This is a genomic window from Pedobacter frigidisoli (assembly GCF_004331675.1).
In the GTDB taxonomy this organism is placed as follows: Bacteria; Bacteroidota; Bacteroidia; order Sphingobacteriales; family Sphingobacteriaceae; genus Pedobacter; species Pedobacter frigidisoli.
The window spans coordinates 57,672-115,342 of sequence record NZ_SJSN01000009.1 but is presented as its reverse complement, the minus strand read 5'-3'; the positions used below and the strand labels follow the sequence as shown (position 1 = coordinate 115,342).

Below are 57,671 nucleotides of genomic sequence, written 5' to 3'. Positions count from 1 at the left end.
ACGAAACTTTAAATTTAGATATGGCTTCAGGTTTTTTTGCAATTTTAGATGATATAGCAGCCTTAATGGATGATGTGGCCGTAACGGCCAAGGTAGCGGCGAAAAAAACCGCAGGAATATTAGGCGATGATCTTGCTGTAAATGCAGAGAAATCAACTGGCTTCGTTTCTTCACGAGAACTGCCAGTACTCTGGGCAATAACCAAGGGATCATTTATAAATAAACTGATAATTGTTCCAGTAGCATTATTATTAAATGTCTTTTTTCCCGTAGCGATCAAAGTTATTCTGGTACTTGGAGGAGTTTACTTGGCTTATGAGGGCGTAGAGAAAATTGTTGAGTATTTCTTTCACCCTAAACATGCACCAGTTCCTACTAATGCACAACCATTAGAAGATAATGAGGCCGAACGTACGAAAGTGAAGTCTGCCATTACGACCGATTTCATTCTTTCAATTGAAATTGTGATCATTGCGCTGGGAAGCGTTCTGGATGAAAACCGTACCATACAGATTGTAACTGTTTCCATAATCGCTCTCTTGGCCACAATTGGTGTTTATGGCATTGTAGCCGTTATTGTTAGGATGGACGATGTAGGTCATAGTTTAATTAGACGTTCTGCAGACAAGGGATTTCTTTCGAAGTTGGGTAAGTTATTGGTTAAATCTCTTCCCATAATTATCAAGGTATTAAGTATCGTTGGAACAATTGCCCTTATTTTGGTTTCCGGTGGGATTTTTGTTCACAATATCCCTGCATTTCACCATCTATTACCTACTTGGCCATCGATAATTAAGGAATTAATTTTTGGTTTTTTAGCGGGGCTGCTTGCCGTTGGGTTGTTTAAGGTGGTTCAAATGGTGATATCAAAAATTAAGGGAAAGAAATAAGCCATTTAATAGAGGTTATTTTATCATTACAAATGGATTTTCTTTATTTCCCGTCCATTTGTATTTATGTATGGTTGTTTGCTCCAAACCATTTTTTCCTTTTTTATTATGAGAGATATAAAATTGTCCATCTCCAAGCGGAAGCATTCCTGTTGCGCCCCAGGGAAACGACCAACCTGTAATTTCCGATTGTGGCGCTGCGGTATTATCGTTAACAAGTGATAACATTTGCACCTTTAAGTTTTGTCCGCCCGCATTGATAAAAGCGCTATTTGGTTTTTTTTTACCATCAATTACAAATAAATCATAGTTGATAAAATTAGGCTTTGATCCCTTATATACTGCAGCGAACAAATTACCGCTAAATGGATCGTAAGCAAGGTTTTGAATCCCATATCGTGTATTCCCAGTTTTTACAAAATACTTTTCAATTGGTTTTTGTGGGCCATTGTGATGCATCTCACTTTGTGAAAGTGGCTGGGCATATTTTTTCCAATTACTCACATCGTACTTTAGAATAACCTGATGATCATTATCTTCTCTGTTTAAATCGCCATAAATACCATAAGCCAGATATAGAAATTTTTTGCCGTCACTGCTATCGCCAATTGAGGGCGCAAATGTAATCCCATCTATGCCAGAACACCCAAATCTATGCTGTTGTTGTTGCCCAATACCTACTTTAGCCTGGTAATCATCAACAGCTTCCTTAATATACACCGTTTGTAGCAGGTCTTCTTTTTCGGCATTCATATCTACCTTAAGTATCTTCGAACCATCGAAAATGGCGACATAAAAACCATCGTCACCTTCGGTTTCTACTTTCAGTTTCTTTTTAATCCCCTTACCAATGGCATCATTTTTATATTCTAGCGAGCCATAGATTTTTCCGTCGGGTCCAAGAGCTACATCTCCCAAATGGCCAATAAAGCCAGTTACACTGCCAATCAGCTTACCTTGTAAATCCGTCTTTACTAATTTATCGGTAAAGGAGAAATAAAAGTGCCTATTAGTGCTATCAAGCACAACACCCTGTACATGCATCTTTCCCTGTTCACCGGAGTAAATCGAATCGGGCAAGGCAATTGTTTGAGATTTAGCCAAACTTCCGATGGTAAAAAAGCTTATTAACAACAGTATGTTTTTCATCAATTGAATATGAATAGGAAATATATAGGCTTAAAGTAACAGTGGAACAAAATATATGGAATGTATTTCCAAGCAATTGTAAAGTCGATGCAGAATTATCGCTTTAGTAAGACAATTATTAGCCCTTACTTATTTCTGAATAATTTCGTTAGTAGCGTTTTCCCGTTGCAGGTTTTGGTAATCAATAATTTGAGTATTGAGGTTGTCTTTTCCATAGGAAAGATTGGTAAACTTAAATATGTTTAGGAATTCGGCTCGTATATCGCGATCGATTTCTTTTTTAAGGTCAGCTATCTTCATGTCTTAATTCTTTATGCTACTAAGTAATAAGCATTGGCAAATGTATTAATTAACTGTTTACTTCAGGTTAGAGAAAAATCAAATAATTGTTAATCGCCTCCTTATAGTTATGAATTTTAGGGCTAGATTAATTCATGCTATATTTTGAGGTTTATTGGTTAATGAGTAAAGTGGAGTTAAAAACTTATAAGTGCTTCATTCTACGCTTTTTGCTTACCCATCTATATCACCTCCCTTATCTCGGTATTGTAATTATACAGATACAAGATTTCCATTTATTGAACAAATTAATTGCTGGTCAATTTAATAATATCCTTATTGATAAATGGCTTAAACGATCCAAAATTAAATTAGGATTAAGTTTAGATAAAAATTTTGTGTCTTAAGGTATATGTATTACTCGTTTCGGAGAGCATTTATTTTTTTAAATAACTGATTATTAGATTTTTGATTATATTTTTCGGCTATTATCGCAATATTCAATTTGTGAGGCTCATTTAATACGGACTTAACTTTTGCGTTAAGTTAAAAATCAACCTTTGCGCCAAGGAAAACTAATTAAAATATTAATAATGAAGAAAAATTTACTTGCGCACGTAAGGAAACGAAGGTTTTGCACCCTTAGATCCCAAAAATTATGCTGCGTCATCCTGATGCTCTTTTTTGCCCAACCGCATTTAACGTGGGCTGGTGAATCTTACAGGTTATTGTTTCAGGCAAAACAAAACATCACCATTAAAGGTAAGGTGGTAGATGAGGCCGATAACCAACCACTACCGGGCGTTAATATTATGGACGCCAATAAAAAAGTATATGCAATTACAAATAATGATGGCGAATACACGGTATCTGTTCCACTAGGAACCGAATTAAATTTTAGCATGCTTGGCTACTCGGTAGTAAAAAGAGTAGTAAATCAAAATACAACCGTAATCAATATTCGTTTGACTGCTGGTAGCAACAACCTTAATGAAGTTGTGGTTACAGCATTGGGTATTAAGCGTGAAGAACGTTCATTGGGTTATTCCGTAACCAAATTGGATAGCACCGAATTTACCAATGCTGTTGCCAGTAATTGGACTGAGGCATTATCGGGTAAGGTTGCTGGCCTTAATTTGGTAAGGAATAGTGGTCCAGCGGGTTCTAATAAAATTATCTTGCGTGGAGAAAACAACTTAACGGGAGATAATGAGGCATTAATCGTAATTGATGGCGTAGTTGCCAGCAGTAGTGCTAGGCGTAGTTCGGCTACAGGTGGTGGTGTTTACGGAACTTCTGGAGATATTATGCCTGCCGATTTTGGTAGTGCATTGAACGATTTAAATGCTGATGATATTGACAACGTTACTGTGCTTAAAGGACCTGCAGCTTCTGCACTATACGGACAAAGAGGTGCAAATGGAGCAGTAATCATTACCACAAAATCTGCTACGTTAAATAGGAAAAAGTTGGGTATTACTTTTACATCAAACAGCGCTTGGGAAGAGGTAAATAGTGGGCCAGATAGACAGCAAGAGTTTGGGGCTGGTGTGTATGGTAATTCTTATTTCTCCTATGGAACAAGTCCTGATGGGCCGAGTACCAATGCAACAAGTTCTACTTGGGGCCCACCGTTTTCATTGGGTAGTACTTACTACCAATATGATCCAGCTACTAAGGCTAGGGGAGTAGATCGAATGCCATGGGTTGCTTATAAAGATCCTGTTGATGCCTTTTTTGTTACAGGATTTGAATCGACAAACTCAATAAGTTTAGATGGTACCTATAAAAAAGTAGGACTTCGCTTTTCGGCAAGTCACGGAAATAATGAGTGGATTGTACCTAATACTGGTTTGGAAAGAACAAGTTTATCGTTAAATGCCAATACTACAATAGCTAAAAAACTAACCCTAAACCTTAAGGCACAATATAGCAATAGAAATAGCGATAATTTACCAGCTACTGGTTATGGAAATCAATCTCTAATGTATTGGTTTATGTTTGCCCAGCCCAATGTAAATGTAGATTGGTATAAAGATTATTGGGCTACGGGAAAGGTTTTAGAACAGTTTATCAATATTACCACCACCAATCCAGAAAGTCCGTATGCCATTTCCGAGCAATATCTAAATGCGCAAAGGCGAAATGGTTGGTTGGGTAACCTATCGGCAAATTATAAAATTACACCAGAGTTGAGTTTAATGGTTCGTGCATCGGCAGATTTAAATAACGATGTTCGTGAAACCATGCGCCCTTGGGATGCTTCTGGAAATAAGTTTGCTCAAGGTTCTTATAGATTAGGTAATATTCGTTCTTACGAAATCAATGCCGATTTTATGTTAAGATATGAGAAGAAATTCGGTAAGGATTTTCAGGTGAGTGCCAGTTTAGGCGGTAGCCAACTTCGTAATGAATATAACAGATTAGAAACCAGGGCAGATGGATTGATCATTCCGGGCGTGTATTCGTTAGAGAATAACAAAAGTCCACTTGTTTACGCTCCAGATACAGCTCGATATAGAATCAACAGTTTCTATGCCACCAGTTCGATGAGTTATAAGAACTACTTATATTTAGATCTTACTGCCCGTCAGGATTGGAATAGTACGTTAGCAACAATTACCAGAACAGATAATGTAGGTTTCTTTTATCCATCAGCAAGTCTTGCTTTCATTGCATCTGATTTTTGGAAGCTTCCAAAATCCATCAGCTACGCTAAATTAAGAGCTTCAATTGCTCAAGTAGGAAGTGGCAGCACTACGCCTTACCGAACAGAGTATGCTTATTTATCAGCAGCCGATGGAATTTATCCTGATGGTGCATTAAATAATACCCGAACATTACCCAATCCAAATTTAAAGCCATTGATTACCACTACGGTAGAGGTTGGTTTGGATTTAAAGCTATTTAAAAACCGCTTAAATTTTGATGTAGCGGCCTACTCTGGGAATACCAAAAACCAGATCTTAAATAGGATTGTAGACAAATCTTCAGGATACAACGTACAAGTAGTGAATATTGGTAGAGTAGATAACAAAGGAATTGAACTTGCCGTTAATGGTACACCAATTCAAACTAAATCATTTAAGTGGACGCTGAATGGTACTTTCAGTGCAAATAGAAACAAGATCAAGGAATTGGCAGATAGTTCATTGGTATTGCGCACAGGAGCGCTAGGAAGCGGACAAGTTGTTGCCAATGTTGGCGGAAGCATGGGCGATATGTACGGACGAGGGTATCTTCGTGCACCAGATGGTCAGATAGTTTTCAATCCTTCAACAGGTGTTGCATTAGAAAATCCAGATTTAATTTATCTAGGCAATACCACACCTCAATTTAGGTTCAGTTTTGGAACGGGGATTACATATAAGCAAATTAGTGTAACCGCACTTTTCGATGCACAGTTGGGAGCTATTGGGCATTCCCTTACTTTCTCAAGAATGGCATCATTAGGAAAGCATGCTATTACCTTACCAGGTAGATACAACGGTGTAATTGGCGATGGAGTACTTCAGAATGCTGATGGTAGCTACCGTAAAAATGATGTAATCGCCACAGATGTTGCCGCTTATTACGAATCCTTATATGGAAGCGGTCAGGCCGAGGGAAGTATCTTTAAAACCGATTACTTGAAATTTAGGGAAGCAAATATTACTTATTCCTTTAAGAAAAAATTCTTGGCAAGGCTTGGTCTTAACAAAATGACTGTTGGTGCTTATGGCCGTAACCTGTTCATTTGGTCAGAATGGCCTGCTTTCGATCCTGAGTTTGGTACTCTTGCTGGCTCTGATATTATACAGGGATTTGAAACCGGACAATTGCCATCAACCAGAACATTTGGAGCTCGTTTGGTCGTTGGCCTTTAAACATAGAAATCATGAAAACAAATAAGAAAAATATTTTATATATCGTACTGGGCATATTTAGCTTAACTATCAGCGCTTGTACAAAGGATTTTACCGAGGTTAATACCGATCCTATCGGAAGGCGTAGCGCCGAAGCGCATCAATTGCTTACCCCAGCATTGGTTAATGTTCTCAATACAAATATGGTTCGTAATTGGAATTTCACTAACCAATTGATGCAGGTAACTGTAGAGGTCAACGATTCTGAAGGTAGGATTTTCCGTTACGATGTAAGGAGAAATTTTGCCGATTATTCATGGAATAACTGGTACTTAAACCTTACGGATTTAAAGAATATTTATACAATTGCCAGCAAACCAGAATCATTAAATAAATCCTATCAAGCAATATCATTAATTACTCAAAGCTGGGTGTACTCACTTTTGACTGATACTTATGGCGATGTTCCATATTCACAGGCTAATTTAGGTCAGGACGATAATTTGCAGCCCATATTCGATAAGCAAAAGGATATTTATAGCGATATGTTCGCAAAGCTGGAGCAGGCGAATGAGTTGTTAAAAGCTGGAACTGCAATCGTGCCGACGAGTGATCCAGTTTATCAAGGAGATATTGCCAAATGGAGAAGGTTTGGAAATTCATTGTACCTACGTTTATTATTACGTGTTGCTGGAAAAGCTGAAGTATCTGCAGCCACAATTGCTAAAATTAAACAGATGGTTGATACCAATCCTGCAGAATACCCAGTAATGGAGAACAATAGCCATACTGCAAAAATCCTTTGGAATGGAACAAATAGTAGTACGGCAGTTTTTTCTTCACCTTTCATGGTTAATATACGAGCGGTGGATTTTAGGGGCATGCCCGTTTGTGATTTCTTCTTGAGTAAATTGGTTACTTGGGAACATCCTTGCGTAGTGCCAAGTTTGGGAACTGCCAGTGTGCCACGTTTTGGTCTAGATAGAGGTGCCGATGGTTGGGTTGGAATATCTAGTGGTTATTCTCCAGGTTCTGGAACCATTATTCAAACGCATTTCAATTCAGATACAGAGAATAAACTTACGCTTCAAACTGATCAGAATACGGGAATCATCATGAATAGTGCAGAGGTTGCCTTCATTAAAGCAGAAGCAGCAGCAAAAGGATGGATAAGTGGGCCTGTTCAAAATTATTATTACAAAGGCATGGCCGATATGATTAATTATTGGATGCCTGCTTATATTACTAGTCCTACTGATGCAAGATTTGTGAGCTACGTAAATGACGCGAATTTGCAGTGGGACTCTACCTTGCCATTGGACGCCACAGCCTTTGGAAGTAAAAGCCAAATGGAGATGATTCAAATCCAGAAATATTATGCCATGTTCTTGGTCGATTTTCAGCAATGGTTCGAGTATAGACGAACAGGTCATCCAATTTTGCCAAAGGGTCCAGGCCTAGTAAATGGTCAAAGAATGCCAGCAAGACTTAATTATCCATTGATTACCCAATCTACTAATCCAGCTAGTTATAGAAACGCTGTTGCCGCACAGGGAGCAGATGATATCAATACATTAGTTTGGTGGCAAAAACCATAACGCAAATTATAATCATGAAAAAGACCTTAATCATATTTTACACGGTTGCATGCACTGTGCTATCAACCTTAATGGCTTGTAAGCAAGATCATAATTTTGTAATTAGTACACCAAGCCCGTATATCTCCAATTTGGATTTACGTAAACTTCATCGCAATGGAGAAGTTACATTAACTACGGAATTAACCCGTGGTGCAACGATTATTGCTGGGCAAGTTACTTCTGATCATTCTGGCAATAATTTACCAGCTGGGTTACTATTTGTTCAAAACCTAAGAAAGGTTAGTGCTACCATCGATTCATTGAGGGGTATAGCTATAAACATTGGCGCAGCTGCTGCCAACTATGTTCCAGGCGATTCTGTACACATTAAAATTGAAGGTGGCGTTTTAAAACGCGTAAATGGTATTCTACAAATTACCGGTTTGCCTGCTGCTAATGTGCAAAAGGTTGCTTCGGGTGTAACTGTTATTATGACACCCGTTTCTGCTGTAACTATGCTTACCAAGCCCGAGAATTTCGAAGGTCTTTTTGGAGTGATATACAATTCTAATTTTAATCCTAACATTGGCGTAGAACGTATTGAAGGTGTAAAAACCTTTAATGAGGGGTCTGGCGATATGCAGATGAATGTGAATGGTACAGCAACATTTAAAACGGAGTTATTGCCTTATTCGGCTAACGTTAAGGGAATCATTATTCCATCACCTACAACATCAGTTCCGCAGATATGGCCTCGTGTTAAAGCTGATTTTATAGCAACCAGCATCGTAGTCGATCCAAGTATTCCATTAGGGCCAAATCCTGCAATTATAACAGGTTATTTGGCCGATCCAGAAGGTACGGATGCAAATTATGAGTATATCCAATTGATGGCCACCCAGGATTTAGATTTTAGGCAAAAACCTTTCTCCTTATTCACAACCAACAATGCGGGTACCTCAACTCCAGTAGGTGCTCCTGTAGGCGGTTGGGCAACAGGTGGGTTGCGTAGCTATAAATTTAATATTACACGGGGAACAGTTGCCAAAGGCAAGTTTTTTTATGTTGGAGGATATAAACTTATCGCTGGATCAAATTCATCAGATATTAGCCAAGCCAATTGGGTAGTGAGTAAGCTTTACAATAACTTAGATGGAGATGATGGAATTGGCGATAAAACAGCCAACCTTTTGGCCAACAGTGGAAATGCTGCTGGAATTGCGATATTTCCAACCACCAATGTAGATCTTAACACCGTACCCTCTGATGTAGCTTTCTATTCTGGTACTGGAAATGCCTATGTTGGCGGTTTTGGATATGCAATATGTGATAACGATTATTATAAAAGATACAATGGCACCACCTTTCAGCCTTTTTACAGACAGGGAAATAACACGAATAAGATTGGAGCAAACCCCGAACCTTATCAGTTTAGTTTTTTAGGCGGGGTTTATGATGTTGCCAGTAAAACCTGGACAACAAAACGTGTACATAAAACTGTTGCGGTTGGTAAAACAGCAGATCTATCTGTTATCCAGGAGGTAACAGGTGTAACTAAAATCACAAATTAATTGATACAGCTGGCCTATGTATAGCCAGCTGAAAATTAAACTCGCAATGTTTTCTTTGTGTAAAATGAAACCTTTTGGCTTTAATACAGAGACAGCTTTGCCCAAAATTAATACAATGAAAAGAACTATAATTTCAGTAATCCTCTGCTGGCTTTCTGCAGGAAGTATATATGCACAAGAACAGCACGTTGTACTGATTAGCGTTGATGGTCTTCGACCAGAATTTTATATGGATCAACAATGGGGAATGGTTAATGTTCGCCAGGCGATGAAAAATGGCTCGTATGCTGAGGGCGTTAGAGGAAGTTTTCCTAGCGTAACCTACCCATCTCACACCACAATAGTAAGCGGTGTACTTCCTGCAAAACATGGAATTTATTACAATACTCCTGTTGAGCCGCTTGGGGTATCTGGCAAATGGTTTTGGTATTATAAAGATATTAAAGTGCCAACCATCTGGACAGCTGCTAAAGACGCAGGCTTAATTACTGCGGGCGTGAGCTGGCCAGTAACGGTGGGTGCGCCGATTGACTATAATTTACCAGAGTATGTTATCCTCCCGAAAGATAAAAGTGAGAAAAAGGATGAGATCAAGGCGATGTTGCTAGAATCTAATCCAAAATCACTTTTTCAAGAAGTTCAAAATCTTGCAGTTGGTCAGTTTGTTGAATATGGTGCAACAATTGATTTTTACACCAGCGATCAAAATAAATCGAGGATGGCAGCCTACATCCTAAAACGGTATAAGCCATCATTTTTAGCACTTCACATTGCTTTGTTAGATCATTTTGAACATGAGCAAGGTCGTGATGGTGATAAGGTGAGATCTGCGTTGGTAGGTGTTGATGTCGCCATTAAAACAATAATGGATGCAGCAGAAGTTGCGGGTATTAGCAAAAACACCACCTTTATTATCACCGGTGATCATGGTTTTGTAGATATTCACACCCAATTTAAGCCGAATGTACTTTTGGCCAAGTTAGGTTTATATGATGATGCCAAAAAAACTGAATGGAAAGCCTATTTCCAACAAAGTGGAGGATCCGCGTTTTTACATTTGAAAGATCCAAAAGACAAGGCAGGCTTAGAGAAAATAAATCAAGGACTTAAACAACTTCCGTTAGGTATCCAAAGAATGTATCATGTGCTAGATAAGGAGGAAATAGCCAAAGCGCAGGGCGATCCAACTGCTTCTATCGCATTGGCCGCAAACCAAGGCTTTAGCTTTGGCGCTAGCGCAACGGGAGAGATGCTGGCTGCTGTAAGTGGAGGAACTCACGGTTATTTACCAACAGATTTTAAAGAAATACAAACTGGCTTTGTTGCTTTCGGTAAGGGTATTAAAGCAGGTACGGTTATCCCTTTAATGGGCCAAGAAGATATCGCTCCACTCATTGCTAAGCTCCTTAACCTAAATTTAAAAACCGACGGAATTTTATATCCAGGACTGTTGGCACCAGCTAAAAAATAAGGGTTTTATCAAACTGACGGACAATTATTTAAATTTGAAATTCATAGATATGGGATTATTTGATCTCATTAATATTGAAAAAATAATGGATAAATGGAATGGCAGGTGGTAAAATCCACCTGCTTTTTTGTTATCTAACGATTATAATATAGTTCCCATCTATTAGCCCAAACCTAAATACCGAGGAAATCCCTACGGTTATAATTCGGATAGAATCAACCTCTGCTCCTTTATTGAAATATTTGATATGATCGCCAACTTGAATGGAAATGAGTTCGGACATTGTGGTCTTCAAATTTAAAATAATCATGAACTTATCAGTGCTAGGTAAACCTTGGAGAAAGGTAATGTGTTTTAGCAGTGTTAATATCAAGTACAAATACGGAGCTTCGCTACAATTGTTTTAGTTTAATTTATTTTAGTGTAAATGATGTACTTTATCTGTAAAGAACATTAAGTGAAGAATCTTTTATCGATATGCCTATGGTGTTTAACAACCCAGATTAGCCTATTCATGGCGTATTTTAACAATTCTTTTGTAAAATAAACAAGGCATTATTGTTGTTGAGTAAGATCGACGAGGTTTTTGTATAAATTAGCGTAATTTTATATTCAATAAAAAAAACCAAAACAATTTAGGTTTTAAAGTATTTTAAGAAAATGCATTTCCCTCAAAACAATAAATTATCTCAACAAGAATACATTCATGAATTATAAACAATTGCAGGAAGATGTAGAAAAGCATGTTAGCGATTACTTCCACACACATAGCGATCCGCGATTGGTTTATCATAATTTAGCGCATACTAAAGAAGTTGTTAACGCCGCACAGCAAATTGCCAACCATTATCAGTTAAGTGAGCAGGATTATTTTACGGTAACCGTTGCAGCTTTTTTTCATGATACAGGTTATTTTGAAGATGCCTTAAATCATGAAGCCAAAGGCGCCGAATTGGCCGATGATTTTTTGGTAAAGCATAAGGTTGGTAAAGAAATTCGTGATAATGTTAAATCTGCAATTTTATCGACAAAAATTCCACAAACCCCTAAAAATGAAATTGATAAAATAATTTGCGATGCAGATTTATTCCATTTAGGCTTACCAGATTTCCGTAAAAAGGGTAAGCTTATGCATAAGGAAGTAGAATTGATTCATAAAAATGATATTAAAAAGGTAGAGTGGCGTAAAAAGGATATCCAATTCATGGAATCTCATAAATACCAAACCGATTATGCCATATTGTTATTAAGCGATCAAAAGCAAAAAAATATAAGTAAGCTCAAGAGTAAATTAACGGCTCAACAAGAAATTAGTACCGAGCTAGAAGAAGCCAAAAATTTTGCACCAACTATTGTGTTGGATCAAAAGAAAAAGAAAGATAAGGATGATCGGCCAGACAAGGGAATTGAAACCATGTTTAGGATCACCTCTGCAAATAATCAGCGATTAAGCGATATGGCCGATAACAAGGCACATATTTTAATCACCGTGAATTCAATTATGCTTTCCTTAATTGTAAGTTTGCTGCTTCGCAGGCTCGAAGATCATGGGAATTTAATTATTCCAACTTTTATATTACTCATCGTGAGTTTAACCTGTGTGGTAGTTTCTATTTTATCTACTCGTCCATCCATTCCGAAAGGAGAATTTACTCAACAGGATATGGATAATAAAAAAGTTAACCTATTATTCTTTGGTAACTTTTATAAAATGAGCCTGCCAAGTTATACCGATGGAATGATTAAGGTGATGAATGATAAAGACTTTCTTTACGGCACGCTAATTACCGATGTATACTCTCAAGGAGTGGTTTTGGGTCGTAAATACAAACTGATTCGATTGGCCTACAACATTTTTATGTTTGGTTTAATTGCTGCGGTATTTGCATTTGTAATTGCTTACGCAGCTTACGGTAAACTTTAATGGCAGAAATGATTGCAACATCTTTTTTCAATAGGGATTTAAGTTGGCTAAAATTTAACGAGCGCATATTAATGGAGGCCGAACGAAATTCGGTTCCATTATTAGAACGCATCAAGTTTTTATCTATTTTTTCTTCTAATCTGGATGAATTTTACCGGGTAAGAATGCCTGTTATGCTGGCTTTTGAGAAATTAAGCAAGCAGGAGGATAACGATATCCACATTGATGAAGATCTGCTTAAAACAGCTAATCAACTTATTTCAGATCAGCAGCAGCGTTATGGAAAAGCGCTTAAGGAGGATATTATTCCACAACTGAAAGCCAATAATATCAATTTAATTTATGGTGAACGTTATCCTCGGGCTGTTGAAAAATCTGTGCTACAATATTTTTTAAGTCAGGTTTTGGCATTTTTGCAGCCCATTTATATCGATGAAAATACCAACTTCTTTCCCTCAAACAATGAACTTTATTTTATCGTTACGCTTAAGAATGGAGAAGAAGAAAAACCTGTAATTTTAAATATTCCATCCGATCAACTGCCACGTTTTTATAAGGTAGTATCAAAAGAAGAAACATTTGTAGTTTTTTTAGATGATATAATTCGTTTTAATCTAGACCGCATTTTTCCAAACGATGAGGTAACAGGTTGTTATAGTTTTAAGGTTACCAGAGATGCGGAAATTGATCTGAAAGATGAATATTCTGGCAGTTTATCAGAGCAGTTGGAGGGCCAACTCCTAAAGCGTGATTTTGGTCTGGCTACTCGATTTTTACATCAGCCAGGTATTCCTACGAATATTTTTGAATTGCTTAAAAAGATTTTCAATTTAAAAAAGGCAAATAGGATAATAGGCGGTCAATATCATAACTTGAAAGATTTAATGGCTTTTCCTGTAAAATCGGATGAGCTTTCTAACGATAATTGGCCCAAGCTGTGTAATACCGACTTAATCGGAGGAACGCTAACCGAAGAAATTTACAAAAACGATATTATTGTACACACCCCTTACCAAAGTTATGATAGCATTTTAAGGTTCTTTAACGAAGCTGCAATCGATGAAACGGTTAAGGAAATATATGTAACACTTTATCGGGTTGCCAGCGATTCGAAAATTGTAAACGCTTTAATTAGCGCTGCAAAAAATGGTAAAAAAGTAACGGTTTTGGTCGAGCTTAAAGCCCGTTTTGATGAGGCCAACAACATCAAATGGGCAAAGAAAATGAAAGCCGTTGGTGTTGATATCATTTACAGCGTTACGGCTTTAAAGGTGCATGCTAAAGTGGCCTTGGTTAAGCGCAAAATTGAGGGCAGAATGCGTTACATTGGCCTGTTTGCAACCGGAAATTTCAACGAAAGTACGGCTGCTTTTTACACCGATCATATTTTAATGACAGCCAATAAGCAAATGCTTCGGGAGGTTGAGCTGCTTTTTATTTTTCTTGCCAAACGCATAAAGCCATCATCTGCAGATCTCATTCAATTCGATCATTTATTGGTTGCGCAATTTAACCTTCAGCAAAAATTTCTGGCTTTAATAGATCGAGAAATCGATCATGCAAAACAAGGAAAGGCAGCTTCAATTACCATCAAAATGAATAACCTCGAAGAAAAGGTTTTGATTAATAAACTTTACGAGGCATCAGAAGCCGGTGTAAAAATCGAAATGATGGTTCGAAGCATTTGCCGCCTCATTGCTGGAGTTAAAGGTATGAGCGAGAACATCAAAATTACCAGAATTGTTGATCGATATTTAGAACACGGTCGCATTTTTGTTTTCCACAACTTGGGCCAAAATGATGTTTTCCTAGGCTCTGCCGATTGGATGAACAGGAATATTTATCGCAGAATAGAAGTATGCTTTCCAATTTACGATCAAAAAATAAAAGAAGAGATTTTAGATATCATCAATATTCAAAAACAGGATAACCTGCAAGCTGTTGTTATTGATGAGCACATGAATAATATTCCAATGAAAAAGGGAGCAGTTCTTGTTGCATCTCAGCATGATATCTATCAATTTTTAAAAAATAAAAATTAAATTTTCATCCTATGAAACCGTCATGATTTTCAAAACCCCTTTAGGGCTCATTCATACCAAATAAAAATAATAATCCAGTACGAATAATCACTTAGAGGAAAGAATAAATTATGACAGCTTCATAACATATGAAAGCAAAATATAAACATATGAAAAACAATAAAATTAAAATAACCTCTATGTTAATGCTTAGTGCAATAGCTTTTGCAGGGGTTTCTTGTGTAAATGAGAAACAAGAAGATAAAAAATCTAAAACTGGAGAAGTTGCATCAAATACCGATTCTAAAGTTGCTTTGCCCTACGATTTAGAAAATCCGGTGAAATACAATATGCCACAAAATTTGTTTGAAATTTCCGGAATTGTTTTTCACAATGGCGATGCGAAAGAGGTTTTTGCCATTCAGGATGAAGACGGAGATTTGTTTCATTTAGGTTTAAGCGATAAGCAATCAAAATTTACAAAGTTTGGAGGCAAAGGCGATTACGAAGACCTAACGATTATAAAAGATCATGTTGTGGTTTTAAAAAGCAACGGCGAATTGCACACCTTTCCAATTTCTGAAATAAATAAACCAGAGGTTGTCGATGTGGTAAAAACGAAAGATCTTGTTCCAAAAGCTGAATACGAGGGCTTAGCTGCCGATGAAAAAACTGGGATGGTTTACGTTTTAACGAAAGATAGTAAGCCAGATTCTAAGGCAAAATCGTCGAGCATTTATGGTTTAACATTTTCTGCCGATGGATCTTTTAAGGCTAGCGGCGAATTTGGTTTATCACACAAGGATATTGCGAAATTTTCTGGGAGTTCAAAATCAAGGTTTCGCCCATCAGCGTTGGCTAAAAATCCATCAACTGGAGAATGGTATGTGCTTTCATCGGTAAATAAATCATTAGTGGTAACTACAGCCGATTTTAAGGTTAAAGCTGTATACCCATTAAATTCAGCATTTAACCAACCAGAGGGTATTGCATTCGATAGCAGCAACAACCTGTACATTTCAAACGAAGGCGGAACGTTAGCCGCAGGAAATATTTTAATGTTTAAACTGAAAAAGTAGTCAGTCTAAATTTATTTATCTTTATACAAATGCTGGGCTATGATTAAAAGATTTACCCTTTTTACAATCTTACTATTGCTTAATTTCATTGCCTTTGCGCAAGACGATGTAAAATACCGTGTTATTCTTTTTGGCGATGCTGGCGAAATGAATCCTGCGCAAATGCAGGATTTAAAAAATGCTGCCAAACAAATAATCCCTAAAAAAACAACCGTAGTTTATTTGGGAGATAATATTTATCCAACTGGAATGGGTTTGCCTGGAAGTTTGGAAGAAGAAGAAACCAAAAAGATTTTGCAATCGCAATTCGAGCCAATGCGTAAAATGGGTGCTGCGGTTTATTTTGTTCCTGGCAACCACGATTGGGATAAATCTGGACCGAAAGGTTTAGCCAAGATAAAAGCGCAGGATGATTATTTGAAAGCCCAAAATGATCCGCTTTTAAAGCTTCTTCCGGCCAATGGTTGTCCTGATCCTGTAGCGATAAATTTAACAGATAGGCTAACCATAATTGCTTACGATAGCGAATGGTGGTTGTTTCCTTACAATAAATCTAATCCAAATGGAGAGTGCGATTGCCGTACAAAAGATGAGGTTATTGTAAGAATGGAACAATTGCTAGAACAGAATAAGGATAAAGTAATTTTACTGGCTTCCCATCATCCATTTCAAAGTTATGGTCCGCATGGGGGTTTTTTTAATCTTAGAAATCACCTTTTTCCGCTAACCTCATTAAATAAAAATCTATACATACCCTTACCAGGTTTGGGTTCGGTATATCCTTTATTAAGATCAACTTTGTTAAGTCCAGAAGATTTAAATCATCCAGCTTATCGCGATATGATTAAATCAGTAACGGGCGTTTTTGGCGATTATCCAAATGTGACCTATGTGGCTGGTCATGAGCATGGTTTGCAATTAATTAAGGGAAAGCAATTGCAAATTATCAGTGGTTCTGGTTCAAAGGTATCGCCAAATAAAGAGGGAAAAGCATCTTTATTTCATGAGATGCAGCAAGGTTACGTGGTTGCAGATCAATTAAAGAATAATGATATGCGCTACGAATATTACATCTATTCTGATACTAGCGTTAAGCGTGTTTACAGCTACACCAAAAAATTCGAAACACTTCCATCAAAAGTTCGCAATAGAGATAAACCCATTACGGCAGATAGTGTTTTTGTTCGCATAAAACCCGAATATGATAGTGTTGGTCGTTTCCACCGTTATTTATTTGGTGAAAATTACCGCAAGGAATACGCTGAAAGAACCAAAGTGCCGGTGTTGCGTGTATCACAAATGATGGGTGGTTTAAAGGCTACCCAACGTGGTGGAGGAAATCAATCTCGATCACTACGTTTGGAAGATAAGGATGGCAAGGAATATGTGCTGCGTAGTGTGGAGAAATATCCAGAAGTTTTACTGCCAGAAGCCTTAAGAGCAACTTTTGCTAAAGATGTGATCAAGGATAATATGTCTGCACAACATCCATTTTCGGCTTTAGTTGTTCCAGAGTTAGCGAAAGCGGCTAAAATCCCGCATAGCAACCCAATTATTGGTTGGGTTTCACCCGATGATAACTTAGGCGAATTTGAATCTGCTTTTGCCAATACACTTTGCTTATTTGAGGAGCGAGAACCCGTAGGAGAATCGGATAGCTCCCCAAAAATGGATAAGAAGCTAACGGACGATAACGATAATAAATTGGACGGTCCTGCGTGGGTAAGGGCGAGGGCTTTTGATATTTTGTTGGGCGATTGGGATAGGCATGAAGATCAATGGCGCTGGAAAGAAACCAAAACAAAGGATGGTTCGACTTATGCACCTGTACCTAGAGATCGCGATCAAGTATTTTTTAGATCAGATGGCTTTTTACAGCGCTATACGCAATCATCATCTCTACTTCCAATGATGCAAGGTTATGAACGCCCAATTAAGGATATCAATTGGTTTTTGTGGGAGGGAAGAGAGATTAGTAGCCGGTGGACAGCTAATATTGATGAGGAACAATTTGATAAAATTGTAAAAGATTTCTGCGCAAATTATAATGATGCCGTTTTTGAAAAAGCCTTGAAAAAGCTTCCAGAACCTAGTTATACCTTACATCATGATGTGCTTTTGGCTACTATGCGAGACAGAATTGCAAAATTGCCGAAAATGATGAATGATTATTATCATTTCTTTAACCGTATTGTAGACATTGAGGTAACCAATAAAAATGAATTGATTCAAATAAGCGATGCTGCAGATGATGGCTTAAGGGTAAAAATTAATAAGATTTCGAAAGAGGGGAATGTAAAGGATGAGTTATTCGATAGAAAGTTTGATCCGAAAGTGACAAAGGAGATTCGCGTTTACATGCACAATGGAAACGATAGCTTGATATTGAACAATAAAAACTCGAATATAAAAATCAGAATTATTGGAGGCAAGGGCACTAAATATTACGATTTTGCCCAAAGCAATGGAACCGTAAAGCTTTATGGCAGAAAAGATAAGGCAACTTATGCTGGCGATGATCAAGATAAAATCAGAAAAATAATTTCTAATGATACTGCTAATTTCAGCTACATTCCTAAAGATATGTACCGCAGAAACTCGGGAATTCTAAATTTTGGATACAACAACGATGATGGTATCTTATTGGGATTAATTTATAAGCAAACCAATCCAGGCTTCAGAAAGCAACCCTGGAGAAATTCTCAAACCGTTTCTTTCTTACACTCTTTCTCCACAAAAGCATTTAGGTTTAATTACAAGGGAGAGTGGTTAAAAGCCTTAGGTAAAGGCGATTTTATATTAAAAGGCGATGTTTATGCCCCGAATAATTCGCAAAATTTCTTTGGATTAGGAAACGATACTCGCTTTGATGAGCATGGTGATGATATAAAATATTACCGGGCTAGGTACAACCTTTATAATATTGAAGCATCTATTAGGTGGCGTCGCCCGAAGTCGACCTTAAGTATAGGTCCATCTTACCAATATTACAAGCTCAATCAAGAAGATAACGATGGTAGGTTTATTCAAAATCCATCGCAATTGCATTCTTCAGACAGCCTAACGGTTCGCAATGAGAAAATGTTCGCCGGCGCTTTTGTAAATTTTACCAATAATACCCGAGATAATGATTTATTACCAACGTTAGGTAGTTATGTAGATTTTAGATTGGTAGGCTTTAAAGGCGTAAATAAATATTCTAATTCTTATGGACAATTCACGGCAAGTATCGCCCTATATAAAAACCTTGATGGCAGAAAAAACTTCATCTTGGCCGATCGTTTTGGCGGAGGTGTTACAATAGGTAAACCTGCATTTTATCAGGCACTGTATCTCGGTGGACAAGGAAATTTATTGGGCTATCGCCAATTCAGATTTGCAGGCGAACAAAGTTTTTACAATAATTTAGAGTTGAGGGCTAAAATAGGAGATTTAGTTAGCTACGTTTTGCCCGGACAAATTGGCTTATTAGGTTTTTATGATGTAGGTAGGGTTTGGAAAAGAGATGAAGCATCTACAACATGGCACCACGGCGTTGGTGGAGGGGTTTACTTCGCTCCGGCATCACTCACAGTTGTGCGATTTGTGGTTGGACATTCCACAGATGGTTGGTATCCATACGTTTCGCTAAATTTTAGGTACTAAATTTGTGTAACATATTTATAGATGTATTATCCAACTATTACCTTCAGCAGACGATTGTTACTTTAATGAGTATGTATCTTTGTATTGAATTAATAAATAGGATAACCTAAAAATTTACACTTATAGCAAAACTTATACAATGAATACCGACGTAATCCAAATACATAAAAACGAGTGTATAAATTGCCAGGTAGGATCATCGCTATCTTTTCGCCCACTTGTGGAATATTTAAAAGATAGATTAAAGACAGAAAAATCGGTAAAATCTGAGTTTTACAGGTTTTTACTTCAAAAAATCGAAAAAGATGATGTGCTTTTAGGCACTATCAGCGCAGAAGAACTATCAAAATATAAAGATACTTTAGAATTAATTTTTACCATTCTCACCCCTTTAATGGATGATGAGGATGATTTATTTTGGGCATTGAGTACACCAATTCCCGATCAAATTTTCTTTAGTACAAATGCCTTTTACAAATTTTTTAAAGATCACGATCCTAAAAATAAAGTCGGACAAGATAGCGAGCCTGTTGAAAAAAAACAGCTTAAGTTTATCTACAATATTATCCTAGGCCGTTTTTACAATTTTACTTCCGTACTTAAAAATGAAATTATTTACGGGCATATAAATCAAGAAACAAAGCTTACTCAATATTATAATATCCAAACCGACACCAAGTTTGTTGATATTATTCATAAAGGTGATTTGCCAGAAATCAATTTTGAAGAATTAGGAAGACATTTTCAAGAGGATACCGAATTAGAGTATTTGGTTAAAAACCTTCCGCTTGGTGAATTTCATTTTGAGGGTTTCAGCATTATTTCGATAACCGATGTTACGTTACAACACGCCATTGACGGGATTAGAAATGCATTGGTTAATCACAATTATCAAACAGAGGCTTACACCCACGTTATTCAGGCCTTAAAAAGTTTAAGTGGCGATGGTAGATTGGAATTTGGTTTGATGCCATTTTTAACGGTAAACAAAAAATTAGTCTTCGATAATAAGGAATTTTCTCAAAGCATGTTGATAAATTCGGCAAAGGCTTCTAATTTAGAGGAAGAAGTTTTTTATTCTTTAGTTGATAAGTATAAGGAGAATCCAAGAGCCATTTTTGTTAGTGCTATTAATGATGATCAAATTACGAAAGATCCGTTTCTAAAGGTTTTAAAAGCCGCTGGTGTTTGTTCTTATTCGGTTCTTCCGATTTATTATAACACACAATTGGCAGGTGTTTTAGAGGTTTACTCTAATCAAGAGGTTTTGGTTGATGATAAATTGTTATCAAGATTACGTTCGGCCCTACCATTAATTGGTCAACTTTTTCAATACAGTATCGAAGAGTTTGATTCGAAAATGGACGAGGTATTGATGGATAAATTTACAGCTTTGCAACCATCTGTACAGTGGAAATTTAATGAAGCAGTTTGGCATTTTCTTCAAGGTAAAAACAGCAATAGAAAATTAAAGGAAATAGAAACGGTTACTTTTAAAAACATGTATCCGCTCTTTGGTGCTATTGATATTCGTAATTCTACAACCGAGCGTAATAAAGCCCTAAAAGATGATTTAAATGTTTTGCTAAACAGCCTAATCGATACCTTGAAAGCCATCCGCAAAATGATCACTTTGGATCTTACTGATAAACTTTTGTTTAACTGTAAGGATTGGATTAAACGCATCGGTAGTTTTGCCTCATCAAATGAGGAAAATCAATTAAATGAATTCTTAGAGAACGAGGTTTATCCATTCTTATCCATTATAAAAGGCAATTATCCTGAAACTGCGGAAACGATTAATAATTATTTTCAGGTAATTGTTCCAGCAACAGGCGATGCTTATGCTAATCGCAGGCAATTGGAAGTTTCTATGCAGTTGATTAACACTGAGGTTAGTCAGTATTTAGAAAAATCGCAGGCGAAGTTACAGGCATCATATCCTTGCTATTTTGCGAAATTTAGAACAGATGGTGTTGAATATGATATTTACATCGGACAAGAAATTGCACCCGAAAAACCATTCGATCTGTTATATCTAAAAAATATTCGCTTATGGCAATTAACCTCAATGGTTGAGATTGCTCGTTTATCAAAAGGATTAATTGGTGAAATGCCTCGTCCGTTGGAGACTACGCAAATGATTTTTATTCATTCTAATGCGATTGATATTAGCTTTAGAAATGATGAACGTCGTTTCGATGTAGAGGGTGCGTACAATATTCGTTATGAAGTGGTTAAGAAACGTATTGATAAGGTTTTAATTAAGGGAACAACGGAGCGATTGACACAGCCGCACAAAATAGCCTTGGTTTACTTCAATCAAGACGAAGCTAAAGAGTACATGGAGTATATCAAGTATATGCAGGTTCAGGGCTTCTTAAATGATGATTTAGAAGGGTTAGAACTAGATGAATTACAAGGTGTATCTGGCTTAAAGGCTTTGAGAGTTGGTGTTAAATATTTAGATAATAAAAAAGAATCGCCAAAAAAACTTAAAGCTAGCGAGTTAAAATCTATTGAAAAAGAGATTGCTAAAATGCTTCAGAATTAGTAGATATTAATTTAATTTATAAGCCTGTTGAATGTTATTCAACAGGCTTTTTTGTTTCATAATTCTATCACTTTGAAAGATATTATTATAAATGATCTAGTTTTCTTATTTAACTGAACTATACAAATATGGTAATTTAATTATTTTAAAGTTTGCTAGCTTTAACGATGGAAGCGGCATCTCCCGATTTTTCATCGGGAATATAGCAAACAGCGTGTTAAACCGAGGCTTTGCTGAGCTCATTGATGCCAAAAAATAGAAACTTATCAATAAACGCCCAAATTATTATTTTTATATACATTTATTAATCGAATTCAGATCATTACTTCAACCTCAATTTACCATCGGTGAATAAATCAAAAGCTGTCTGGTAATTAGCAATGCCCTCATTAACAGTTCTTAGCGGCAGCTTAAAGGGCTTTTGCTCGTTTTTCGCTTTGTTATACAAATAAGTATCAACTTTGCGCTGTGGACTTAAAAGCACTAAACTATCGCCTTTTAAATAAACCAATTTTTGATAGGTACCAAGAAAGACCCTAGGCTCATAAGTATCTGCTAAAACATCCTTTCCATAGAATTCACTGGTGTAATTCCAGCCCAGCAAACTCCAAAGTGTGGGAAATAAATCAATCTGTGAAGTCATTTTTGAAATATTCATTTTGGGCTGATTCTTAAGGTTTAAAATCATGCATGGGATTTGATATTTAGAAATGTCGATTTCATTTTTTCCCGCACTACTAGCACAGTGGTCAGCAACAATAATCACTACTGTATTATCAAACCAAGGTTTGGTTTTAATTTGATTTAGGAAATTCCCAATGGCATAATCTGTATAGCGAACGGCAGCTTCTCTAGATCCGACTGGCATATTAATTTTATGATCGGGAAAGGTATATGGCCTATGATTAGAAGTAGTCATAATGAAGTTATTGAACAGCCGATGCTGTTTATATTTTGTATCTGCATCTTTAATAACTACATTAAAAATATCGCCATCACAAATTCCCCAAGCATTTTCGAAAGTAACGTCCTTATCTTGAATAAGGGTTCTTGTTCCTGCATAGGTTTCGTTCAGCAGTTTTCTACCTCGATCTACAATATTGTAACCATTGCTTCCAAAAAAGTGGTTCATGTTATCGAAGTAACCATCTCCACCATAAAAAAATGTATTTACATAACCTTTATCCTTAAAAACATGGCCAACAGTAAAAAGATTTTCGTTATCCATTCTTCTAACGATACTACTGCCTGGCGTTGGGGGAATGGCCAAAGTTAAGGCTTCCATGCCGCGTACCGTTCTCGTACCGGTTGCATACATATCGCTAAAAAAAATACTGTTATCGGCAATAGAATCAAGTGTTGGCGTTAGGCGTTCGGTATTGCCATAATGCGCTAAAAAATCAGCACTTAAACTTTCTACAGTAATGAGAATTACATTTGGTTTATAAGGAGCCGCTGTTCCTTTTATTTCTCGGTAGATGGAATTAATACCTTTAAAAGTAGTTCCTTTTTCGTTGAGCTGATTTCTAACAATTTTAAAGGCGCTATCATTTCCAATTAAGCTGTAAAAATCGTGATAATTTAATTCATTGTTTTTAAAGGCAGCAAAAAAAGAATAAATGCCAGCTTTGCTTAACTCATTTACATAGCGGTTATTTCCGTGTTCAGCAGCACTATTTTTTATAAAAGTCGCAAAAAGTATCGCTAGAATAATTAAGGATGATGAAATAACTATTCTTGGTTTTCGAGGAGTCCGGCTATCAAAACTATTCTCAAAAAGTTTTAGCCTATAAAAGATATAGGTAATTACACTAGCAATAATCAACATTCCAGCGATTAAAAGTGGTAGCGGATAAGATTCGTTAATGTTATGAATCACTTCGTACGTGTAAATCAGGTAATCTACTGCAATGAAATTAAAGCGACTTTCAAATTCTTGCCAAAAAGTTAATTCGGCAAAAAAGGAAAAAAGCGTAATCACCAAGAAAAATAAGAAGATTAAAAAAGTAAATATCCTATTCCATTTTTGATGGTAAAACCGCTCAGGAATTATTAAAAGATAAGCAGAATAAAGTGCAGTTAAAACCAATGCTGTACCTAGATCGAAAAACAAACCAACTGTGTAAAATCTTAGCACTTCGAAAAAGGTAAACTCACTGTGTTGTGATGAAGAAATAAATAGGATGCTTCTAATTAGGAGTGAAAAAAGCAGGAAATAAATAATAAAACCTAAAAGGATTGCATATCTGCTTTTAAAAAGATTAGTCATTATTGATGAGGATTTTGCCTGCAAAGTACCAACGGATTCTGAAGAAATGCTGAACTTATGTTTATCGCGTAAAAACACTTAAAATATAGGTGTAGCCTTGAATGGCTCTACTTTTATTTCTTACGCATGAAAATCGATTTTCTTATTAAATGTTTCTACTTATTTCAGTTTTGCGCAGTTTTAAATTATTTTTACCTATAATATTCCTTATAATCTTACACATCAGCATATAACTTGGCAGAATATTTTGATATAGCCTCATTCGAAAACTTGTTTAAGAAACATTACAAGTTTTTGGTTCTTGTTGCGTACCAAATTTCTAAAGATGAAGCTGCCGCAGAAGATATTGTTCAAGATTTCTTTATTAATTTTTGGAATAGGAGGAATGAAGTGCAAATAGAGACTTCTTTCCAATCCTATGCTACTCGAGCGGTAAAAAATCTTTCCTTATCGCACATCAAAAAGCAACCCAATGCAGTTGAATTAACAGATCAAATCTCTATGGAACTTCAAAGCGATTATTTGGAAGAGGAAGAATCTTTGCAGTTTAAGGAAATCGCCGATGAAAAAGTTTTGGGTTTAGTTAATCTGTTACCAAGCGATCGTAAAAGAGTGTTCCTGCAATATGTGGTTGATGGATTAAGTTATGCTGACATTGCAAAGGCAAATAACATCTCCATCAATACTGTAAAAACCCAAATGAAAAGGGCCTATGCTTTTCTAAAAGCTAAAGCTGCTGAAGATCCGCTCGCTATAATTTTCATTGCAATCCTTTTAGGTAAAGGAAAATTCTAATCAAATAATAAATTTATTTTATTGTTAGTCAGTTAGTTATGAATTATTTAATAATTTTTTAATATTACTGTCACCCTAAATTAACCTAAATCATACTATTTATTAATCCGTCATAAGAAATGAACGCAAAAGAAAATATCTGGGTTGAAGTTATCCAACAATTAAACAATAATGAATTGCCTAATCAGCAATTGTTGGAACAATTGAGTCTTGAAGAAAGAGAATTGATTGATGCCTTACAGGCAGATAAAATGATTGCAGGTGCAAATCATTTAATAAATGCAATTAACGAAGATTCGGCATGGAACAAAGTTCGTTCTAATTTCCCAGCCAAAACCGTAAAGTTAATGCCAAGGTTATTGCGCTATGCAGCTATTTTCTTATTGCCAGTATTGATATTGGCAGGTGGGGTTCTCTATTATACTAAAAACAATCAGCCTGTAGAATTAAGCTTGGCAAAACTTCAAGCAACTGATCATCATAAAGCGACCTTAATTTTAGCTGATGGAAGTAAGGTTGAACTTTCTGAAAATCCAAATAAACAATTAGGTGATGTTGCCGGAACAAGCATCACTAATAAGAACAAGGAACTGCTCAGCTACAAGACTGATGGATCGGCATCCACTGAACAGATTTTTAATAAATTAATCATCCCGCGTGGGGCGGAATATAAACTTGCCTTGGCAGACGGGACTACAGTAATAATTAACTCGGCTTCGGTGCTTCGCTTTCCGGTGAATATTAATGCAGCAAGTTCTCGCGATGTTTATTTAGAGAAAGGAGAGGCTTATTTTCAAGTGGCCAAAAATCCGAATAAACCTTTTATTGTTCACGCAAACGGTATGGATGTTAAAGTATTGGGAACCACATTCAATGTAAATACCTACACCAAAACAACACGTACCACTTTGGTTGAGGGTAAGGTTGAGGCCAAATCTGCCAATAACCAAATTACAGTTTTATCGCCAAACCAACAGGCGATATTCAATCAACAAACAAATGCCTTAATCAAAGCAGATGTTGATGTGATGCCTTATGTGGCCTGGGCAAATGGAAAAATTGTTTTCGAAGAAGCCACACTTGATGAAGTAATGGATCAGCTGAGCTTATGGTATGATTACGATGTAGAATTCCAATCGGATAAAATTAAGCAAATTCATTTCTCGGGAGAGATTGAAAGATATAGTGATATAAAAGTGATACTCAATATCATTGAGCAAACAGGAGGAGTAAAATTCAGTATTAAAAACAGGAGGATATATGTAGATCAACGTTAACACGACATCTAACCAAACCAAAATCAAAAATCAACCAAACTATTCAAAACTAAATGAAAAAATATTTACAAAATTATTTTTCGCCTAGATTAAGCTTTTTAGCAAAAACGATAACTGCCACATTCTGTGCGATTATAATTTTTAGCTCTTCTACCAAAGCTCAAGTGCCGGCAAACATTTCTATCAATGTTAAAAATGCCAAACTATCTGATGCTGTAAAAACAGTAAGCAGACAGGCGAAAATGCAATTCTTTTACAACGCCGATCAGTTGGATAAAAATCCAAGGATAACAGTTTCTCTTAGAAATAAAAGTTTAAATGTTGTTCTAAGTGCGCTTTTAAACGGAACGGATATCACTTTCGTAATTGATAAAGAAGTGGTAATCTTCAAAACAAAAGCAGTTTCATCTTCAGGCAGTCCATCCCTTTCGCAAAAGAAAATAAGATTAACTGGAAAAATTACGGACAATAAAAACAACGCCATGCCTGGAGTTTCTATTCAGTAAGTTGGGCAGCAAAATACCACTTCAACCGATGGCAATGGAAATTACGTGCTTTTGGTCAATGAAAATAGTTCCATCCGTTATCAATACATTGGTTTTTTGCCTACTGTTAGAGCTGTAAATACAAACAACGAAGTTTTGGTAATGAATATCCAGCTGGAAGAATCAACACAAGGGCTTGAAGATGTAGTGGTTACAGGATACCAAAATATTGCCAAACGCGATTTCGTTGGTTCTATTTCTTCTGTAAAAATGGAAGACATAAAAGTGGCTGGTGTTAATCAGATCGATAAATTACTACAAGGACAATTGCCGGGTGTTGCGGTAAGCAATTCATCAGGTTTGGTAGGTTCTAAACCAAGGGTTAGGGTTCGTGGTACATCAACTTTGTTGGGTAATCAAGAACCAGTTTGGGTGGTTGATGGAATTATTCAGGAGGATCCAATTCCTTTTGATTATCAGCAGCTAAATTCTTTAACACCAGGCACTTCTGACGATGCCATTAAAAATTTGGTTGGAAGTACAGTAGCTTTTTTAAATGTTGATGACATTCAGGATATTACGGTTTTGAAAGATGCAACCTCCACTGCGATATATGGCGTAAAAGCTGCAAATGGCGTGATCGTAATTACTACTAAGAAAGGAAGAGTTGGTAAAACAACAGTAAATTATAGTACAAATTTTACAACTTCTCAAAGACCGAATTATGGTCAGTTCAATTTAATGAACTCAAAAGAACGTATTGATGTTTCGAGAGAGATTTATGCAAGAGGGTTACAGTTTGAAGTTACTCCAGATCCCGTTTCTTACGAAGGTTTATCAGCAGATTTATTCGACAAAAAAATAACACAAGAACAATTTGTTGCAGGTGTAAATAAACTGGAAACCAATAATACAGATTGGTTTGACTTATTATTTCAGGCACCAGTTAGCCAAACACATAGTTTAAGTTTGGCTGGCGGCTCTGATAGAACTACTTATTACAGTTCGATAGGTGTTATGAATGATAAAGGAAACACTAAAGGAAATGAGCAGAACAGATATACAGCTTCAATTAATATTAATAGTACACTTACCGATAATTTAAAAGTTGGCTTTAAATTAAATGGTGCAAAAAGTACAACTGAAGGTTTTTATGGTGTAGATCCTTTTAATTACGCATTTAACACCAGTAGAACTATTCCTGCTTATGGAGATGATGGTCTTCCTTATTTCTATACTAGTCCTAACACAGGTGCTGGAGCTTTTAAATATAGTATTTTAAATGAACTGGCAGAAAGTGGTAATGAAAATAAACTAACTACCATTAATGCGTCTGCAAACCTCGAATATAAATTTCTAAAATTATTTACATTTCAATCATTACTTGGTTATGGCTATAATCAAACCAATCGTGCAACATACTTAACAGAACGTTCGAATTCTATCACGCAAACTCGTGGCTTTGAATACGGTACAGCTGTACCAAGTTCTATAGATTATTTGGCTTCGAGATTGCCTGTTGGGGGCGTGTACAATTCCTTTTCGGTAAATAATCAAACCACAACCTTTAGAAACACCTTAGCATTTAACAAAAGCTTAAGGGGTAATAAAGACGGCTTAAACGTAATGGTTGGCCAAGAAATAAGAAGCTCTAAGTATGATGGTTTAAAGCAAATGAATTATGGCTACATGCCAGATCGAGGTCAATCTTTCGCCCAGGTGCCTGCAACAGTAGTAAACACTGGTGTTACTTTTGTGAATGGCTTATTGCAGAACACAATTCCAACTATTACCGACAGGATTTCTAATTATGTTTCTTATTTTGGAACAGCAACCTATAACTTTAACCAGAAATACGTATTTAATGCAAACATCCGTACAGATGCATCGAATCGCTTTGGTCAGTATGCTAACCACAGGTTTTTGCCAACTTGGTCCATTGGTGGTAAATGGAATATTGCAGAAGAGGGCTTCTTTGATAGCATTACTTGGTTAAATCAACTTTCTGCTCGCGTGAGCTTTGGTTTTCAAGGTAACGTTGCCGAAAATTTTAGCCCAGATTTAGTTGCTCAAATTCCAACAGGCGCATCAGCTGTGAATTCAATTTCCGGTGATCCTATATTATTAATTAAAAGTTTAGCATATAGAGATTTACGTTGGGAAAGGAACAAGACGCTAAACTTAGGTTTGGATTTTGCATTTCTGAAAAATCGCATCTCTGGAAGCTTTGAATATTATAAAAAAGCGGGTTTTGATGTTATTGTACAAAAGACGATTCCGTTAGAGTATGGTTTGTTATCAATGCCTGTTAATGCTGGTAATATTACTAACAAAGGATTTGAATTTACTGTAAACTTATTTCCAGTAAAAACCAGAAATTTTGAATGGGGAATTAATTTTAATACAGCAAAAGTTGCGAATAATGTTCAAGAGTCAGGCGTTATTTCTTTAACCAATTGGCAAGCAGCAGTATCAGGCGGCTTATATAAAAAGGATTTTCCTGCAACTGGAATTTGGTCATTTGATTTTGCTGGCCTGGATAGCCAAAACGGACGACCTTTATTCAATGGTTTAAATGTAGCTACCAATCCAGGTGCGGCAACTGATGTAACCAAAGCATTAGTATATTCTGGGCAGTTGGACCCAAAGTTTACAGGCGGTTTAGGTAACAACTTCCGCTACAAATCATTTACATTAAACACATTTTTTTATATTAGTACAGGTAATGTTAAACGATTAGCACCTCTTTATACCTCTGTTCGTGCCACCACATCAGCACCTTATCCTTTCCAAAATCTCTCAGCAGAATTGAACAATCGCTGGCGTCAAAATGGTGATGAGGCTTTTACAATAATTCCATCCCTTCCAACTGCTAATTCAGTTGCTTTAAATCAAATTCCTGTGCCAGGCTCAACAGGGACATTTTCTCCATATCAGCTGTATGATTATTCAAATACAAGAATTGTTGATGCAAGTTTTATCCGACTTAGAAATCTTGCATTGGGCTATATCGTTCCAAGTGAAAAAATCAAAAGAATCGGTTTAAAATCTTGCCAGTTGCAAGCATCGGTTTCTAACTTATTTTATATCGCAGATAAAAGATTGAATGGACAAGATCCAGAAGTAAATGGGAATAATTTACCTATTCCAAGAACTTACTCTTTATCACTAAACATTGGTATATAACAAGCAAATTATGAAAAGATATTTAAAATACACTGCCCTTATTTGCTTATCAATAAGTGCACTATCATGCAAGAAAGGCTTTTTGGAAGAAAGTAGCCAAGATCTTGTACGCCCAACAACCACAGCAGCATTAAACCAGTTAATGACTGGTGAAGCTTACCCCTTAAATTCTGTGATTACTGAGTTCTCAGATTTATTAACAGATGATATTCAATCTGAATATAATGCAAACGCAACTGTTGTAACTGCGCTAAATAAGTATGCACCTGCTTTTACCTGGCAAAAAAATATGATTGATCGGTTATTGGAAAATTCAGCAACCAGTTCAAATATTTGGTACAACTATTACGCTCGAATTAAGGGCTGTAACGTAGTTCTTGATTATATCGATCAAGTTGATGGAACAGAATCTGAAAAGCAAAACCTTCGCGGCCAAGCTTCATCATTAAGATCATTCTATTACCTTATGTTGGTAAATTATTTTGGAAAGCCATATTATGGGGCGAGCGTAAACCCAAAAACTGATTTAGGTGTTCCATTGATTTTAACTGCAGATGTAACAGACAATCCAGTTGGTAGATCGACAGTTCAAGAAGTGTACTCACAAATAGAAAATGATTTGTTAACAGCAATTCCCCTTCTTGACGCAACTGGTGCTGGAAATCATGTTTATAAATTCAATGGAACATCTGCAAGATTTCTTTTGTCCCGTGTTTACTTGTACATGGGTAACTGGGATGCGTGTATCCGTTATGCTGATGCAACATTACAGAAGAAATCCACATTAAAACTAATGAATGAAATTACTACAGTTACATATGGAATTTCATCTGCAGTTTCCTCTCCTGAAGTAATTTGGGGTTATGGCTTCAATGCTGAGCTTTCAGTTATGCCTTTTGGTGGCGGACAATCTGTTGCGAAAGCTGCTTATTTTATATCTGATGATTTAGGAAATACTTATCCAAGTACAGATTTAAGATTGAAATATAGTTTTACCAGTAATATTTATCTTACTACAACCATTAATTCGTATAAAGGAAGATCGGCAAAGTATGTTGCGGGAAATACGAATGGCAAAGCTTTTAGAACGGCAGAGGTTTATTTGAATAGGGCAGAAGCATATATTCAAAGAGCGATTGCTGGTGATGCTTTGGCGTTAGGTAAAGCATTGGCCGATATTAATTTACTTAGGTTGAACAGGATCACTACAGCCGCCTACATACCAATTGCGATCAATAACCCTCAGGATTTATATGCTTTTTGTAAGGCAGAACGTAGAAGAGAATTGTGTTTGGAAGATAGTCGTTGGTTTGATTTACGCCGTTGGGGAATGCCAGAGTTAAAGCATAACATTCAATTAAGTGCCGGTACACCTCAAATTGAAACCCTACAGCAAAATGACAACCGATACACTTTATCCATCCCAACAGAAGCATTGAGCAGAAACCCAAACCTTATTCAAAATCCATAATCTTTAAAATAAAGAACATGAAAAATCTAAAATATTTAATCTTCTTTTTAACAATTTCTGTAATCTCCCTTGGATGTAAAAAAGAGGCGGAATTGGAGCCATCAGACATTGAGGTGCAATATAAATTGCCCCAAGGAAACCATGATTATGATCCAATTTTGGTTGCTCTTAATAATAAATATGGAACTTTCTTCCTTTATAAATTTAATGCAGTTGATTTTGGGGCGACTCCAGTTTATAGCACATCAAACTTTGGAAATAACTATACAGTAGATATAGCAGATGAAGCTTATGTAGGTAAAGTTTTAAGTTTCGTACAAAAGAATTGGTTAAGTTATTACTCTGATAGTTTTTTGAAAACCAATTTACCTTTTAAAGTTTTACTTGGGCAGAATTTGAGAAGCAAAGCATCGGCAACAACAACTTACACTGTACTTTCTAGCTATAACCAAATGACATTGAATAACTTTTCTGCATCTTTTGATACAATGACGGATGCTCAGAAGAAAACTTATGTGAACAATTTACATGTTGAGTTTTTCAATTTCATTAATAATCGTGGGAAACTTGATATCCCTGCAGAATTTTTAACCATAACAAATTACACGCAAACTGGCGTCACTGCAACTAACTTTTATACATACGGTTATGTTTCTTATGTAGTTTCTTTGCAAGACAACAGACCAACGAGAGATTTTCTTTCCTATATCGCCTTAATCACATCAAAGACCAAAGTAGAGCTTGATGCTACGATTTTAAAATCTTCAAATGATACCGCAGGCTTGGTAAAAAAGAAATACGATATCATCATCAATTATTACAAGACTAAATATAATATCGATTTACAAGCCATCGGAAACGCAGGCGTAATTTAATTTATATGAAAACGAAATTATTCAGCACGCTATTTCTATCGATACTTTCTGTTTCGGCGTTCGCTGCAACTATCACTGGAAGTCGGGTTGGTGCAAATGAAAAGTCATCTGGTTTTTTTGTTGAGGCTTTTTCAGCCAAAGGCAGGGTACTTTTTAAAAGTCTAAAATTCGATCAGAATGGGAAATTCACTCTGGATTTCCCTACTAATGAAGCGCTGGTTTATTGGATTGATAACTTTCCGGTTTACGTTTTGCCCAACCAAAATTTGGATATCATTTTACCTGCACGTCAGTCAGCAACCTTTGTAATTGGTGGATCAGCAGATCAGACGGCTGCGAAACCAACCATGCTTACAGAAGCTAATATTAAAATCAATGGAAAATCTGAAATTGATAACCTGTTGATTAATAAGATTCAATTGGCCTCGGCAGATTTAATCAAAGAAAAAAAAGCGGCATTATCCATTAAAGAAATTGATCAGCAATATGCAGATGAGGCAAAATTGATTAGTAAATCTAAAAACCCTGGTTTGGTTTCAACTGCAAATTTCTATAATGAAATGCATTACATGGAAGTGAAACTGCAATACTTGCGCAGCCATCAGCCTACCAATGTTGATGAAAACTTTTTTAATATTATAGATAAAATCTCGTTAAATAATCCTGCAGTAAATTCTTTGAAAGCAATCGGATTGAGATCATTAGTAACCGGTTATTATACATTTTGGAGGTTAAAAGAGGGTGCTGATATTAAGGATGATGATTTAATTGATAATGGCTCGGTTGGGAAAATGGAATTTTTGCTAAAAAATGTAAATAATGAAAGGTTGATCAACGAGCAATTAAGCCAGAATATTATTTATCATCTTTCCATAAGTGGTTGGGATGCTCATTTGGATAAAATTATGGTTGCAGCAATAGAAAAAACTACTGATGCTTCAGCAAAGAAAAACCTTATCGAATTAAGAGAAAAATACAGCAAGGTATCTAAAAATGCAATCGCACCAGATTTTTCTATTTCTGATGTAACAGGCAAGCTCGTAAACCTAAGCGATTTTAAGGGAAAGGTTGTGGCGATTGATGTTTGGGCAACATGGTGCATTCCTTGTATGCACTCTTTACCATATTTTTTAAAACTTCGCGATAAATATAAGGACAATCCAAATGTTGTGTTCGTTTCCATTTCTACTGATAATTCAAAATCGAAAGATAAATGGCTTAGTTTCCTTAAATCAAAAGACATGAACGGCGTAGAGCTTCATGCGGGTGATGAAAAGTCTTCTGCTTTTGAAAAGGCTTATAATATCACCGGAATTCCGAGATATATTCTGATTGATCGAGAAGGAAAAATCATCGAAGATCATGCGCCACAAGCATCAGAACCTGAATTTGAAAAACTAATTGAGACAGCCTTAAAATCTAAGTAAGCTCCAAAGATTTACTAAGAACCAAAATCATCAAAAATGAAAAAATTAACAGGCCTTATTGGGGTCTTCATGCTGCCGCTATGCCTTTTTGCACAACAAAATAAAGGCTTATCGGATGCTAAAAAGAAAGATTTGTTTACGCATCATCCTCAAAATTGGCACATGCTTTCTTTTGCAAAAGATAGTGTTTATGGAATTGAAGCTAATAAAGCATACGCAGAAATCCTGAAAGGTAAAAAGGCTAAAAAGATTCTCGTTGCGGTAATTGACGCAGGTGTCGACATTAACCATGAGGATTTAAAATCCATCATCTGGACCAACAAAAAAGAAATTCCGGGTAATGGCATCGATGATGATGGCAACGGTTACATCGATGATATTCATGGATGGAATTTTTTAGGTAGCGCCGATGGAAAAACAAATATCGAATTTGCTACAAGTGAAGATGACCGGGAATATGTACGATTAAGCAAGGTTTACGAGCATACCGATACTACAAAACTTAATTCGGCTGATAAAAAATATTTCAACTTGGTTAAACGCAAATCTTCATTGGCGCAATCTATACGTTCTTTAGAGGGTTCCAAAAACTTAGCCTCAAAAGTAGATTCGATTGATCGTTACTTCGGAAAAATTTTTCCGAATAAAGTCGTTACCATACAAACTTTGTATGATACAAGACCTGAATTTGAGAAAGATAAAGAGCTTGGCTTGATGTACGAGCTTTTGAAAATGAGGGCACAGGCCAATAAATATAGTCCTGATTTGCCAATAAACGTAGTGTACAAGCTGGCGCCGTTTATGGTTTCCAGTTCAGAAAATAATCTTCAATCTCAGTATGTTTCTTCCTTAAAAGATGGCAGAGCGGTTGTAATGGCTGGTTTAAAGCCTGGTCAAAATTGGGGAAATAATCAATTGAGCTTTAAAAATTCAGATCACGGAACACACGTTGCAGGGGCAATTGCTGCGGTTAGGGGTAATGGTATTGGAATAGATGGCATTGCAGATCATGTAGAAATTATGCCAATCAGAGTTGTTGTGCCGCAAGGCGATGAATATGATGAAGATGTGGCAAAGGCTATTCGTTATGCCGTTGATAATGGCGCTACTGTAATTAATATGAGTTTTGGTAAACGTGTTTCTCCAAAAAAACAATTGGTAGATGATGCGATAAAATACGCAGAGAAAAAAGATGTACTCATTGTTCGTGGTGGCGGTAATTTTACCGAAGATACCGATCAATTTGTTTTTTATCCGTCGCAATTTTACAACAATGGTAAAGCGGCAAGCAATGTAATTACTGTCGGCGCAACGAGTCCGTTTGGAGAGATTATGGGTTTCTCCAACTATGGTAGAAAGTCGGTAGATCTTTTTGCACCAGGTTTTGATGTTTACTCAACAGGAATTGATAATACTTATTCGGGTATGCATGGAACCAGTATGGCATCGCCTGTAGTTTGCGGCGTAGCAACGCTTTTGCGCTCGTATTACCCGAAATTATCTGCGGCAGAAGTTAAGAACATATTGATGCAAACGGTAACCATCGTTCCGGAAGAATGGCAAGGAAAACAGAAGTTACAAAATATCTCGGTTTCCGGTGGAATAGTTAATGCTTATCAGGCGTTAAAATTGGCCGATCAACAATCACAATCAACCAAGTAAGATGAAGAAGTTATTAATTATAGGTTTATGCATTTTTGCCAATACGGCTTTCGCACAGCAAGAACCAAGTGATGTTCAAATTAAATATGCACTGCAACTTTTTGGGCAAAACCTAAAAAAGCATAATGTTAAAGACATCGCTGCGGTTTTAGATGAAACCTTTCACATTGCCGAATACCGCGATCGGGATTTAACCAACGTTTTGCCGCAAGTAATTAATCCTGTCGTGCTGGATACTGTTTATTACGGAAATGTTGTTAAACGTAATGGTAAAATTTACGCACAGCAAACCGTAATACCTAAGAGTGGTCCTAAAATGATTTCTTGGGTACGGATGAACAAATTCTTGATGTTCGATCGTATTGGTCATTTTGAGCAGATATTGGGTTTGGTCGATCCTGTCGGACAAGAATTGCAGCCCGCAAAACTACTTGCTAAGACACCGATTTCCCGTTCATCTTCTTTAATGTTTATTGATGTAAAAATTAAAGGCAGTGATGAAGTTTATCACTTTTTGTTTGATAGTGGTGCAGGAGCAACGTCCTTAAGTGAGCTGGTCGCAACTAAATTAGGTTTAAAGGTAAACCAAAAAGCAATCGACATTAAAACTGCCGGAAAAGGTGGTCAGTTTAAAACAATTGATACCTTGGATTTAAACATTGGTGGCGTTAATGTTAAAGGGAAGCAACTTGTGGTGGCAGATTTGAGTGGATTGCAAAAAGTTATTGGCCGACAAATGGATGGTATTATTGGATTTGACTTATTAAAAGACTACCAAGTTGCCATTAATCTGGATGATAGTGAAATGAGCATTTATAATTTTGGATATTCTGAAAACGATTCGCAAAACGCATTGCCAATAAAATTGACAAATAACATTCCAAAAATTGAGGTTACTTTGAAAGTAGATGGATTGGATTATAAAACCAGAATGCTTTTTGATACAGGTGCAGGTGGGGCAATTTCAGGGAATTATTTTTTGAATGCTTATACCAATGGTTTAGAGGAAAAACTAAAGAACAAAATGGCATCAGCATCAATGGATTTAAGCGGTAATGTTAGCAAATCCGAAATGGGAACAATAGATGCGATTACCATTGCGGGCTCAACCTTAAATAACCCTGCCATGTCTCTAGATTTACCTAAAGAACAACCACCTTATGGTTTCGATAGACACGGTTTACTAGGCATGTCATTGCTAGGGAAATTCAATTTCAGATTCAACTATAATGTAGGTTATATTCAAATGTCGCCTAATAAAACATTTTCAGTTCCAATGGTTCCGTTGTATGCTTTAGGTTTAGGTTTTGAGCAAAATGGATCGAAGTTTATTGCCAAACATGTTGATGAAAAAGGCCTGGCATATAAAGCAGGATTGAGAACTGGCGATGAACTGATCTCCATCAATCAAATTAATCCCAATTCTGTTGATCAGATTACACAGCAATTGAGGAAACTAGCAAAAAATAAAGTTCCTTTGGAAGTTAATCGCAATCAGCAAAAGGTAAAAATCGAATTGAAAAAGTTTGATATATAACATTCTAAAACCTAGTTATTTTAAATGACTAGGTTTTTTATTTTAATAGAAATTATCTTTTCAAACCAATTTCAGCCTAGATTTTTAATATGATTACTAAGCCGTAATGCTAAAGCAACAATCATTAGCGTTGGGTTTGCATGGCTTCCTGTTGGAAAAACTGAGCTTCCTGCAATATATATGTTTGTTAATCCGTGAACTTTACAATTTGCATCAACAACACCATCTTCTGGATTGTTTGCCATTCTCGTTGTACCTAAATGATGTGCTGCAGAATCAAAATTTTTAATCCTATCATTTATATAATTTCGAAGTGCTTCTTCGTCGAAATAAATTTGGCCCAGGTTCATTTCCTTAAATCTATCGACAAAAATTTTGTGGGCTTTTACAATTGTATCTACATCTTGTTCAGTAAATTTTATGCTTACACTTGGCCGGGGCACGCCATTGGCATCTTTTTCGGCTGAAAGCCTAATTCTGCTTTCTCTATTTGGCAAATGTTCCGATTGAAAATATAAATGAAAAGATTTTGCATTTTTTGGTGGGAGAATTTCTGGTAATCTTCTGCGATTGAGCCTAATTTTTAAAAGTTTTATTATCTCTGGCAAAACCATCACCCCATATTTTATCGAGGTTTTAAAATGTAATAATAAAATTGACTTTACAGATTTTAACTTTTTGACAATAAGCTTTGGTGATTTTTGTTTTAATAACTCACGAAACATTTTTGCCGTGTAGAAAACTGAAAATACGGGATCTTTTTCTCCTAACCCATCAAGCGGACGATCTAAGAAGAAAATAATGTTTCCTATTTCGTTTTTCAATTGGGCTTCAGGTGAAATCCACCATCTTCTTCTGCAGTAAACCCCATTGGCATCCCTTTCAAATGTGTAAAGAAGATTTTGTCTATCTCTAGGTATAACTTTCGAAAATGTTCCTTTTAAATGGCACATGTAATACCGGCCAACATTATCATAATTATTTCCCAATCCATTGGGTTGCGTTATCGATCTTGAAGCTAACAGCAATCTGGCATTCTCTATCCCGCCGGTAGCTAAAATGAAATGTTTAGCTTTAAAGGCATTCTTTTTTTTTCCAGTTATGGTAAAAACACGATCAATTTTTGATGGATTCTTATCGGATACATTTATTTTGGTGACATGTGTATTAAGAAAAACGGTAATATTTTTTGCCTCTTTTAAAGTTTTTTTAAACTTAGTGGCAAACCTTGTTGGCGTACTGTACCTTTCTAAAGGCCACGAATAAATATCTTCATTATCCAAAGTTTCAATAATCTCCGATTGAGTATTGGTAAATACTTTTCTGGCATCAAAGTTAAAATCTCCAGCGTCACATAAATCAAGGGCTTTGCTAATATGTAGTTTTAGTTCATCTTCGATTATTGGCCAGCCACTATTGGGTAACCAAGGTCGGTATTCAAAATCTATTGCATCAAAAGGGACACAACGACCGCCCCAAACCGCTGTCGATCCTCCGAATTGTCGCCGTCGGTTTTCCTCCAATGCTTCGTGGTTTCCCTCTACAGGAACAAACCCCTTGTATAAATCTTTATTAACAGAGGTTTCTTTTTCATTGCCACCAGTTATCAACGCTACCTTAAATTTTGTGTCGATAAAATCGAGGGCCATACTTATTCCAGCCGCACCACTACCAATTATACAAATGTCAAAATCCAATTCTCTATCACTCTCAATTTTGGTGGGGTCAATTATCATGATGAGATAGTTTGTGTTGATAAGCTATCTACTGGAGCGGCTACCAGATAAATTATTTATTCCCTAAAGTACTTAAATTGAATTAAGTAATCAATTGGTTATGCAATATTGGTAATTTGTGTGCATTTTGGTGAGCAAGCTTTACACACCAGAATTTAATAATTAATCTTAAAAGGGTTTAAAAACAAAAAGGCTTTCCGATCATATCAGAAAGCCTTAATCATTTCTGTGCGAGTATATTATTTTATAGATGCAATCTCTTTATCAACCGCAACAATTTCTACCGAACTGATATTGGTTTTTAAGGCAGCAAATTTATCAATTGTTAATTTTTGTGTTTTGCCCATTACCAAAGTATGGCTATCTGTAGATCCACTCAATTTAAGATCTGCATTGTCTTTAATTACAGTATATAAACCTTCGGTACTTGTATTGATATCTGCATGCGCATTACCTTTTAAAAAGATCTGTAAGAATTGTGTTCTTAATTTACCTTCTGTTTTAACCACAGCATTTTCTGATGCCTCGATTCTAAATAAGTCGTTTACATACACGATTAATTTTGTAACGCCTTTATCAGCAGAGGAAATTTTAAGAATATCACCATCCTGAATAATTTTTGCACTGCCCGCATTATCATCAGCGTAAGAAACGCCAGCTGTACCTCTTTGAATTAGTGTAACTTCTACATTTCCTTTTACAGAAACTCTCTTAAAGTTATTTACTGTTGAAACTTTTACTGGTGCAATTTCATTTGCCGAAACACTAGTAGTAAATACAGCTGTAGATAAAACGATTGCTGTTAATGATGATGCGATTAGGGTTTTGATTGAAGTTTTCATAATATTTTTTATTTAATAATTAAATGTTAATTAATTGTTATTGAATTGTTTAAGTACATTTTGTTTTTGTTTTGTAGATAAGACGCCACTAATGTAAAAACGTTGCAGGCACTTTGTCGTTTTTATACAATCGTTATATTTTACTCGACCAACAGGCATTAATTCAAGACGAAAACTTGAAACTTTTTTAATTATGGTATTCAAATATTAATTAGAAAGTGAATGTTCAGTTTTTTTGTGGCGGCTTTTCGCCCTGCTTTTCGTTGCAAGTCCTCAACCCGATGCTATTTTAGTGCTGGGTATTTGGGGCAGAAATCGGGTTTGCGGGCTTTTCACTCCAATCAGGCTTAGAAACAATGTACTGCTACTATAGGACTAATAGCTCCGAAAAAAATACATGCTTTACAATTATTCTTTTTCTTATCTTTAAAAAAAAATATTCCTATATATTTTATGAAGAAAAAGGTTGTACTTGTTCAGGATAATAAAGATATCCTTGATATAATGGACCAAGTGTTGGAGGAAGAGGGTTTTGATGTTACTGCATCATTAACAACCGAGCCTATCGAAAAAATTGATCAAATAGATCCTGATATTGTCATAGTAGATGATCACATAAAAGGAAAGGTGAGAGGATCAGAAATAATTAAGGCATTAAAATCTGATCCTGAAACAGAAGATGTATCTGCAGTTTTAACTTCAACATCAAATAATTTACCTCAACAGGCAGCAGATTGCGATGCAGATGACTACATTGAAAAACCATTCGATATTGATCATATGGTAAAAGTAGTGAAGAAAAACGCTTAATTATCTATTTAAGGTCGGCTCATAAGTATCAGTATTCACTGTGGCGTTTAATTCGTTTAAAATTTGATACAGGCCAAAATTTGTACGATTTACGTAGATAAAATGTTTAACACCACGTGCCTGTTTAAATTCAGGTATTTTAGAAATCTTTTCGCCATAAGCATATAATTGCTCGAAAAACTCTGGCTTACTAAAATCGAATACCTTGCTGGTGTAAGGTTTCGCAAAAAGGCTAATCATTTCTTTATATGATTTGTAATAAAATTCAACCTGTTCCTCAGTATCATCATGATGAATCATATCGAGTTTTCTAAAAGCATCAATCGTTTTTCCCTTATCATTAATTACATCGGTAGAAATTAACGAGAAAAACGGATAATAGAAATCATTTGGCAATTCCTTTATACAACCGAAGTCGATTACACCCAAGTTTTCATCGGGTGTAATCATAAAATTTCCTGGATGCGGATCGGCATGTACTGCCCTTAATTCGTGCTGCTGAAAATTATAAAAATCCCAAAGTGCTTGTCCGATTTTATTCTTTAATGCTTGCGATGGATTGGTTTGCAAAAACTCTTTCAAATGCATTCCCTCAATCCAATCCATGGTAATAATCCGCTTTCCAGATAACTGGGGATAATATTTTGGAAAGACAATGTGATCTAAGTTTTTACAAGCATCAGAAAATTCAATTGATCTTCTTACCTCAAGTTCATAATCAGTTTCCTCTATCAAACGTTCTTCAACTTCCTTAATATAGATGTTCAGTTCACGTTCAGACATCCCCAGCAAACGAAATGCAAATGGTTTTACCAGCTTTAAATCTGATGAAATGCTATCGCCAACACCAGGATATTGAATTTTTATCGCCAATTTTTTTCCATCAAGCGTAGCTTGATGAACTTGCCCAATAGATGCCGCATTGCTCGATGTTAGGTTAAAAGTATCGTAAATCTGCTCTGGCGTTTTGCCAAAGTTTTTGGTAAAAGTTCTCACAATTAGCGGTCCTGAAAGGGGAGGAGCATTATATTGCGATTGCGTAAACTTATCTACATACGATTTTGGAAGTATGTTTTTATCCATACTTAACATTTGTGCAATCTTTAAGGCACTTCCTTTTAGCTCACTTAGCGATTTATAAATATCGGTTGCATTATCTTCATTAAGCTGTTCTCTATCCATTTCGGGATTAAACAACTTTTTCGAATAGTGTTTGATGTAATTGCCGCCGATTTGAAAACCTGTTTTAACAAATTTTGCCGAACGCTCTACTTTTGTTGTTGGAATACTCTGTTGTGTCTTCATTAAATTTAAAATCCCATCTTTTCTTTAAACTTTCCATTTCTCGATAAAAACTTCCCGTAGTCTATCAAGTTATCAATTGGAGAATGCTGAAAAAGATCGAAAGTAACATTGATTCCTTTCTCTATCGCTTCATCACTTTTCTCAAAGCCATCGCTATCATCATTTATCCAAAAATTAACGATAAAGGCAAATTGAATCCAAAGTGCATCTTTATATCGCTTACTTAAAAATCTGCGTTCGGCCAACTCTCCGCTATCCAAACCCTCATCAATAACTTCTTGTGCAAAGTTTTCGAAGATGGGTTTAACACCAGCTAAAATATCTGGAGTAGAGAATTTACCCTTATAGTTTTTCAAACTGTAAATCACAAAACTTCGTTCACTTTTTAGGTTTTCTAAATAGCTGTAAAAGAAAGAAAGCATTTTTTCTCTTGAGGTATATTGTAACCAAACCTCTTGCTCCTTAATCTTACTAATGGTTTCGAAAGTAAATTCGAACCAAATCGTTTTCTCAATACTTTCGAAAGAAGAATAGAATTGGTAAAATTCTCCCTCAGTAATTTTATTCTTTTTAGCGAAGCTGTAAACCGTTTTAGGTTTCTCATTGTTGGTTAAAACATAATCGATATATGCTTTTCTAATTTGTTGAGCGGTTGCCATATAACTGTTTTTTTACAATAATAACGTTAAAATTATTTGCTTGTTTTTATTAGCGATCTATAATTGATCATGGTTTTGTAATAATAGCTTTCAAAATATTTGAAAGTTGGTTTTTGTGCTAATAAGTTTAGTTTGTAATAATATATTGTGGAGATTTATATTCTAAATATACTAAAATAATTAGTAATATTGTTTATTAGTTTTCATAATTAAAAGGCAAAGAAAGTATGATTCAACTCAGCGATTTTTTATATGGTAAAATGGAATTTGAACAAGTATTTGAAGATCTTTTAAATACAGATGCTTTAAGGCGTTTAGCTGGAATACATCAAAGCGGGGCAATATTTTTGGTTAATCCAGATATTTGCCATTCTAGATTAGAGCATGCCATTGGCGTTACCATGTTGGTGAAAAAAATGGGTGGCTCAGTACTTGAACAAATTGCCGGTTTACTGCATGATGTTTCTCATACAGCCTTTTCGCATGTTGGCGATTATGTTTTTGGCAATGCAGATGAAGATTACCATGAAAAGGTTTTCGCTGAAGTAATTTATAGATCAGAAATTCCAGATGTTTTGCTTAAACATGGTTACGATGTCAATCAAATTCTTTACGGAACATTTGATATTTTAGAACAACCTTTGCCTTCACTTTGTGCCGATCGTTTAGATTATACTTTACGAGATGGAGTACACGGTGGAATAATATCTCGCCAGCGTGCTCGAGAATTTCTTACCTCCATTGTTTTGAATGATGGAAAAATTGCAGTTAATGTAGATGCAGAGGCGAATTGGATTAATGAGATTTTCGAAAAATTAAACAACGAGGTTTTCAAACTTCCGCTTCATTTATATGCCAATGGGAAAATCGCAGAACTTATTAAGAAGTTCTTAGATAAAGGGTTGCTAACAGAAAGTGATATGTTTAAAACTGATACGCTATTGTTAAATAAAATTAGAACAACCTATGCTGGGTATGAAGCTATAAAATCTATAAAACAATTAAAGGGCTTTGCAGAATTTATGCGTCATGGCGCTGTACCAAAGATAAAAGCGAGAACTTTAAAGGCAATGTTGGTTTAAGTTTGTTTTTTTAATTTGGATTTCGGAAACAATCACCGCAATTTTATCGTATATTATAAAAAAGAAAATATGTCGGCGATAGAAATTATTTTAATTGGGGTGGTAATACTCTTAATTTTTGGGGGAAAGAAAATTCCAGAATTAATGAGGGGAATTGGTAGGAGTGTTAAGGAATTTAAGGATGGTAAAAATGAGCCACCTGTAAAATAACAGTATTTACAAAACTTTCCATTCTTATAAATGTTCTGCTTTAAATAATCTCAACAATGGATAATCAATCTAAAGACCAAGCTAAATCTAAAATAGAATTTACAGATCAAAACAAAAAAGATCCTGCTAAAGGTTTGGATAACTGGAATGATCGTTTAGATGAAAATCTAGAATCAAACGATCAAAACGATACTCTTGCTGATGAAAAGGCGAAAGATTTTTCAGAAAAGCTAGGAAGTGGAGATCAATCAACTGATGCCAATAACTGAACCTTTATAATTTAAACCGTTTCGGTAACTGTTTGATAGCTTTTTTCATTTATTTGCGTTAAATCATAAGCGGAAAAAATTAGATTGATGTAGGAAAGAATTTTTTCAAGTTCGCTTATATCATACAATGGAGTTTCTAACTTGTGTATGTTCTCTTCAAGCTGATTTTTATCAGCTTCATCCAATTGATTTGTTATAAGTCTGTAGCCATCTTTTACAGCATTGTGAATATGGTTTCTTAAAAAAAAGAATGCATTTCTATAATCCAAGATTAAAGATTCATCTCCAATAACTGCACTTTGCAATTTAAAATGAGCTTTGATCATTTCCTTATAAAACTGCATATCTGGTTGGTCATTAACCCTAGCAGGATAAATTTTGTTCATCAAGTATTTATATGAATTCATATAAAATGCATTTATTATTCTAAAATAATTTGGGATGAATAAAATTAATTTATCAAACAGACTTGCCTGAAAATTTTAATTGGGATGAATGCTAATTTCCACTATGAATTTTAATCGATGTAGTTTTTTACACCAATCCCTGCAGTTTTTTACACCAACCCTGTATTTCAATAGCTAAAAAGTGTTAATTCTTATTTTTGATGTTTTCGTTGTATCCGATAAATGGTATATTGCAAATCTATTATAGAATAAAATGTATTGTCTAGGCCAAATAAACTAATAAGTAATGACTAGGGTTGGGTTATTAGTTTGCGTTATCTCTTTCTTTGTTTTTCCTTCCTTAGTTTCTGCTCAATCGGCATCAAATAAAGGAAAGGATTTTTATTTGCCTTACGCTGCGCATGTTGATGCACTCACATCTCAAATGACTTTGATTCTATCGGCAGATTTTCAAACAGATTATAAAATTTCCGTTGGAAACACTGTAATCGCAACGGGAAGCATTGCACCAAACACTTCACATCAAGAAGTTATCAATCCTAATACTGGCAATTACATAGGATCATCTGAATCTATCGAAACGAATAAGGCCATTCGAGTAGAAACTACAAAAGCGATATCATTATACTCGATTATTTCTCATAGTGCTCGAACGGGTGGTACAATGGTTATACCTGTAAATACGCTAGGAAAAGATTATTATGTTTTTTCTCATGAGAATGGTGGTCCAAATGGTAGTAATGTTTATTCTCAATTTACTATTTTAGCAACAAAGGATGGTACAAAAGTTAATATCACTCCAAAACAGAGTTCAAGAACAACCAATCATCTTGCAGGAGTAACTTTTACAATATCCTTAAATGCAGGTGATATATATCAATATCAATCAGTTAGTGATTTAACTGGAAGTTATATTACTTCTACTGGAGACTGCCAACCAATTGCTGTCTTTTCAGGAAATACTTGGGCTTCATTTTGTGAGTCAGGAAGTTCAAGATCTCCATCTGGTGGGGATAATTTATTTCAGCAGCTATTTCCTATCAGCGCTTGGGGGAAAAATTTTGTTACTTCTCCATTTTACAATACTTTGCATGGTAATACCGATGCCTTCAGAATTATCGTAGCAGAAGATAATACAACAATAACTGTTAACGGCAGTACAACCGATGCGAATGGTTCTTTACTAGCAAATCCCTATCCCAAAGGTGCGGTAATTAATTTTTTCTCTACAGGTCCAAATGTTGTTTCTAGCGATAGGCCGATTGCTTTAGCACACTATCAAACTTCTCAAACTTGCAATCTGAATAATTCAGGAACCAATGTTAATGTCTATCAGTTTCCTGGAGATCCTGAAATAACAATGCTAAATCCTGTTGAACAAACGCTAAACGACATTACAGTGTTTTCAAATATTAAAAGCATAGGAGTTACAACTGATATAGTTAAGTATTACATAAATGTTGTAATAAAAACAGAAGATGTTGCATCATTTAAACTTGATGGTATAGCATATTCATCTTCTTTTAATGTTATTTCCGGATCTTCATATAGCTGTGCAGTTATAGATGTTACAAATCTACAAGCCCAACATCGTTTAACTGCAGCAGGCGGTTTTTCTGCAATCGCTTACGGCTATGGTAGGGTAGAGTCATACGCATATCTCGCAGGTGCTAATGTTCAAAGTTATACTTTCCAAACAACAGATTTGGCCGAAAACCTCATTACCTCAGGTTGTGAGGGGCAAGGTTTTAAACTAAAAATTAATTTAACGGGAGAAGCCTCACAATTGATTTGGAATTTGGGAGGCGCAAATGTAGTTACTCAAGATGCACCGGTTGCTACACCCACAATAAAGGATGGTATAGAATATTATACTTATTCATATCCCGTAGATATAGATATTGCGGCCCCAGGAGACTATACTTTTAATGTTAAGATAACCTATAAAAACACCACAAATTGCGGAAATACGGAAGAGATAAATAGTGGTTTCACAATCTATGAAAAACCTAACGCAGATTTTAATGCGCCATCCAAAATATGTTTTGGTTCATCTGTGTCGCCAGTATTAAAATCTACAAATGCAAATGTTGGAATAACAAAGTGGAAATGGGAATTTGATGATGAAATTATTGAAGAGGAAAGCCCAACTTATACCTTTAATAAATTAGGCGAACACACCATTAAGTTATCGGTTTCTAATCAAGGTGGCTGTTGGTCGGATGTTGTTACTAATAAAATTATGGTTAACCCAGTGCCAGTTGCCGATTTTAAGATTTTAAATCCAACTTGCGTGCTTTCAGATTTACAATTTTCTGATCAATCTACGGTTACAAGCCCGAGTACTGTAACGAAGTGGGAATGGTTTTCTGATGATGTGCTTTTTTCTACAATAAAAAATCCAACTCATAATTACAGTTTGCCAGGTAGTTATAAAATTAAATTAATCATTACTACGGCAGAGGGTTGTACGAGTGAGGTCATCAAAAGTATTGTTGTAAGAGATTTACCAAAAGCCGATTTTATCCTGCCAGATGTTTGCTCCAACGATGGTGTGGCAACTTTTGTAAATACTTCAATAGATGCAGTTGATGGAGATGGTACACTTACATACAAGTGGAATTTTGGTGACCCAACAGGAACGGCAAGTTCAAATGTTTCGGCAGATAAAGATGGCAAGCACCAATATGTTAATCCAGGGCCTTATACAGTTACTTTAACTGTTACCAACCTAAATGGCTGTGAATTTACCACTACGAAAAACTTTATTGTTAATGGACGAGTTGATAAAGCAGAATTTAAAGTGCATAATCCTGAAAATTTATGTAGCAACAACGATGTAATTATCACAAGTGGCTTCACTGCCTTGATCGGGAAAATAGTTAAGCTAGAAATTTATAAGGATTATAATTTAGACGGGACAAATACAATCTACAAAACGGTAATGTATCCAAATAATGTTGATGATATAGCGTTAACATACGCTTCTTTTGGGGGAAATACAGATAAGAAATTTACCATTAGAATTGTTGGTTATACAGGAGATAATGCTGTTTGTACAAAAGAGGCACTTCAAGAAATTACATTAAAACCAGTACCACAATTATCTTTTAACGATTTAACCTCAATTTGCGAAAATGATGGAACAGTTGAATTTACTAACGCAAGCGAAACCTCGGGCATTATAGGAAAGGGTGAATACTCAACAGAAGGTAAAGGACTTGCAGTAGATGGTTTATTTAACCCGAAAGTAGCCGGAATTGGTTTTCATAATATTACGTATACTTACAAGGCTGAAAATGGTTGCGAATCATCCATCACTAAAACCATTGAGGTTTACGAATCGCCAATTGCTGATGCTGGGCAAACGCTATACATTTTAGCAGGCGGACAAATTACAATTCCTGCTATTGCTGAGGGTAGTAATTTAAAATACCAATGGTTGCCCGCTGTGGGCTTAGATAAAGTTAATGTGCTTAATCCATTGGCTGCTCCAGAAAAAGATACCGAATATACATTGAACGTTACTACGCAACCCGATGGTTGTATTGCTACAACAAAGGTTTTGATAAAAGTTTTAGAGGCATTGAATCCTCCAAATACATTTACACCAAATGGGGATAACATAAACGACACATGGATTATTAAATATTTAGAATCTTATCCAAATGCGACGGTAGAAGTTTTTAATAGAAATGGAAATCGAGTTTTCTTCAGCAACGCGTATAAAATTCCTTTCGATGGTAATTATCAGAATGAACCCTTACCTGTCGGAGTTTATTATTATATTATCAACCCAAGAAATGGTAGAAAATCAGTAACTGGCCCACTCACCATAATCAGATAAAAACCTTGAAAAAGCTCATTCTCATCATTGCCATATTGGTGTCTCTTAAAAGTTTTTCACAGCAAAAACCCCAATATACACAGTATATTTTTAATCAATATCTGCTCAATCCCGCACTATCGGGCATCGAAAATTATGTTGATTTTAAAGCAGGCTATCGTAAACAATGGGCTGGAATTAACGATGCGCCTCAAACATCTTTTGTTTCTGCGCATTGGGCCTTGGGCGATAATCAATTGTGGAGTAATGCACTAACTTCTTTTCCAGAACAAACAGGGAATCCGATGGATAGAAATTACATGCAAAATTACATGTCTTCGCCCTCTCATCATGGAATGGGCGTAACTGCGGTTTTAGATAAAACTGGTCCTTTAAAAAGATTAGATGCGAACGTTACTTATGCCTACCACTTGCAGCTGAGCAACGATTTTAATTTATCTGCAGGCGTTGCAGCTGGTATTTCGAGCATCTCTTTAGATATAAATGCATTAACATTTGATACGCCTTACGATCCTGCATTAAACAGAGCGCTAATTAATCAGGTTAAGCCCGATTTGAGTGTAGGTTTATGGTTTTATGGCGCTCGGCTTTTTGCAGGCGTATCTGTTCAGCAAATTCTGCCACAGAAGTTAAGTTTTACAGGAGATAATTCTTATAATGCTGGTAAGGAAGTGCCTCATTATTTTGCAACTGCAGGATATAAGTTCTTTTTTGATGATGAAATTGCCGCTATTCCATCAGTCATGGTAAAATATATTGAGCCAAGCCCAATGTCGGTAGATTTGAATATGAAAATAGCCTTTAAAGATAAACTTTGGTTGGGTGGGAGTTATCGTAAAGATGATTCATTCTCTGCAATGGCAGGATTTAACATTGGTAAAATGGTGAATCTAACTTATTCTTACGATTTCACCACATCTGATCTAAATCAAGTGAGCAACGGAAGTCATGAGATTGTTTTAGGACTACTGCTAAACAACATCTACAAGGTTCCATCTTACATTAGGATGTGGTAATCTGGTTTTGAATAATTCGCAATTCCTTGCTTCTTTATAACTTATGTATTGGCGTTTTGCGAGCCCTAAATAGCAGCACAAACCCAATTTCTTAAACGGGATTGGAATGATATCCTTTTTGATGCAGAGAATTTGAACTGAACAGAAACTTCCACAAATAGATTAAATGTAAAGCCCGACGAACATTAACGGCTTTGTAGGTTTTGCTTTCCAGAATATAATGGAAACTTAAAATATTTCTTAATTATGGGGTTAACCATAATCTTAAAGGAAATATCTTGTCGAGCAACTGAGAACTACGAATTGCCAACTGCAAACTGAACTAAAGTTCTTTTCTTAACCTGGCGACAGGGATATTCATCTGCTCACGATACTTGGCGACCGTTCTTCTGGCGATGTTATAACCTCGTTCCTTTAGAATGTCAGTTAATTTTTCATCAGCTAAAGGTTTGCGTTTGTCCTCATTTCCAATGCAATCCTCAAGAATTTTCTTAACCTCTTTGTTCGATACTTCTTCGCCATTTTCAGTTTGAATTGCTTCAGAGAAAAATGATTTTAATAGGAACGTTCCAAATTCAGTTTGAACATATTTAGAGTTTGCAACCCTCGATACAGTAGAAATGTCCATATCAATTTTGTCGGCAATATCCTTTAAAATCATGGGACGCATTTTACGTTCATCAGAAGTTAAAAAATATTCATATTGATAATGCATAATTGCATTCATGGTTTTAAGCAAAGTCTGTTGCCTTTGTTTAATGGCATCGATAAACCATTTGGCAGAATCTAACTTTTGCTTCACAAATTGAACAGCTTCTTTCAGTTTTTTATCTTTTGAAGATGCTTTATCGTAATGTTCGAACATTTCTTGGTAAGAACGACTTACCTTTAACTCTGGCGCATTCTTAGAATTCAGCGTTAGAATCAAAATGCCGTCATTATTACTGATATGAAAATCGGGAATGATTTGCATTTGCTTAGTTGTAACCTGATTTGCATCTCCCGGTTTAGGGTTTAAACGCAAAATTTCGTTTACAACTTCCTTGAGTTCATCATTATCCAAGCCCAAACTTTTTTCGAGTTTATCGTAATGCTTACGCGTAAACTCATCCAAATAATTCTCAACAACATTCATTGCCTTTACTATAATTGGATTGTTTGGGTCTTTTCTTTTTAACTGGATAAGCAAACATTCCTTTAAATCCCTGGCACCAATGCCTGGAGGATCAAAGCTTTGGATCAGTTTTAGCATTTCCAAAACATCTTCCTCCTCAACCATTACGTTTTGAGAAAAAGCTAAATCATCAATCATAGAACCCAATGGACGGCGTAAATAGCCGTCATCATCCAAGCTTCCAATAATCTGTTTGCCAATAATAAAATCCTGATCAGATAGCGGAACAAGGTCTAGTTGCTCTTGCAAGCTTTCGAAGAATGTACTTTCAATGGCGATTGGAGTTTCTTTTTTCTCTTCATCATCATCGCCGTTATTGTAGTTGGTGCTATAATCGTTGGTGCTATCATCTTGCAGATAATCATCAACATTAAATTCATCCATACTGTTATCTTCTGATGACTTTTCGTAATCATCAGGACCCTCGTTTAGATCATCATATTCGCTTTTGGGCTCATCTGCGGTCATTAGACTAGGATCTTCTAATGCAGGATTATCTTCCAGCTCTTCTTTAACACGAGTATCTAAAGCAACAGTTGGTACCTGCAACAACTTAATAAACTGTATTTGTTGTGGCGATAACTTTTGTAGTAACTTTTGTTGAAGATGTTGCTTTAGCATATTATATATAAAGAATTGTGGCAAAAATAAACAAATCATTTCAGATATTCTTTGGATTTAATCTAAATGAGTTGATATGTTTTGGTTTTTCAAATTATCGGCTAAACATTTGTATTCAATTTAATGTTTACTATTTTCGTAAATTAAAAAATCATCTAAAACTTAATTTATGGGATTTGTAAAAGAATTTAAGGAATTTGCCATTAAAGGCAACGTTGTAGATTTAGCTGTCGGTGTAATTATCGGTGGCGCTTTCGGTAAAATTGTTCAGTCGCTTGTAAACGATTTAATTATGCCGCCCATCAGTTTGCTTATTGGCGATAAGGGCTTTATAAACTTTTATGTTCCGTTAAATGATAAGGTTCGAACGGCTTACGAAGCAAATCCAAACTTATCTTTAGAAGATGCAAAAAAATTAGGGCCAGTTTTTGCCTGGGGTAATTTCGCGACAGAAATAATCAATTTTATCATTCTTGCCTTTATCATATTTTTAATGGTTAAGGCCATCAACACCTTAAAACGTAAGGAAGAAGCAGCACCAGCGGCTCCAGCACCACCAACTAAAGAGGAAATTCTCTTAACAGAGATTAGAGATGTGTTAAAAGCAAAAGCATAGTCATTAATCCGCAGGTCTAAAACCTGCGGATTTTTTTAGAAACTTCTTTTAACCTTTGGATCGGTAATGATGATGTAATCTCCCAGATTCTTAAATTTCTGCCAATCTGGTGTTTCGAAGCTTTCGTCGCTAAAAGAGGAAATATTCATTATCCTCAATTTTGGCGCATATTTTTGCAGTTGCGCCAATGTTCCCAATTTTTCATCGCTATGAAAGCGACCATTTAGTTGGAAAACCTTTATTCCTCTATTTGCTTTCACGAACTTTGCGATAGACCATGCCATTGTAGCATCCCAAAAGTTTTGTGTTTGATAAACTTTCATCGAGCCCATGCTATGGCCACCCAACAAATCGGTAAATTTTTCATTGTATCTGCCAGTTGCAGTATCAATTGGTAAGGGTGGTAAAAAATTTAACGATGCTTTTGGAAAATTTTTTAAAACACCTAAACCTCCTACTGTAACAGCGTTGCTATAGCGTGCGGCTGCATTAGCGGCAATTACCTGTAGCTTATTATCTTTTGCATATTCAATTAGCGGCTTATAATCTTTATAGTTAGACCAAGCTCTTCCTTCTTTAATAAAATTCTTCTCTGAGATAACGTTCGCCAAATACTCATCAATTTCGGGCTGAACATCGGTATGGAACATTTCTAAGCTCAGCACTATTTTCTGCGGAAATTTTTCATTCAGCTTCTTAAATATTTCCAGCTCTAAATAATGGCCAATCGAATCGTTATGCTCTTCTCCAAAGAATAAAACATCAGCATTATTCATATCTAATGCAATGTCATTAAGGGTAATTTCCTTTTGCTTTTTTACGTCGTAAATTTTAAAACGACTATTAATGTCTTGTGCAAATAAGTTGGAGGTTAGCGCAAAGCTGATAATTAACAGGAAATATTTCATGCCCTCAAAATAGGAAAATATTTTTCACCGATGAAATGACGATGCTTACCGTCGTTTGGCTAATTCTTATAGATTTAATATAGACCAACCAAGGTTTTATAAATACTTTTGGTTATTAAATTATTCGACAAATGGAAAATCTAAATATAAATGAAAATAACCACATCAAAAACTCAGGTCGAGTTTGGAGCGGAGCACTCATAGTAATCATCGGACTAGCGTTTTTACTGAACAACATGGGGTTAGATATTCCAAATTGGGTATTCAGCTTCTGGACATTTTTAATTGCATTAGGTGTATTTATTGGCGTTAGACGTAACTTTAAAGGAATTGGATGGTTAATTCTAATCTTAATAGGAACTTATAATACGATCGATAACATGCACTTCGATGTTGATGTTTCTAAATATGCACTTGGTTTTGGCCTAGTAATTATTGGTGGTTTCTTAATATTAAAGCCTAAAAGTTCGCTAAGAAACAAAAGAGGATTTAAAGAGGATTTAAAAAGTGAGTTTGGAATTGATAATGGAGATGGAACTTCATCATTTAAGGCGGCTGATAAAAACACAAATAGTAATGATATAATTGATGTTACTGCTGTTTTTGGAGGATGCAATCAAACCGTTTATTCAAAGGATTTTAAGGGTGGCGATATCACAGCTGTTTTTGGTGGTGCCGATATCATCATGACACAAGCCGATTTTACCGATACAATTTCTTTGGATGTTACTGCGGTTTTCGGAGGTATAAAACTGATTGTTCCACCTAATTGGGCAATTAAATCTAATGTAACAGCATTATTTGGTAGTGTAGAAGATAAGAGAGGACACATGTTACCCATAGATCAAATGCAAAAAACATTGGTTTTGGATGGAACAGTACTCTTCGGAGGAATTGAGATAAAGAGCTTTTAATTTTCTCAGCATCCTCATTAATATAAATTACTGATGTGGCGAGCACAAATCGCCACATCATACAGTAAGACATTACTAACCTAAACGCTTTGACAAACAGACCACTTTCCGTTCCTCAAATACAAAAAACATCGCTCGCAATAGCCATTGCATGGGTGGTTTTGTGCGCCATCGGTTTACACTATGTTGTAAATTTTTCGTGGGTAATATCCCTAGCCGATAGCTTTATAAACAATTTCCTGCTCATCATGGCGTGCATTGGTATTAGTAATATGTTAGGCTATTATCAACCGAAAAACGAACGTATCCTTTATGTATTAATTATCACCCTGGCCTTAACTTTTGTAATTATTTACGCTGCGAAATATGCTATGTTGTATGTATTTTCCGATTTTAAGGAATACAAGGATTTCTATAACTTCTCTTTCGCCTTCCGCGGATTGATTTCTTTTATGTGCCTGGGCTGGTGTGCCTTGGCTAATATTTTATGGTATAGGTTAGAGGAACAATCAGAAACTCATGATCGGCTTTCTGCTGCAAAGGTGTTAGCCAAAGAGGCTGAACTGAACAAATTACGACATCAATTACAACCCCACTTTTTGTTTAACAGCTTAAATTCTGTTTTTGCATTAACAATGGTAAACCCAAAAGAAGCTGGCGTAATGATTACCAAATTAGCTTCCTTTCTTCGAGGAACCTTAAAAAGAGATGATGAGTTATGGGTTTCTGTAGAGGAGGAAATGGAATATATCCAACTTTATTTAGATATCGAAAAGGTAAGATTTAGCCACCGCTTAAAAATTGAAGTTAATGTGGCTGAAGATACCCTAAATTTATGTTTACCAGGTACGCTGCTTCAGCCAATTGTAGAAAATGCCATTAAATTTGGATTATATAATACCTCTGCAGGCATAACCATAAAGGTTGATGTTACCGTAGATCGGAACATTTTGGAGTTGCGGGTTCAAAACCCTTTCGACCCTGAAATGAAAGCTGCCAGCGGAACGGGTTTCGGTTTGAGTGCCATTAAAAGAAGATTATACCTATTATTCGCCAATCCACATTTATTGCAGACCGAAATTGAGGCAAATAATTTATATATTACCACCTTAAAAATTCCACAAAAAAATGATCAGAACGATACTAATTGATGATGAACCTTTAGCGAGAGATATTGTTAAATTTTATCTTACCGATCACCCTGAAATAGAAGTTGTAGCCGAATGTTGCGACGGTTTTGAGGGATTAAAAGCAATTACTTTGCATAAGCCCGATCTTATATTTTTGGATATACAAATGCCTAAAATAAGTGGTTTCGAAATGCTAGAGCTTGTTGAAGATAAGCCCGCCGTAATTTTTACAACTGCTTTTGATGAGTACGCAATTAAGGCTTTTGAAGTTAATGCGGTAGATTATTTGCTTAAACCAATCGATAAAGCAAGGTTTGAGGCTGCGATTAAAAAACTTCCATCACGTTTAAGCCAAGGCCAAAACACTGAAGCCGTTTTAGATGCTGCGGCTTTAAGTCCGGCGCAAAATAATAGGGTAGTGGTAAAAAAAGATGGCGTGATAAAAATTATTCCAACCGGAGATATTAATTACCTCGAAGCCGATGATGATTATGTGAAGTTAAGCACCATTGATGGCGCTTTCTTTAAAAATAAAACCATGGCTTATTTCGAGCAAACGCTAGACCCAAGTCAATTTATTCGCATTCATCGTTCCTATATTATCAATCTTGCGCAGGTTACAAAAATCGAATTGAAAGAAAAGGATAGTTACGTGGTTTTGCTAAAATCAGATATTTGGTTGCCTGTAAGCAAAACGGGCTATGTGAAACTGAAAACCGCTTTAGGGCTGTAAAACAAGTTAAACTCTTGATTTTATTCACGTTGAATATTGATATTTTTTTTGGAAAGTAATTGAACTGCTCAGATTATCGTCAGTCCTGTTTTACGTTGCAATCTTTCCTTGCAAATTTACTAACGCCAATAATCAGCTGCTTTAGAGGCGTTAGTAAATTTAAAAGCAAGGAAAGGATTTTCCCTACAACCAGGTTTAGATAATTTAAGCCTGTGATTCTATTTTAAGCCTTTTTCCGTTTATTAGCCTATTCATCAAACGTTCCTACGGAACGAAACAAATTGCTTTTGTTTTTGCTACCCATGAGTCGTCCCGCTGGGACGAGACTTAAGCTAGTAGCATTAAGGTCATTCCAATTTCGTCCGATCGGGATGACTCATTGGTATATAAATTTGCAATTACATATTTTCGTTCCGTAGAAACGTATTGTGGTTAAACGATTTGCATGGTGCGGCATGAATAGCTGTAGAAAACAACATAATCTAAACCCGACCGTAGCGAGATGCTGGCTTTTTCTGCCAGCAGAAGCGGGGGCGGACTGAATTTTCAAAAGAATTACTACATTTGCTTTTCAAATAGAAAAATAAAAGTTAATCGTATTTGCAATTGTAGAGAAATCGCTTTATATTTGCACCTCTTAATTTTGAAATTATAATAAGTAATATACAGTCATGAAAAGAACATACCAACCTTCGCAAAGAAAGAGAAGAAACAAACACGGCTTCCGCGAAAGAATGGCAACAGCTAACGGCAGACGAGTATTAGCATCACGTCGTGCTAAAGGAAGAAAAAGATTAACAGTTTCTGACGAACGCAAGCATAAAGCATAATTTTTGATTGCTTTTCCGAGCAATCGGAATCGGCAGATCAAAATCTGCAATTATCAATCAAAATATATGTACACATTCAAGAAAGAAGAACGGTTATGCAGCAGAAAACATTTAGATCTGCTGTTTAAAAACGGTTCTTCTTTTTTATTATACCCTTTTCGGGTCTCCTATCTTTTCGTTAATGAACCTGCTGCTGTACAGGTGCAGGTGGTAATTAACGTTCCAAAAAAGAGATATAAAAGAGCAGTAGATCGTAATCTGCTCAAGCGTCGCATTCGGGAGGCTTATCGTTTAAATAAAGAAGAAAATTTCTATACCCAATTGCCAACCGATAAAGGTTTGCTGCTATTTTCCATTCAATTTGTGGGTAAGGATAAATATGAATTTGCTTTTATCCAGAAAAAACTGATCGCTACTTTTAAACGCTTTAAAAGTTTAATTCAGCCAAATGAAGTTCATCAATAAAATATTTGGATGGTTTTTTTTGGGCTTGATAAGAATTTATCAATACGCCATTTCGCCAATGCTTGGTGCAAATTGCAGGTTTACACCTACTTGTTCACAGTACGGAATTGAGGCAATTCGAAAACATGGTCCATTTAAAGGCGGTTGGATGGCTTTAAAGCGAATTGGACGTTGTCATCCTTGGGGAGCGCATGGGCATGACCCTGTTCCGTAAAGTAAATTTCCATTCCATTATCCATTTTCCATCTTACATTTATTAATACCTTTGCATCATGGCTAAAATACTTCAAATAGAAACTGCTACCTCATTTTGCTCGGTAGCTTTATCAATTGATGGAAAAACAGTTTTTGTGAAAGAAGAAAGCGGTCAAAATTTACATGCTCGAAACCTTACCTTATTTATTGATGAAGTGATAAAGTCTGCGGGATTAGCCTATGCTGATTTAGATGCTATTGCAGTAAGTAAAGGGCCAGGATCATACACTGGACTTCGTATTGGGGTTTCTACCGCAAAAGGTTTGTGTTATGCTTTAGAAAAACCACTAATCGCTATTGAAACCTTGGAGATGATGGCTGCTGGTTTTCTTATTAAAAACCCAAATTACACAGGCTTAATTTGCCCAATGATTGATGCGAGAAGAATGGAAGTTTATACGTCTGTTTTTGACTCGAAACTTGATATCTTGGAACCAACATCAGCGAAAATAATCGATGAAAATAGCTTTGAGCATTTGCTGGCCCAAAATAAAATTACTTTCTTAGGCGATGGTGCTGCAAAATGTGCAGAAACTTTAAATCATGCAAATGCAAACTTTAGCGAAGCTAATTTTAACTCCGCTAATTACATGTCAAAATTGGCAAACGAAGTCTTTTATAAGACTAATTTTGAGGATGTTGCATATTTCGAGCCTTTCTATCTAAAAGATTTTGTAGTGACTCAACCTAAGAAAAAGGTTTAAAATTATTTCCGTCTAAAAATAGAAAATAGATTTTTAAAGAAACTTCCACCTTCATTATCATTTATGCCCGGCATGGTATCACTAAATTGAGGGTGGTTTACAACATTGCCAAACTTAATTCCAACTCCCATGTAAAATGATGCACC

44 protein-coding genes and 1 pseudogene (2 of these 45 cut by a window edge) are annotated in these 57,671 nt (G+C 35.9%); 33 read left to right on the top strand and 12 right to left on the bottom strand.

All coding sequences use genetic code 11. The features are described 5' to 3' along the window. Window positions 1-890: the 3' portion of a DUF808 domain-containing protein gene (locus EZ449_RS12780; RefSeq protein WP_317130435.1), read on the top strand. It extends 10 nt beyond the left edge of the window; only the last 890 of its 900 coding nucleotides appear in the window; its start codon lies beyond the left edge, outside the window; it ends in the stop codon at window positions 888-890. 15 nt (window positions 891-905) lie between these two features. Here the strand turns inward: EZ449_RS12780 and EZ449_RS12775 are convergent, their stop codons facing one another. After that, window positions 906-2,039 (bottom strand): hypothetical protein, encoded by a 1,134-nt coding sequence (locus EZ449_RS12775; RefSeq protein ID WP_131559345.1) that lies wholly within the window; start codon window positions 2,037-2,039, stop codon window positions 906-908. A gap of 129 nt (window positions 2,040-2,168) precedes the next feature. Then, window positions 2,169-2,339 carry a hypothetical protein gene (locus EZ449_RS22675; RefSeq protein WP_165499753.1) on the bottom strand — a complete coding sequence of 57 codons (171 nt, stop codon included), beginning with the start codon at window positions 2,337-2,339 and terminating at the stop codon, window positions 2,169-2,171. A 653-nt stretch (window positions 2,340-2,992) separates the two neighbouring features. Here EZ449_RS22675 and EZ449_RS12770 point away from each other — a divergent pair. The 4 genes from EZ449_RS12770 (at window position 2,993) to EZ449_RS12755 (ending at window position 10,785) form a co-directional block, all read left to right on the top strand. Next, complete coding sequence (locus EZ449_RS12770; RefSeq protein ID WP_131559343.1) at window positions 2,993-6,184, top strand: SusC/RagA family TonB-linked outer membrane protein; 3,192 nt, start codon at window positions 2,993-2,995, stop codon at window positions 6,182-6,184. Window positions 6,185-6,195: 11 nt separating this feature from the next. Beyond that, the gene (locus tag EZ449_RS12765; RefSeq protein ID WP_131559341.1) at window positions 6,196-7,761 is read left to right on the top strand and encodes a SusD/RagB family nutrient-binding outer membrane lipoprotein; all 1,566 of its coding nucleotides are present in this window, start codon (window positions 6,196-6,198) and stop codon (window positions 7,759-7,761) included. A 14-nt stretch (window positions 7,762-7,775) separates the two neighbouring features. Further along, window positions 7,776-9,314 (top strand): DUF5689 domain-containing protein, encoded by a 1,539-nt coding sequence (locus EZ449_RS12760; RefSeq protein ID WP_131559339.1) that lies wholly within the window; start codon window positions 7,776-7,778, stop codon window positions 9,312-9,314. 115 nt (window positions 9,315-9,429) lie between these two features. Next, window positions 9,430-10,785 carry an alkaline phosphatase family protein gene (locus EZ449_RS12755; protein ID WP_131559336.1) on the top strand — a complete coding sequence of 452 codons (1,356 nt, stop codon included), beginning with the start codon at window positions 9,430-9,432 and terminating at the stop codon, window positions 10,783-10,785. Between the two features lie 130 nt (window positions 10,786-10,915). On the opposite strand, the gene EZ449_RS22670 is transcribed toward EZ449_RS12755, so the two are convergent. Next, a complete protein-coding gene (locus tag EZ449_RS22670) occupies window positions 10,916-11,068 on the bottom strand; it encodes a hypothetical protein (RefSeq protein ID WP_165499752.1) in 153 nt (50 codons plus the stop codon). Window positions 11,069-11,491: 423 nt separating this feature from the next. Here EZ449_RS22670 and EZ449_RS12750 point away from each other — a divergent pair, with 423 nt between their 5' ends. The 5 genes from EZ449_RS12750 (at window position 11,492) to EZ449_RS12730 (ending at window position 22,008) form a co-directional block, all read left to right on the top strand. Next, window positions 11,492-12,709: a Pycsar system effector family protein gene (locus EZ449_RS12750; RefSeq protein ID WP_131559333.1), complete on the top strand. Its 1,218-nt coding sequence runs from the start codon at window positions 11,492-11,494 to the stop codon at window positions 12,707-12,709. Next, window positions 12,709-14,751, top strand: coding sequence for a polyphosphate kinase 1 (ppk1, locus tag EZ449_RS12745; protein ID WP_225872308.1), 2,043 nt, complete (start codon window positions 12,709-12,711; stop codon window positions 14,749-14,751). The genes EZ449_RS12750 and ppk1 overlap by 1 nt, the downstream gene beginning before the upstream one ends. A gap of 149 nt (window positions 14,752-14,900) precedes the next feature. Further along, window positions 14,901-15,809: an SdiA-regulated domain-containing protein gene (locus tag EZ449_RS12740; RefSeq protein ID WP_225872307.1), complete on the top strand. Its 909-nt coding sequence runs from the start codon at window positions 14,901-14,903 to the stop codon at window positions 15,807-15,809. Between the two features lie 39 nt (window positions 15,810-15,848). After that, window positions 15,849-19,454, top strand: a complete 3,606-nt coding sequence (locus EZ449_RS12735) for a BamA/TamA family outer membrane protein (protein WP_131559331.1) — start codon at window positions 15,849-15,851, stop codon at window positions 19,452-19,454. A 139-nt stretch (window positions 19,455-19,593) separates the two neighbouring features. Then, window positions 19,594-22,008: a GAF domain-containing protein gene (locus EZ449_RS12730; RefSeq protein ID WP_131559329.1), complete on the top strand. Its 2,415-nt coding sequence runs from the start codon at window positions 19,594-19,596 to the stop codon at window positions 22,006-22,008. A gap of 322 nt (window positions 22,009-22,330) precedes the next feature. Here the strand turns inward: EZ449_RS12730 and EZ449_RS12725 are convergent, their stop codons facing one another. Continuing rightward, complete coding sequence (locus EZ449_RS12725) at window positions 22,331-24,277, bottom strand: LTA synthase family protein (protein WP_131559326.1); 1,947 nt, start codon at window positions 24,275-24,277, stop codon at window positions 22,331-22,333. Window positions 24,278-24,511: 234 nt separating this feature from the next. On the opposite strand from EZ449_RS12725, the gene EZ449_RS12720 reads away from it, so the two are divergent. From EZ449_RS12720 to EZ449_RS12680, 9 genes and pseudogenes are all read left to right on the top strand, one after another. Further along, complete coding sequence (locus tag EZ449_RS12720) at window positions 24,512-25,072, top strand: RNA polymerase sigma factor (RefSeq protein ID WP_131559324.1); 561 nt, start codon at window positions 24,512-24,514, stop codon at window positions 25,070-25,072. Window positions 25,073-25,191: 119 nt separating this feature from the next. Next, window positions 25,192-26,349, top strand: a complete 1,158-nt coding sequence (locus EZ449_RS12715; protein ID WP_131559322.1) for a FecR family protein — start codon at window positions 25,192-25,194, stop codon at window positions 26,347-26,349. A 53-nt stretch (window positions 26,350-26,402) separates the two neighbouring features. Next, window positions 26,403-26,855: an STN domain-containing protein gene (locus EZ449_RS12710; protein ID WP_131559319.1), complete on the top strand. Its 453-nt coding sequence runs from the start codon at window positions 26,403-26,405 to the stop codon at window positions 26,853-26,855. A gap of 15 nt (window positions 26,856-26,870) precedes the next feature. Further along, window positions 26,871-30,020, top strand: a pseudogene (locus tag EZ449_RS12705) (SusC/RagA family TonB-linked outer membrane protein); the annotation flags it as partial. Window positions 30,021-30,030: 10 nt separating this feature from the next. Further along, entirely contained in the window at window positions 30,031-31,491 is a 1,461-nt protein-coding gene (locus EZ449_RS12700; protein ID WP_131559315.1) for a RagB/SusD family nutrient uptake outer membrane protein, read from the top strand. A 17-nt stretch (window positions 31,492-31,508) separates the two neighbouring features. Continuing rightward, window positions 31,509-32,366, top strand: a complete 858-nt coding sequence (locus tag EZ449_RS12695; RefSeq protein WP_131559313.1) for a putative zinc-binding metallopeptidase — start codon at window positions 31,509-31,511, stop codon at window positions 32,364-32,366. Between the two features lie 5 nt (window positions 32,367-32,371). Beyond that, the gene (locus EZ449_RS12690) at window positions 32,372-33,793 is read left to right on the top strand and encodes a TlpA family protein disulfide reductase (protein ID WP_131559311.1); all 1,422 of its coding nucleotides are present in this window, start codon (window positions 32,372-32,374) and stop codon (window positions 33,791-33,793) included. A gap of 36 nt (window positions 33,794-33,829) precedes the next feature. Further along, on the top strand, window positions 33,830-35,455 hold the full coding sequence (locus EZ449_RS12685) for a S8 family serine peptidase (protein ID WP_131559309.1): 1,626 nt from the start codon (window positions 33,830-33,832) through the stop codon (window positions 35,453-35,455). Between the two features lies 1 nt (window position 35,456). Further along, window positions 35,457-36,992: an aspartyl protease family protein gene (locus EZ449_RS12680; RefSeq protein WP_131559307.1), complete on the top strand. Its 1,536-nt coding sequence runs from the start codon at window positions 35,457-35,459 to the stop codon at window positions 36,990-36,992. A gap of 71 nt (window positions 36,993-37,063) precedes the next feature. On the opposite strand, the gene EZ449_RS12675 is transcribed toward EZ449_RS12680, so the two are convergent. After that, the gene (locus EZ449_RS12675) at window positions 37,064-38,728 is read right to left on the bottom strand and encodes a GMC oxidoreductase (protein WP_131559305.1); all 1,665 of its coding nucleotides are present in this window, start codon (window positions 38,726-38,728) and stop codon (window positions 37,064-37,066) included. Between the two features lie 239 nt (window positions 38,729-38,967). After that, the gene (locus tag EZ449_RS12670) at window positions 38,968-39,570 is read right to left on the bottom strand and encodes a GIN domain-containing protein (RefSeq protein WP_131559303.1); all 603 of its coding nucleotides are present in this window, start codon (window positions 39,568-39,570) and stop codon (window positions 38,968-38,970) included. 453 nt (window positions 39,571-40,023) lie between these two features. On the opposite strand from EZ449_RS12670, the gene EZ449_RS12665 reads away from it, so the two are divergent. Then, entirely contained in the window at window positions 40,024-40,380 is a 357-nt protein-coding gene (locus tag EZ449_RS12665; RefSeq protein ID WP_131559301.1) for a response regulator, read from the top strand. Here EZ449_RS12665 and EZ449_RS12660 read toward each other — a convergent pair whose 3' ends face one another. Together EZ449_RS12660 and EZ449_RS12655 are read right to left on the bottom strand one after the other, a co-directional pair. Beyond that, a complete protein-coding gene (locus EZ449_RS12660; RefSeq protein WP_131559299.1) occupies window positions 40,381-41,685 on the bottom strand; it encodes an ABC1 kinase family protein in 1,305 nt (434 codons plus the stop codon). Window positions 41,686-41,690: 5 nt separating this feature from the next. Beyond that, on the bottom strand, window positions 41,691-42,344 hold the full coding sequence (locus EZ449_RS12655; protein WP_131559297.1) for a TetR family transcriptional regulator C-terminal domain-containing protein: 654 nt from the start codon (window positions 42,342-42,344) through the stop codon (window positions 41,691-41,693). Between the two features lie 227 nt (window positions 42,345-42,571). Between EZ449_RS12655 and EZ449_RS12650 the strand changes: the two genes are divergently transcribed. The 3 genes from EZ449_RS12650 (at window position 42,572) to EZ449_RS12640 (ending at window position 43,905) form a co-directional block, all read left to right on the top strand. Continuing rightward, window positions 42,572-43,426: an HD domain-containing protein gene (locus tag EZ449_RS12650; protein WP_131559295.1), complete on the top strand. Its 855-nt coding sequence runs from the start codon at window positions 42,572-42,574 to the stop codon at window positions 43,424-43,426. 69 nt (window positions 43,427-43,495) lie between these two features. Beyond that, the gene (locus EZ449_RS12645; protein ID WP_131559293.1) at window positions 43,496-43,636 is read left to right on the top strand and encodes a Sec-independent protein translocase subunit TatA/TatB; all 141 of its coding nucleotides are present in this window, start codon (window positions 43,496-43,498) and stop codon (window positions 43,634-43,636) included. A 56-nt stretch (window positions 43,637-43,692) separates the two neighbouring features. Next, the gene (locus tag EZ449_RS12640; protein WP_131559291.1) at window positions 43,693-43,905 is read left to right on the top strand and encodes a hypothetical protein; all 213 of its coding nucleotides are present in this window, start codon (window positions 43,693-43,695) and stop codon (window positions 43,903-43,905) included. Window positions 43,906-43,916: 11 nt separating this feature from the next. Here the strand turns inward: EZ449_RS12640 and EZ449_RS12635 are convergent, their stop codons facing one another. Beyond that, window positions 43,917-44,312, bottom strand: coding sequence for a hypothetical protein (locus tag EZ449_RS12635; RefSeq protein WP_131559289.1), 396 nt, complete (start codon window positions 44,310-44,312; stop codon window positions 43,917-43,919). 286 nt (window positions 44,313-44,598) lie between these two features. Here EZ449_RS12635 and EZ449_RS12630 point away from each other — a divergent pair, with 286 nt between their 5' ends. Continuing rightward, complete coding sequence (locus EZ449_RS12630; RefSeq protein ID WP_131559287.1) at window positions 44,599-48,159, top strand: PKD domain-containing protein; 3,561 nt, start codon at window positions 44,599-44,601, stop codon at window positions 48,157-48,159. Window positions 48,160-48,164: 5 nt separating this feature from the next. Then, on the top strand, window positions 48,165-49,175 hold the full coding sequence (locus tag EZ449_RS12625; protein ID WP_131559285.1) for a PorP/SprF family type IX secretion system membrane protein: 1,011 nt from the start codon (window positions 48,165-48,167) through the stop codon (window positions 49,173-49,175). Window positions 49,176-49,497: 322 nt separating this feature from the next. Here the strand turns inward: EZ449_RS12625 and rpoN are convergent, their stop codons facing one another. After that, window positions 49,498-50,970 (bottom strand): RNA polymerase factor sigma-54, encoded by a 1,473-nt coding sequence (gene rpoN, locus EZ449_RS12620; protein WP_131559283.1) that lies wholly within the window; start codon window positions 50,968-50,970, stop codon window positions 49,498-49,500. Between the two features lie 169 nt (window positions 50,971-51,139). On the opposite strand from rpoN, the gene mscL reads away from it, so the two are divergent. Next, window positions 51,140-51,586 (top strand): large conductance mechanosensitive channel protein MscL, encoded by a 447-nt coding sequence (gene mscL / locus EZ449_RS12615; protein ID WP_131559281.1) that lies wholly within the window; start codon window positions 51,140-51,142, stop codon window positions 51,584-51,586. Between the two features lie 35 nt (window positions 51,587-51,621). On the opposite strand, the gene EZ449_RS12610 is transcribed toward mscL, so the two are convergent. After that, complete coding sequence (locus EZ449_RS12610; RefSeq protein ID WP_131559279.1) at window positions 51,622-52,494, bottom strand: ChaN family lipoprotein; 873 nt, start codon at window positions 52,492-52,494, stop codon at window positions 51,622-51,624. A 131-nt stretch (window positions 52,495-52,625) separates the two neighbouring features. Here EZ449_RS12610 and EZ449_RS12605 point away from each other — a divergent pair, with 131 nt between their 5' ends. From EZ449_RS12605 to tsaB, 7 genes are all read left to right on the top strand, one after another. After that, window positions 52,626-53,408 (top strand): LiaF transmembrane domain-containing protein, encoded by a 783-nt coding sequence (locus tag EZ449_RS12605; protein ID WP_131559277.1) that lies wholly within the window; start codon window positions 52,626-52,628, stop codon window positions 53,406-53,408. A gap of 89 nt (window positions 53,409-53,497) precedes the next feature. Further along, window positions 53,498-54,559 carry a sensor histidine kinase gene (locus tag EZ449_RS12600; protein WP_225872306.1) on the top strand — a complete coding sequence of 354 codons (1,062 nt, stop codon included), beginning with the start codon at window positions 53,498-53,500 and terminating at the stop codon, window positions 54,557-54,559. Continuing rightward, window positions 54,537-55,271: a LytR/AlgR family response regulator transcription factor gene (locus EZ449_RS12595; protein WP_131559275.1), complete on the top strand. Its 735-nt coding sequence runs from the start codon at window positions 54,537-54,539 to the stop codon at window positions 55,269-55,271. The genes EZ449_RS12600 and EZ449_RS12595 overlap by 23 nt, the downstream gene beginning before the upstream one ends. Window positions 55,272-55,942: 671 nt before the next feature. After that, entirely contained in the window at window positions 55,943-56,101 is a 159-nt protein-coding gene (rpmH, locus tag EZ449_RS12590; protein WP_010601723.1) for a 50S ribosomal protein L34, read from the top strand. A 66-nt stretch (window positions 56,102-56,167) separates the two neighbouring features. Further along, complete coding sequence (locus tag EZ449_RS12585) at window positions 56,168-56,566, top strand: ribonuclease P protein component (protein WP_131559273.1); 399 nt, start codon at window positions 56,168-56,170, stop codon at window positions 56,564-56,566. Beyond that, window positions 56,550-56,780, top strand: a complete 231-nt coding sequence (gene yidD, locus EZ449_RS12580) for a membrane protein insertion efficiency factor YidD (RefSeq protein WP_131559271.1) — start codon at window positions 56,550-56,552, stop codon at window positions 56,778-56,780. Before EZ449_RS12585 ends, yidD begins: the two co-directional genes overlap by 17 nt. A gap of 58 nt (window positions 56,781-56,838) precedes the next feature. Continuing rightward, window positions 56,839-57,525, top strand: coding sequence for a tRNA (adenosine(37)-N6)-threonylcarbamoyltransferase complex dimerization subunit type 1 TsaB (gene tsaB / locus EZ449_RS12575; RefSeq protein ID WP_131559268.1), 687 nt, complete (start codon window positions 56,839-56,841; stop codon window positions 57,523-57,525). A gap of 2 nt (window positions 57,526-57,527) precedes the next feature. Here tsaB and EZ449_RS12570 read toward each other — a convergent pair whose 3' ends face one another. Further along, a protein-coding gene (locus EZ449_RS12570) for a DUF5723 family protein (RefSeq protein WP_131559266.1) crosses the window boundary here: on the bottom strand, window positions 57,528-57,671 show its end. It continues 1,266 nt past the right edge of the window; the window shows 144 of its 1,410 coding nt (coding positions 1,267-1,410); its start codon lies off the right edge, out of view — the gene reads right to left on this strand; it ends in the stop codon at window positions 57,528-57,530.

Bases quoted from the DNA above. Each gene is read 5' to 3' on its own strand.
- EZ449_RS12775 (WP_131559345.1), bottom strand. From the start codon at position 2,039: ATGAAAAACATACTGTTGTTAATAAGCTTTTTTACCATCGGAAGTTTG.
- EZ449_RS22675 (WP_165499753.1), bottom strand. From the start codon at position 2,339: ATGAAGATAGCTGACCTTAAAAAAGAAATCGATCGCGATATACGAGCC.
- EZ449_RS12770 (WP_131559343.1), top strand. From the start codon at position 2,993: ATGCTCTTTTTTGCCCAACCGCATTTAACGTGGGCTGGTGAATCTTAC.
- EZ449_RS12765 (WP_131559341.1), top strand. From the start codon at position 6,196: ATGAAAACAAATAAGAAAAATATTTTATATATCGTACTGGGCATATTT.
- EZ449_RS12760 (WP_131559339.1), top strand. From the start codon at position 7,776: ATGAAAAAGACCTTAATCATATTTTACACGGTTGCATGCACTGTGCTA.
- EZ449_RS12755 (WP_131559336.1), top strand. From the start codon at position 9,430: ATGAAAAGAACTATAATTTCAGTAATCCTCTGCTGGCTTTCTGCAGGA.
- EZ449_RS22670 (WP_165499752.1), bottom strand. From the start codon at position 11,068: ATGTCCGAACTCATTTCCATTCAAGTTGGCGATCATATCAAATATTTC.
- EZ449_RS12750 (WP_131559333.1), top strand. From the start codon at position 11,492: ATGAATTATAAACAATTGCAGGAAGATGTAGAAAAGCATGTTAGCGAT.
- ppk1 (WP_225872308.1), top strand. From the start codon at position 12,709: ATGGCAGAAATGATTGCAACATCTTTTTTCAATAGGGATTTAAGTTGG.
- EZ449_RS12740 (WP_225872307.1), top strand. From the start codon at position 14,901: ATGAAAAACAATAAAATTAAAATAACCTCTATGTTAATGCTTAGTGCA.
- EZ449_RS12735 (WP_131559331.1), top strand. From the start codon at position 15,849: ATGATTAAAAGATTTACCCTTTTTACAATCTTACTATTGCTTAATTTC.
- EZ449_RS12730 (WP_131559329.1), top strand. From the start codon at position 19,594: ATGAATACCGACGTAATCCAAATACATAAAAACGAGTGTATAAATTGC.
- EZ449_RS12725 (WP_131559326.1), bottom strand. From the start codon at position 24,277: ATGACTAATCTTTTTAAAAGCAGATATGCAATCCTTTTAGGTTTTATT.
- EZ449_RS12715 (WP_131559322.1), top strand. From the start codon at position 25,192: ATGAACGCAAAAGAAAATATCTGGGTTGAAGTTATCCAACAATTAAAC.
- EZ449_RS12710 (WP_131559319.1), top strand. From the start codon at position 26,403: ATGAAAAAATATTTACAAAATTATTTTTCGCCTAGATTAAGCTTTTTA.
- EZ449_RS12700 (WP_131559315.1), top strand. From the start codon at position 30,031: ATGAAAAGATATTTAAAATACACTGCCCTTATTTGCTTATCAATAAGT.
- EZ449_RS12695 (WP_131559313.1), top strand. From the start codon at position 31,509: ATGAAAAATCTAAAATATTTAATCTTCTTTTTAACAATTTCTGTAATC.
- EZ449_RS12690 (WP_131559311.1), top strand. From the start codon at position 32,372: ATGAAAACGAAATTATTCAGCACGCTATTTCTATCGATACTTTCTGTT.
- EZ449_RS12685 (WP_131559309.1), top strand. From the start codon at position 33,830: ATGAAAAAATTAACAGGCCTTATTGGGGTCTTCATGCTGCCGCTATGC.
- EZ449_RS12680 (WP_131559307.1), top strand. From the start codon at position 35,457: ATGAAGAAGTTATTAATTATAGGTTTATGCATTTTTGCCAATACGGCT.
- EZ449_RS12675 (WP_131559305.1), bottom strand. From the start codon at position 38,728: ATGATAATTGACCCCACCAAAATTGAGAGTGATAGAGAATTGGATTTT.
- EZ449_RS12670 (WP_131559303.1), bottom strand. From the start codon at position 39,570: ATGAAAACTTCAATCAAAACCCTAATCGCATCATCATTAACAGCAATC.
- EZ449_RS12665 (WP_131559301.1), top strand. From the start codon at position 40,024: ATGAAGAAAAAGGTTGTACTTGTTCAGGATAATAAAGATATCCTTGAT.
- EZ449_RS12660 (WP_131559299.1), bottom strand. From the start codon at position 41,685: ATGAAGACACAACAGAGTATTCCAACAACAAAAGTAGAGCGTTCGGCA.
- EZ449_RS12655 (WP_131559297.1), bottom strand. From the start codon at position 42,344: ATGGCAACCGCTCAACAAATTAGAAAAGCATATATCGATTATGTTTTA.
- EZ449_RS12650 (WP_131559295.1), top strand. From the start codon at position 42,572: ATGATTCAACTCAGCGATTTTTTATATGGTAAAATGGAATTTGAACAA.
- EZ449_RS12645 (WP_131559293.1), top strand. From the start codon at position 43,496: ATGTCGGCGATAGAAATTATTTTAATTGGGGTGGTAATACTCTTAATT.
- EZ449_RS12640 (WP_131559291.1), top strand. From the start codon at position 43,693: ATGGATAATCAATCTAAAGACCAAGCTAAATCTAAAATAGAATTTACA.
- EZ449_RS12635 (WP_131559289.1), bottom strand. From the start codon at position 44,312: ATGAATTCATATAAATACTTGATGAACAAAATTTATCCTGCTAGGGTT.
- EZ449_RS12630 (WP_131559287.1), top strand. From the start codon at position 44,599: ATGACTAGGGTTGGGTTATTAGTTTGCGTTATCTCTTTCTTTGTTTTT.
- rpoN (WP_131559283.1), bottom strand. From the start codon at position 50,970: ATGCTAAAGCAACATCTTCAACAAAAGTTACTACAAAAGTTATCGCCA.
- mscL (WP_131559281.1), top strand. From the start codon at position 51,140: ATGGGATTTGTAAAAGAATTTAAGGAATTTGCCATTAAAGGCAACGTT.
- EZ449_RS12610 (WP_131559279.1), bottom strand. From the start codon at position 52,494: ATGAAATATTTCCTGTTAATTATCAGCTTTGCGCTAACCTCCAACTTA.
- EZ449_RS12605 (WP_131559277.1), top strand. From the start codon at position 52,626: ATGGAAAATCTAAATATAAATGAAAATAACCACATCAAAAACTCAGGT.
- EZ449_RS12595 (WP_131559275.1), top strand. From the start codon at position 54,537: ATGATCAGAACGATACTAATTGATGATGAACCTTTAGCGAGAGATATT.
- rpmH (WP_010601723.1), top strand. From the start codon at position 55,943: ATGAAAAGAACATACCAACCTTCGCAAAGAAAGAGAAGAAACAAACAC.
- EZ449_RS12585 (WP_131559273.1), top strand. From the start codon at position 56,168: ATGTACACATTCAAGAAAGAAGAACGGTTATGCAGCAGAAAACATTTA.
- yidD (WP_131559271.1), top strand. From the start codon at position 56,550: ATGAAGTTCATCAATAAAATATTTGGATGGTTTTTTTTGGGCTTGATA.
- tsaB (WP_131559268.1), top strand. From the start codon at position 56,839: ATGGCTAAAATACTTCAAATAGAAACTGCTACCTCATTTTGCTCGGTA.